We start from the raw sequence: 57,671 nt of genomic DNA, 5'->3' as shown, positions 1-57,671 counted from the left end.
ACGTGCAAAATGGAGTCAAAATTCTTCTCTAGCGCCAAGACGTAAGGCCTATCGGATTTCAAACAGGCGCGTAAAGCACTTTCCGAGAAACCTTCATCTCGAAATAGCCGTCCAAACTCAGCCTTGGGCATTCCGACAACATCAACCAAAAGTCTTTGAGCATCCTGCTCAATACGTTTAAACGCTTCGGCCTTGTCATGTAATAAGTCTGACAATGTACGAACCGTCGAAGCCGTAAAGCGCACACGCATTAATTGCTCTTTAACCGCCACTTCAAGCTGACGATACTGATCACTGTCCACGGGCAATTGGCTCATGCAATCAAAATATCCCTTGCAGGTATCAAGGATGTCAAGCGTCGTTTCTTTAAGCACTTTAAGTTGCTCTGAACTCATGGCCGAAGCCCCAATTGAGACTTCCTGCACATCGTCATCGGCTTCTTCGTCATACTCCGGCATTTTCTCTTCGGTCATTGAAACCGAATCAATATCCTCGTCTGTCACTCCATCGACAATGGCCTCGACGCTCACTTCATCGGCGCGAAGCATATCGGCCATGTCCACAAGCGTTTTCAATGCCGAGGGACTGTCGGCGATTGCTTCCATCATTGCCTGAAAGCCGTTTTCAATACGACGGGCAATCGAGATTTCTTCTTCACGCGTTAAAAGGGGGACTGCTCCCATTTCACGTGTGTACATTGTCATAGGATCCGACGTTCTCGACACATCGCTTTCAACAAGCGAGAGAACATCCTCGTCATCGTCCTCATCGCCGTCTTCCTGTACAAGCGATAAAGGCGAATCATTGAGCAAAATTTCATCTTCAGCCGGCGGCTGCTCAAGCACTTGAATACCTAAGAAGCTGAAAGCGTGCTCAAGTTTAGCGATGGCTTCATCTTCATCTTCAACCTGCTCGGGCAATACCTCTGATAGCTGCTCGTAGGTAACAAAGCCATTTCGTTTAGCCGAGACGATCAAAGCACGAAGTTTTTGCAAACGCAATTCGCTTGCCCCGTTTTGATAGACCTTTTCGAGCGATTTTTTCAAACGCATTCTTTTGCGTTTGGTGTTACTCGCTTGCGGCAAGATACTCGGATCAGGCGTCTGGATCCGAAGCGGTTGATCAAAAAGAATATCGATGGTGGTTTCCGCAGAGCAGGCGGATTGAACAGTCAGCGGTTCGCTTTTGGACGACTTTTTCTTTCGAGTAGCCATACACACACTCTATGCCTTCGTCACAACACCGGGGCGGACGGAAAAACAGCTAAGGGAGAGTTCGGGTCGTTTGCGAATCAAAGGGCTCGCAAATCATCTCCGCAATCGTCTATCGATGAAACAATCTTTTATTGTTGCGGATGGTTTTGCGATTATACGAGCTTTAACGGGCGATTGGGCAAGTAAAAAATAGGGACTTTCGCTTGTATCAGCCACTTAGACGGCTGTCTAAAACAAAATCGACAGCCTGAGAGCTTTCATCGATGAGCGATCGATGAATATCCTGTCTGCGCTTAAAAAGACGTTCCAAATACTGAGACTCGACCGGCTCGCCTCGCTCTTCCATGCTTAAAAGCTCGGCTATTTGTGCATCGAGCTGCGCTTTTTCTAATTTCAAAAAAGCACACTTGATTTCAAATTCTGCCACCGCTTCGGGCGTTTGCAGCACCTCTTCCTCGGAAGCCAAATCCGCCAAACGATTGTAGAGGGGATCGCCCTGCATAAAGGACAGTAAATAGCCCGTTGTCAGTTTTGACTCTTCAAAACCCTCACCTTTGGAATGATCTTGAGCTAAATGCCAGAGTCTGACAATCGCCTCTTCCCACTCATCAACGGTATCGAGCATCTCGTATTCAATCTGATCGGAATACTTGATTAACCAAGACGGGTGCGTCACGAAGCACTGCAATAATCGGCGCTTGATGTTGGTAAACACCGGCCCCGTTGTCACAGGTCGTACGGGACGCTTGGAGCGTTCACCCTGTTTGGTATCTCGTCCATAACCGGAAAGCGCTTTGGCCGGTTTAGTCTGCGGAACATCCAAAAGCGTCACCCCGCAAAGCGAAGCAACTTCGGCCGGTTCCATGCGAACGGCCGCCGCAAACTCCTGCACCAACAGTTGCCTGAGCGCATGAGCGGTCATTCGCTGTAACAAGGGTTTTGCAATCGCAACAGCCTGAGCCCGTTCCTCGGCTGTACGCAGTCCCTGTCCTTGACTGACTTCCCGAACAATGTCCATGACAAAAAATTTGGACAACGGAAAAGCGGAGCGCAACTGTGCTTCAAAAGCTTCCGGCCCCTGACTTTTGATCAGACTGTCCGGATCTTCATCTTGCGGCAAAAGCACAAAATGAGCAGTTTGGGTATCAGTGATGATGGACAGAGTCGACTCCATCGCCCTTCGAGCAGCCTTAAAACCAGCCGCATCTCCGTCAAATGAGAAATAAACATGATCGGAGAGCTGAAACAGTTTTTTTACGTGCTCAGGTGTAATGGAGGTGCCGAGAGCAGCAACGGTTTCCAAGAAGCCGCCTTGGGACATCTGGATAACATCCATATAACCTTCGCACACAATGGCGCGGCCCTTTTTATGAATGGCATCCCGAGCCTCGTAGAGACCGTATAACTCCTGACTCTTGTGATAAACGGGTGTTTCCGGTGAATTCAGATACTTAGGTTCCTCTCCGGGGGCCATCGTTCTTGCCCCAAAGCCAATCACCTGTCCCCGGGGATTGCGAATCGGGTACATCACTCGGCTTCTGAAACGATCGTAGCGATGACCGTCTTTGGCAATCACCAAACCGGACTCTTCCAATTTAGGATCATCATAGGCTTTATCTTTAAAGATCGCCTCCAGACCTTGCCAAGCATCAGGCGACAAACCCAATTGAAATTTATTGACGGTCTCTTCCGTGATACCGCGTCCCTTGAGATACTCAATGGCGTGGCGATCATGAAAAAGAGTTTGATGATAAAAATCCGCCGCTTGGGCCAGATAATCAGTAAGTGTTTTAGCTCGAGCCTGACGGATCTTGGCTTGACGATCTTCGGGAACTTCCATCCCTAAATCGTCAGCAAGCTCTTTAATAGCTTCAGGAAAGGACAGTCCCTTGAATTTCATCAAAAAGGTAATCGCCGTGCCGTGTTCGCCGCAACCGAAGCATTTAAAAAATTGCTTACTGGGGTTAACGGCAAACGAGGGCGTTTTTTCCTTATGAAACGGACAACAGGCCATCCAGTTGCTGCCTTTGTGCTGCAACTTCACATAGCGTCCGATCACCTGCACGATATCCGTGCGGGAAAGAACCTCTTCGATAAAACTCTCGGGAATCATTAAGCGAAGTGTCCGATCTGTGGTTTTAAGCGGTCAACTTTTGCTTAATCAGCGCGGAAACCTTACCCATGTCAGCGCGACCGGTAAGCTTGGGCTTGACCGCGCCCATCACTTTACCCATAGCGGCCATGCCGTTAGCACCGATGGCGGCGATGGCTTCATCGATGATGGCAAGAATTTCTTCTTCGGTCAGAGGCTTAGGCAAATAGGTCGATAAGACATCAATTTCAGCCTGTTCTTTATCGGCCAAGTCTTGACGACTGGCTGCCGTGTATTGTTCGATGGAATCGTGGCGTTGCTTGACGAGTTTAGCGATGATCGAGATGATCTCGGGATCTGCGCACTGAACACGTTCGTCCACTTCTTTTTGCTTGATAGCAGCCATCAAGAGACGAATAGCTCCCAAACGAGCTGCATCGTGAGCTTTCATCGCGGCCTTCATATCGGCCATGATCTGTTCTTTAATCGTCATTTCCATTCCTTTGAAAAAAAAACGCGTGCAACCTCTCTCTTCAGTCAGAGCTTTGCACGCGTGATTTTGGCTTAAAGCACAAAGCTCAAGCCCTGACGGTCCCTGCGCTAGATCGGACCGTCAACTGTATGCGGTCCGAAAATTAGTAGAGCTTCTTCGGCAACATTTGGCTGCGCAAGCGCTTGTAGTGACGCTTGATGGCAGCAGCCTTCTTACGCTTACGTTCAGCCGTGGGCTTTTCATAGAACTCACGAGCACGCAATTCGGTCAAAAGACCGCTCTTTTCAATGGTGCGCTTGAAACGGCGAAGAGCGGTTTCAAACGGTTCGTTTTCTTTAACACGAATAGTGGGCATCAGGCACCTTACCTGTCAATAAAAAAATGTTGCGGTATTGATTTACCGATCTGATCAGTGCGCACAAATCCATCTCGGAATGTATCGCACGACCTCCGAAAGTTGCATATTTTCGCATAAAATACGGATAAAAGGAAATAGTCCTTTCATTTTTTTGTCTTTTTTCTTGCAGAATCAATATAACTTATTGATTCTTTTGATATTTATGCTCATTCTTGGTTTAGAGTCCTCTTGTGACGAAACGGGCGTTGCTCTCATTGACAGCGAAAAAGGCTTATTGGCTCATGCCGTGCACACCCAAATTGACATGCACCGACTTTATGGCGGCGTGGTTCCTGAATTGGCCAGCCGAGACCATATCCGTCGCGTTATTCCGCTCATTGAACAAGTGCTCGAAGAGGCTGGCAAAACCAAGACTGACCTTGATGCCATCGCGGTTACGCAAGGACCGGGCTTGGCCGGCGCTCTTTTAGTGGGCGTAAGCGTTGCTCATGCGCTCGCTTTTGCGTTGGATATTCCAGTTATTGGTATTCACCACATGGAAGGGCACCTGCTGGCTAATTTATTGGCCGATCCCGCTCCCGAATTTCCGTTTATCGCGCTTTTAGTATCAGGCGGCCACACCCAAATCATGAAAGTCAACCGCTTCGGAGACTATGAACTGTTGGGCGACACGCTCGATGATGCTGTGGGTGAAGCCTTTGATAAAACGGCACAGCTCTTGGGCATGTGCTACCCGGGCGGTCCCGCCGTGAGCGCTTTAGCCGAGAAGGGCACGTCCGGCGCCATTGAACTGCCCCGTCCCATGATTCATTCACCCAATCTTGACATGAGTTTTTCGGGTTTAAAAACCGCGGTATTGACCGCCGTTAAAAATGCACCCGATGCAACGGATGAAACCTTTCGCGCCAATTTAGCCCGAGCTTTTGTGGATGCCGTCGTGGATGTTTTGGCGGCAAAAACTGTCAAGGCAATGAAGCAATCAAAAATGAAAACGCTTGTGGTCGCAGGAGGCGTGAGCGCCAACAAGCAGCTTCGCAACCGCTTGGTTTATGAAATGCGCAAACGCGGCATGAAAGTATTCTTTCCGCCCATCAAACTGTGTACAGATAATGGGGCGATGATCGCCACTGCCGGTTTAGAGCGAATGAAGCACATGAGCGCCGATGACATTAATCGTCATTTTAAGAATATGAAATTTGGTGTTAAGCCTCGTTGGCGGCTTAAAGAAGCCGCCGCGGATATCATTCACTAAAGATCTTTGAGCGTACGAGTCAAAATTTGCACGCCGGACAAAAAGTCTTCCATTCGCATGGCTTCGCGATGATTGTGTGAACCGTTTTGATTAGCGATAAAAATCATCGCCATCGGGATGCCTTCCTGAGCAATATCACCGGCATCATGGCCGGCGCCCGAAGGCATACGAATAACCGGAATATTTTCTTGAGCAGCCGAAGATTCCAATTTATTAATTAAGTGCCCGTCACTTAAGGCTGGCTCAATGTAGAACGCCTGATCAAATTCGAAGCGAACACCAAAGTCAGCTTCTATCTTTCGAGCTTCTTTTTTAAAGAGCTCATAGAAATATTCTCTCGTTTGTACTGAAAGTGTGCGGATATCAAGGCTAAAGGTTACTTCGCCGGAAATGATGTTAAAGCTCTGTGAAGGCGGCGTATTAACAACACCGTTGGTGTAGACCAAATCATCGCCCGCTTTGAGCCTTTCAATCCAGTGCGCGCGCATGACGGCAAAAAGCTGAGCGACAGCAGCCACGGCATCGTGTCTAAACTCAAAATCAATGGCACCAGAATGAGCGGTTTCCCCCAAGCACCGAATAGCACGGTGAAAGACATTGCCTCGAATACCAGTTACCAGGCCAACCTTTGCTTGAGAAGATTGTTCCAACTTCGGCCCTTGTTCAATGTGTAATTCAAAATAAGCCGCCACATCCTTCGGATTTAAGTAGGCCTTGCCTTGAACTAACGCCTGCGGATTAATCCCGCAGTCTTGCATCGATTCCCCCAAAAGCTTACATTCGGGCCGATAACGACGATTCAAGTCTTCGGGCGTCAATGTTCCTAAGATCGCACGAGAACCGATTAGGCCTTGTTCTTCACAACGGAAAGCCACAACGTTTAAGTTACAATCCAATTGAATGCCTGACTCTTTAATGGCTTTGGCTGCACAAAGTCCTGACACGATACCGGCCAATCCATCAAAATTTCCGCCTTCAGGAACGCTATCGGCGTGACTGGCCACCATTAAAAACGGCCTCTCCGGATGTTTTCCTTCAAGAGTCATCCAAAGATTGCCCGCCTCGTCATACGAGCAGTTCATGCTTAAATCAAGGGCGACTTTTTCAAGATACCTCAATACCTGAGTTTCTTTTTCCGAATAACCCAAACGAGTAACGCCCAGGTCGGATTTCGACATCTCACGAACATCAGTGAAAATTTTCTGAGCAAAATCTTTTTCCGTTTGCATTTTTTGCTACTCCTAACCGAGTCTCATCGTTTTCTGCCGTACGGTCTCCCATACGATTTCCACCAATTGGTGGTTAATCCGCATTGGCGCAATCAACCGGCTTTGCTCCCAATTCATCGACCAAAACAGAAGGGTTGATTTTCACAATAAAACCGCGGCGCCCCCCGTTGATGTAAATTTCCGGCAATTCCAAAATCGTCTTTTGCACGTATACCGGCATACGTTTTCGAGTTCCAAAGGGCGAAGTACCGCCAACTTGATAGCCGCTATTGCGTTGAGCTTGCTCGGGCTTACAAGGTGCGATATGTTTTGCTCCCACTTGACGGGCAAGATTTTTGGTACTGACTTCACAGTCACCATGCATAAGAATCACCAAGGGCTTCGCGTGCTCGTCTTCCATAATGAGTGTTTTTACAACCGTGTGGTGATCTAAACCGAAAGCGGCGGCAACGGAGGCTGTACCGCCGTGCTCAACATACTCGTAAGAAAAGGGTTCAAAGGCGACCTTATGTTGTTTGAGCCAATCGGTGGCCGGTGTCGCACTTTGATGTTTTTCTTTAGACATAATCGTTCCTTTCACTTTTTTATCAAAGACCCGCTGGCAACGGGAAAGCAATCCTGTCGGGCACGCCCGGCATGGTCTCTACAGAGGTGGCCCCGTTTGCCTTTAAGTATTCCACCACGCCTTGAACCAAATGCTCAGGCGCTGAAGCGCCGGCTGTCAGCCCCACCTTTTCCACGCCATCAAACCAAGAGGGTTCAATATCTGCAACGCTGTCAATTAAAAATGCGCGAACACCTTCACGCTGGGCCTTATCACGGAGTCTGCGGGAATTCGAACTGGTACTGGATCCAATCACCAACACCAAGTCAACCATGGCCGCTAATTTCTTTACAGCTTCCTGACGACTTTGCGTGGCGTAGCAAATATCCGCTGCCGACAATGAGCGAATGGATGGGAAACGGGCCTTCAACCGAGCAATGACTTCTTTCGTTTCATCCGTCGACAAAGTGGTCTGCGTCACATAACCGACTTTATTGGGATCGGGCACGTTAAGAGCGTCAACTTCTTCATCAGTGTAGACACGGTAGATGTTGTTGTCGACCTGTCCCATGGTCCCTTCCACTTCCGCATGTCCTTTGTGACCGATCACAATAACCGTCAATCCCTCTTCATGCATTTTGACGACCTCTCGGTGCACTTTCATTACCAAAGGGCAGGCGGCATCAAAAAGACGAATCTTTCGTCCTGAAGCGTACGCTTTAACACTTTTGGGAACACCGTGGGCCGACAAAATAGCCGTTGCTCCATCGGGCACTTCGCTTAGATGATCAACAAAGATCGCGCCTTTTTCTTTCAGTTCATTGACCACCGTCTTGTTATGAACAATTTCATGACGGACATAAATCGGACTGCCGTAGACAGCCAAGGCCTTTTCCACAATCGCAATGGCCCGATTGACACCGGCGCAAAAACCTCGCGGCTGAGCTAATAAAACCTGCATGGATGTTCCCCTCAAAATATTTCAAAAGTCTACCGTTTTTTAATCATCTCGTTTTCATCATTTGGGCTTAATCGTTAAATTTTTTAGCGTATTTTGTGCAAACAGTCGCAGAAAATTTGAATTAGTATTGACCTTGGCTTTCAATCAACAAAACAGCAGTATTAAAAAACAAAACTTCAGCTACTTTTATGCGCCCCACCAACACCATCCTCGGACAACACTTCAGCATCGCAGGACAGTTGCGCTTCACATTCCCTCGCATGCTGATGTCGCTTTTCATCATGAGCTATATGGTGGCCGATGGTGTTTTAATCAGTCGCTACATGGGCACCGTGGCGCTAGCCTCTCTAAATATGATCTTCCCGCTTGCCATCTTTTTGGGTGCAGTCGGCATCATGCTTTCTGCCGGTGGCGGCTCCGTTGTCTCACGACGCATGGGGGCCGGCGACTCAGCTGGCGCCGACCGAGCCCTAAGCACACTGGTTTACGCGGAATTTGCCTTTGGAGTCATCGTGGGACTCTTGGGTATTTTGTTATTAGATCCTCTGTTGGACTTTCTTAATGTCAACGAAGAGCAATACGCCTATGCCTATGAGTACCAAATTGTTTGGCTTGCCTTCATGCCCTGCTTTTTATTGAGCGTGTTGTCTCAGACTTTTTTCACTGTAGCGGGATTCCCCAAACTGGGCCTGGCCGTTTCAATCGCCTCGGGTCTTACCAATGTTGTTTTGGATATTGTTTTTATGGGGCCTTTCGGTTGGGGTATGTATGGCGGAGCACTGGCGACGGTTATCTCCTGGATTGTCGCGGCGGTGGCCGGAGGCATTTTCTTTTGCCGAACGAAAGCCCCTATCAAAATCATTTTGACTCGTCCCGACTGGGCAGCTCTTAAAGGCGCATGTACAAGCGGATTTTCTGAAATGGTGGGCAGTCTTTCCTCTTCCGTTACGCTTTACTTATTTAATGCAGCTTTTATGTATTGGTTGGGTGTTGACGGTGTGGCCGCTTTAACCATTGCATCCTATTCAACGTATGTTTTTAATTCCATCTTTTATGGTTTTTGTGAAGCCACCGGTCCGATTCTAGGCTATAAATACGGCGAACAGAACTGGACAGAATTAGCCTGTGTCTTTAAAAACAGTCTCGTCATCATGACGATATTCTCGCTTGCAGCCTATGGTATGTCGGTTATTTTCGCCGCTCCCGTCTTGGCTTTCTTCACTCCGAGGGACTCGGCGGTCTTTGAACTCGTTTTAGCCAATTTCGGCTACTTTGCACTTTCCTTGTTACTTCTGTGTCCCAATATGTTTGCCGCCTACCTCTTCACAGCCATGGGAGATGGCAAACGCGCAGCCATTGTCTCTTTTTGCAGAACGTTTCTATTTACCGTTCTGGCTATCGAGTGTCTGCCGCTTTTAATCGGCGAGATTGGTCTTTGGCTTTCTGTGCCGCTAGCTGAAACACTGACTTTCATTTTGAGCGTTACACTCATCATCCGCAATAAACGACGCTATGGCTACGATGGACAGCCCGCCCTTGTCATTAATAGAGACTAGGGCTATCACCTCATAAAACTTATAAAAATTTGCGTATGCAGGGGGCGATGAGTATAATGCTCGATACCGTTGACCCCACCGAGGTGAGATGCATTACTTCGGGCGGGTTGTTTTTGTTTTAATTTTTTGACTGGAGTTAGCGATGGCACGAGTGTGTCAAGTCACCGGCAAAGCGCCGATGGTCGGCCACCGCGTCTCTCACGCAAACAACAAAACCAAGCGTCGTTTCATGCCCAATCTTCAATATCGTCGTTTTTGGGTTGAAAGCGAAAACCGTTGGGTTCGTTTGCGTCTGACGGCGGCAGGTCTTCGTACGGTCGACAAGCTCGGTATTGATGCGGTCTTAGCGGACCTCCGCGCCCGCGGCGAAATCTAATAGGAGTTCACCATGGCAAAGGGTAACCGTGAAAAGATCAAGTTAGAGTCGACCGCCGGTACGGGTCACTTCTATACGACGACCAAGAACAAGCGTACGAGCACGGGCAAGATGGAAATTTCCAAGTATGACCCGGTTGCTCGCAAGCATGTGGTTTATAAGGAAACGAAGCTCAAGTAATTGAGTATCGTACCGACCAAAAAGCCCGATTTTTCGGGCTTTTTCTATTTCTACTCGTTTTTTCTTCAATTCTCTCATTAATCCTTTTTTCCATTGAGAGATCACACTCTTTCCCCTATCATTGAATCACGCTTTAACCAGTATTCGGATATCCGGCGGAGTTTTTCACGTGCAAACCGTTTTTCACACTCCATTTCTACGAGCAATCTTTGCTGTATCTGTTTCTATTTGGCTGACAGCTTGTTCGCCGTCTGATACCGATAAAAATACTCAAGATCGTTTCCATCTGGAATACGCCAGCATGAAAGATATTCGAGATATCAATCCTCACCTCTACTTAGGGGAAATGGCGGCTCAGGCCATGGTTTTTGAACCTCTGGTCATCAATACTGCAAAAGGCGTTGAACCGTGGCTTGCCAAAAGTTGGGATATTTCCGCTGACGGCAAAACATACACTTTTCATCTGCGTGAGGGTGTTCGTTATACCGACGGTCACCCCTTTACCGCGCAAAGCGTGAAAGCCAATGTTGATGCAATCCTGGAAAATAAAATTCGTCATGCATGGCTCAATTTAGTCAATGAAATCGAGTCTCACCGTGCGCTTGATGAATTAACGTGGGAACTGCACTTAAAACATCCCTATTTCCCTACATTGATTGAGCTCGGTGTTTCCAGACCTTTTCGCTTCATATCTCCCGCCTGCATGGATAACGGTCACACGAATAACGGTGTGAAGTGCCTGGCAGGAACCGGACCATGGAAACTTTCCGAACACAAGCGAAACCAGTACGCGGTCTTTAGCACAAACGAGACCTACTGGGGTGAAAAACCAAAATTAAAATCGATCCGATGGAACGTGCTGCCTGACGCACAAACCATGTTGATGGCACTTCAAAAAGGAGAGATTGACCTGATATTCGGCGCCGACGGTGACCAATTGACAAGCGATGCGTTAAGCATGCTGCAAAAGAGCCATTCTCTATCGGTTTCTTTAAGTGAGCCCATTGCAAGCCGAGCCATTTTATTAAACACCAAGAGAGCTGTTACCGCAGACTTGACACTGCGTCTTGCTATCGCTCACGCCATTGACAGGCAAGCAATTGCGAAAGGAGTTTTGAACAACCTTGAAGAGCCTGCGCCAACCCTTTTTGCCCGCAATGTCCCCTACTGCGACGTTGATTTAAAAATCCGTGAATACAGTCCACAGAAAGCTCGAGATCTTCTTGATCAAGCGGGGTGGCTTGCGTCTCAAGACGGCATTCGGGAGAAAAACGGGATAAAAGCTGAAGTTGCCTTCTACTATAATGCGCAAAACGCACAGGAAAGAACCATTGCCGAAGTCATTCAAGCCGATTTGGCTCAAGTCGGCATTAAAGTGAACCTTTTCGGTGAGGAAAAACAGATTTTCCTCGATCGCCAAAGAAGCGGCGATTTTGATCTGCAGTACGCGCTTTCGTGGGGAGCTCCGTATGACCCACAAAGTTATCTTTCATCCTGGCGCATTCCTGCGCACGGAGACTACCAAGCTCAGCTGGGACTGCCCAATAAAGAAAAAATTGACCGCTTGATCGGAGACTTCATGATCGAGATGAATGAAGATAAACGACAGGCTCTGGTCTCAACGATTCTTGAAGCTATTCACAATGCTGATGTGTACGTGCCGATTTCGTACTCCAGAACCAAAGCGGTTCACACGCCGTCATTAAAGGGAGTGGATTTCAAAGTTTCACAGTACGAAATTCCGTTTGAATCCATGTACTTTGAATCAGGTAATCAGCCATAATTGCTGTGTTGATTTTCTGCAATAGAACAAATGCTCCGCTTTTTCCTCAAACGTTTGCTTTTCATGGTGCCGATATTAATCGGCATCACAATCATTACGTTTGCCATTGCGGAATTTTCATCGACTGATCCGGCCGAAGCCTCCATTCGCGTAAACGGCATGCTCCCGACGGCAGAACTCATTGAAGCCACCCGCCAGGAATTCGGACTCGATAAACCTTTTTTGACTCGCTACGCCGATTGGTTGAGCGGCGCTCTTCATGGTGATTTGGGACTAAGTTACGTCACCCGACTTCCGGTTACAAACAGTATCCTCGAAGCCCTTCCCGCTACGCTTTTTCTGGCGCTTACCGCTCTTTTGATCATCATCTCGGTAAGCCTGGCGGCGGGTACCCTTTCAGCCCGAGCGGAAAATTCAAAAACCGATTGGTTTATTCGCGGTTTTATTTTCTTTACATCGTCGATGCCCGGATTCTGGGCAGCTTTAATTCTGATTTGGATTTTTTCGGTCCAGCTCAACGTCTTTCCTACAAACGGAATGCGCTCAACCTCATCGGTTGTATTGCCCGCCGTGACCCTGTCACTTGCCTACATCGGCACCTACATGCGTTTGATTCGCTCAGAGATGATCAAAACTGCCCACGAAGACTGGGTACTTTTTGCTCGCGGCCGTGGCTTATCGGAAAAAAGCATCACGTGGCACATGATTAAAAACTCCTTGCATGCATCACTCACGGCTCTAGGAATGTCTATCCCGAAGCTAATCGCAGGCGCTTTTATTATCGAGACTATTTTTGCTTGGCCGGGAATCGGACGCCTATGTGTGGAAGCGGTATTTAACCGAGATCTGCCAATTATCCAGGCCTACGTGTTGCTGATGGCCACTCTTTTTGTTTTCTTTAACCTAGTGAGTGATCTGCTTGTCACGTTCCTCGACCCAAGGCAAAGAGACAATGAGAAAGGATCGTTATGAAGCGCCTATTCTTTGTCCTTTCTTCACTATGGAATAAACCGGCAGCCCGGTTGGCAGCAGGCTTTCTGTTTTGCGTTTTGACACTGGGACTGTTTGCTCCGGCCTTACCCCTAGCGGATCCCGCCGCTATTGATCTTGGCAATAAATTTATATCTCCTTGCAGTGCCCATTGGCTAGGAACCGATGCTTTGGGACGAGATATTTTTTCAAGGCTGATCTGGGGTATCCGATCCAGTGTCTACACGTCTCTTGTTGCCACCCTTTTAACCGCGCTTTTCGGCACACTCTGGGGACTGGTGAGTGCGGCGGCCAACCGCCAGACCGATGAACTGATGATGCGCTTTTGCGACCTCTGGATGTCCTTTCCGAGTGAAGTGATGATCTTAGCCATGGTGGGGCTTTTAGGGCCGGGAATAGAAAACATCATCATCGGTTGCCTGGTGGCCAAATGGCCATGGTACGCACGCATGATCCGATCACTTGCGAAACGAATCCAAAACAGTGCTTTTATTCGGTTTAGTCTCGTCAATAATGCCGATCGGCGCTGGATTCTGACACGACACCTCTTTCCGAATGTCCTTGCCGATTTCTTTGTGTTAGCAACCTTGGACACGGGAAGCGTTATTTTGATGATTTCCTCCTTATCCTTCTTAGGATTAGGAGTTTCTGCGCCAACGGCCGAGTGGGGCATGATGTTGGCCGAAGCCAAAAACGTCATGACTCTCTACCCCTGGCAAATGCTGCCCGCGGGCTTAATGATTTTATGCACGGTTGTTGCTTTGCACTTTTTGGGCGATGCGCTCGCCCAAGTTTTTGAACCCAAACAAAGAGCATCTTCACACGGAGGTTTTTATGAGCGATAAAAACCTCCGTGTGAAAAACCTCATCGAGGTCAGAAATCTCAAAATTGTGCCCCGCGCCAATCCACGGTACGCCATTCTTAAAGGCATTGACTTTGAAGTCAAAGCCGGCGAATCCCTGGCATTATTGGGCGAGTCCGGCGCCGGCAAGTCCTTAGCCCTTCAGGCCGTCTGCGGACTGCTTCCGCCTTGTCTAGCCGCTTTCGGTTCCGTTAAAGTACATGGCTCTGAAGTTCTGCCTCTGGGTTACAATCGAAGCGACCGCGGCAAAAGTATTCTTTATTTAAGCCAGCAACCGACCACCGCCTTTGATCCGTTAACGAAAGTCGGACCACAGCTCATCGAGACAATCATCACCCACTTTCCGTCGCTCACAAAAGAAGCGGCAAGGAAAACCATTTGTGAAACCTTAAGCTCTCTGCGAATAGCTGACCCGAATTTCGTTCTCACACACTACCCCCACGAGCTCTCAGGCGGCATGCTGCAACGCGCCATGATTGCCTGCGCTTTGATTCTGAAACCCGAAATAGTGGTCGCCGATGAACCAACGAGCGCTCTTGACGCACTTTCTGTTCAAGAAGTCTTGCAGGGACTCAACCGTATCCGAAAAGAGACCGCTGCCACCTTGATTGTGATCACTCATCATTTGTCAGTGGCTCAAGCACTCGCAGATCGGATCATTGTGATGAAAGACGGTCAAATTGTGGAGAGCGGTTTGGCAAATATTGCTAACCAACCCCAAACACCTTATTTCCGGCATTTAGTTGAGATGCGGGAGGAATTAAGTTCCACTTTTAATCAGTTGCAGCTTTCAACAGGGCTAATCGGAGAATCGGGCGAAAATAATTTCCAAAACGTTTCCAATAATCGCCTCATTGAAGTGCATCGACTCTGCAAAGCCTATCCCGCTCACAGACGACTTTTTTCCTCACAGACAAAATTTCATTCAGTTTTAAATGGTGTTGATCTTCAGATTAACCGCGCGGAAATTGTTGGTTTGGCTGGCGCTTCAGGTGTGGGCAAAACAACCTTGGCACGGCTTCTTTTGGGATTGGAAAAGGCGGAAAAAGGCTCTATTTCAATTGAAGGAGAGGATCTTTTTTCCTGGAGGAAAAAGCACCGTGCCAGCATGAGTGTTATTTTTCAAAATTACACCCAATCTGTGGATCCTTCCTGGACAGTACGTGAGATTCTCTCAGAACCCGTTGAACTCAAATGGCAGAATTTAAGTGGAGACGAGAGAAAGTATTTTGAAGAAAAACTGAAAGAAAAATCCCTCAGAGACGCTTTGCAATCCGTTGGACTTGATAAAGACAAACTCAATCGATTCCCTCATGAGCTCTCGGGCGGTGAACTTCAGCGAGTGTGCATCGCGCGGGCTCTCATTGCCGAACCTAAACTAGTCATCTTTGACGAGGCTCTAAGCTCGCTTGACGCCTCAATTCAGGGAGAAATTGTCAAATTACTGAAAAAACTCCCTAAGCGCGATAGCGCCTGGCTTTTTATTTCACACGACTTAAAAGCGCTCACAGCTTTATGCGACCGGATCTTATTCTTGCATGACGGTCAAATTGTTGAATCCATCGCAAAACAAGACTTGTTTAAAGCCAAACACCCCATCGTTCGTCAAATGATTGAAGCCGCCCAATGGCTCTAAGGCGTACAATCGGCAACTGCAACTGATTTTTTTTGCTCGAAAGGATTGCCCGAAGTGGAAGGCTTACTGAAGGTTTTAGGTTTCGTTTTCTTTATTTTTGTGGGTTATTTCCTTAAACGCACACACATTCTCAAAGAGGATACCGTTCATGCGCTCTCGGGGCTTTTACTCTACGTCACGTTGCCCTGTCTGATCCTCGTCTGTTTAAACGGATTGCATATTGAAGCCAGTTACTTTTGGTTGATTGGGTTGGGATTGGCTACAAACTTTTTCATGATTGGCATTGCCTACCTAATCACGCGCAAACACCCGGAAAATCGTCTTTTCGACATGCTCAATCTGTCGGGTTTTAACGTGGGCACTTTCGTGATGCCGTTTCTTCAGACATTTGTCACACCGACCGGCTTTTTATCCATCTGCCTGTTTGACATCGGCAATTCCATCATGTGCACAGGGACGACCTATGCGATCGCCTCAGGTACCGGAACGGGATTAACGTTGGTGAAAACCATTTTGAAGCGCATGTTCAGTTCCGGTCCGATTTGTTCTTACTTTGTCATGCTGATTTTGGCCTTTGTCGGCTACACCTTTCCGGCCACGGTCGTAGATTGGGCAACGATTGGTGCCAACGCCAACGCTTTTTTAGCGATGATATTGCTCGGGCAAAGCATCCGTTTCGTCATGCCCCGTGAGCAACTCAAGGAGTTATTACGACTGCTTGTCATTCGATTGGCCGGCTCCCTTGTGATGTCGCTAGCCATGTACTATCTGTTGCCTTTCCCGTACGAAATCCGAAAAATTCTGGCTCTCATCGCCTGGGCACCGGTACCAGTCGTGGGTCTTATTTTCTGCATAAAAGCCAAATGCAAACCATCAATGGCAGCCAACCTCAATTCACTGTCGGTTGCCTGCAGCGTGGTCATTGTTTCAACGCTTTTATCGATTCTGTGATGAGAAATCTTTAGGCAAACAGCGCGGACGGGTTTTTAAAACAATCAGCCAAGTAACGCTGACCATTACGCCGCAAAATAGCAACACTAAGTCGTACTTCCAGGCGCTGCCCATCACAACCGGGACCCAAAGGGCAGCGCAGATGGCAAAAGAAGATGTTTGGAAAAACTGCTGAATACTGGCGGCCATTCCCCGATTTTGAGGAAAATAATCCAAGTTATAGACCGTCAGAATTGGGCGCACCACGCTCATGGCCGTACTGTAAACGATGACAGCGAAAAGGCAGAAGGGATACGGAACGTGCCAGAAGTAGTTGAGCGCCACGCCTAAAATACCGGCCGCGTACATCACCGCAATCTGCATTTTCATTGTCCGCTCTTCGCCAAATCTTTCAGTGATTTTGGTGCAAAAAATCGATCCCGTCACCGAAAAACCAATCAAGGGAATCATCAGATAACCGAAGTCGGTCACCCCCATTCCCATAATGTTTTCAACGTAATCGGGAGCACCAGCAGAAAAAAGAATGGAGCCCATGAAAACAAAGCCACTGCAGATAACGCCGGCGGTAAAGGCGATGTTTTTCATGGAAAGGGCGTATTGCTTAACAAGCGGCACAAAATGAAACGAAGTTCGCAGCTCTTTTGGATGCGTTTCTTTCAGAAGAAAGAAACAAATAAGCGCCATGGTGCAGGCGAAGGTTGAGAGGAAATAGAAAACACTTCGCCAACCGAAAAGCGAAACCAACCAACCGCCGATAATGGGGGCAAGTGCCGGCGCCAGGGCGAAAATCACGGCAATCAGACTCGTCAACTCCTGAGCCTGTCTGCCGCTAAACAAATCGCGGGTCACAGCCATGGCCAATACGGTTCCGGTACTGGCAAAAAGCCCCATTAAAATACGACCGATTAAAAATGTTTCATAACCGGGGCTAAAAGCGCAAATAGCGCAGGAGAACGCGTAACACAATAAGCCGCCGATCATCACGGCCCTTCGGCCCAAGCTATCGGAGACAGCGCCTACAAAAAGAGAGGATGTGGCAAAGCAGATCAGATAGCTTGAAAGTGTTTGATACGCGGCGACCTCCCCAACTCCGAACTCTTCGGCGATCATCCCTAAGCCGGGCATATACGTGTTGGCTGACAACGGTCCCACCATGGAACACGTCGCCAACAAAAACGCCAACGATTTCGGAACGCTAAAAAGCATTATTAAGCCGCCTTATGAAGAACGCCCGCCTAATTTAAGCGAGCGTCTCCGATTGTATACCTTCGTTATCTCATCTTAGGCGTCACGCGCTTCTTTTTTGATGAGCACAGCGCCGAAAAAGCCATCGGTGCCGCTTTGATGCGGAGCCATGACAAAAAATGGCGCGTGGGCCTTGGCGCAATCGGGTAAATTGACGCCTTGTTTAGCTAAAACATCGGTGGCATCCATGATTTCATACTCCGGATGCTTAGCTAAAAAAGCCTCCACCACTCCTTGGTTTTCCTCGCGCAACAAAGAGCACGTCGCGTAAACCAAACGACCGCCGGATTTCACCAAACGGCTGGCGGACTCCAGCACATTGGCTTGAATCGCGTTGATGCGGGCAAGCTCTTCTTCGCTCATTCGCCAACGCAAATCAGGATTGCGGCGCAAAGTACCCGTCCCGGAGCAAGGCGCATCGACAAGCACGCGGTCAAATTTTCCGGCAAGACGCTTAACGCGTACATCGCGTTCGGTCTTGATCGCAATCGGGTGAACGTTGCTCAAACCCGCCCTACGCATACGTGGGGTTAAACCCGAGAGACGCTTTTCATTGACATCAAAAGCGTACAGTCTGCCCGTTGAGCGCATCAGCGCGCCCAAGGCCAAGGTTTTACCGCCGGCGCCCGCGCAAAAGTCGCAAACCATTTCACCGCGCTTTGGCTGCACCAACCGGGCAATCAATTGACTGCCTTCATCCTGCACATCAATCTTGCCTTCACGGTAGATGGGCCAACTGGTCAATCCCGGTTTAGTCATCAGGCGCACGCCGTCAGGCGACATCGGCGTCTCCACAGCCTGCACACCGTGCTCGGCCAACTCCTGCATCACCTCTTCACGCTTGGCTTTCAAAAGATTGACACGCAAATCAAGCGGAGCCCCCTCTTTCATCGACTCAAAAAGAGCAGGCGCTTCATCGCCAAATTGCTTATTTAAGCGTTCATAAAGCCAGTACGGCAACTCGGACTGAACAAACGCCGTCGCATTTTCCGGTTTACTGCGAAGGATATTGTCCAAAGGTCCCGCGTCATTGCCCACCGTCCGTTCGTCAAGTGCTTCGCGCCCATAAATACGGGAAAGAGCCACCATGGCTGTGAGTCGTGGCGCCCGAGCCGGCACAATCGGCTTCATTTGCCAGGCAATGGTTGAGAGGTGACGCAATGTGTAAAAGATCGCCTCGGCAATGATGCTTCTGTCGCGTGAACCCAACTTATGATTGAGTCTGAAGAAACGACTCATCAAAACGTCGGCCGGACCGTCAAGCTTGAGCACCGTCGACAAGGCTTTACCCAATTCATCCACAATCAGTCCGGTGACGCGAGGGCCGCCCGTTCGAGTCTGGCGCTGATCGATATCATGATGAGCTCCAGCTCTCTGACGACGTTCATCTTTTGTCATCGCACGGCTTTCACGAATCTGGCGACTGCGTGCAGCGCGCTGTCTTTCTGTCAAACGGCGCTCACCGCCGCTCTGAGAACGACGTGGGTTTCTTTTCTTTTCCTGCATGATTTAGATTTGTCCAAACAAAGTAAGTTCAAGCGCGGTTTGATCATCCATCACTGCCCGCTCATTTTCATAGCGCACTTTTCCGGTCACACAAGCTTTAACTGCCCGGGCATAGATTTGATGTTCATAGACAAGCACTCGATCGGCTAGCCGATGAGCGTCATCACTGGGCAACACCGGCACGGCGGCCTGCGCGATAATGGCTCCGCCATCCAAGGCGGCCGTCACAAAATGAACTGTCGTTCCTGCCATGCGGACACCAGCGTCTATGGCGCGTTGATGGGTATCAAGCCCCTTAAATGAGGGCAAAAGAGCCGGATGAATATTGAGAATCTTGCCTTCAAAGCGATCCACAAAACCCGCCGTGAGAATTCTCATAAAACCAGCCAAAACAATGAGATCCGGTTCGTACTGAGACACAACTTCATAGAGCTTTTCTTCAAACGCTTCTCGTGTTTCAAACGCTTTATGGTCCACGCAAAGCGCATCAATGCCATAATTTTTGGCAAGCTCCAGTCCTTTTGCATCCGGGCGATTGGAAATAACCGCAACGATTTTCGCTCCGATGGAATGCTCCCAGTCTTCACGCAAAGCACTTTCCTGAATCGCAACAAAATTACTGCCGCGTCCGGATATTAAAACGACTATTTTTTTCATCAGAAAGTCCTAGGATTGGTTTACCAGAGAATTGTACCGATTGTGAGAACAGAAAAATCGCATAAAACTCATGACCGCTTCGACATTTGAAGTGAATTTAAGTCGCCTCTAAACTTAGGAAATTTCACTCTACATTCAATCCGACACTATGGATAACGTTTTAACGCTTTTAGATCAAATGAAACAACGCGCCCTGCAAGAGGAAATTCCAACAGCTGAAGATCTTCAACAGATAGCTAATGCGCCGATTTCTCATTTGGTCGAAGCCGCCCACGAAGTCACTATTCATAAGGCCAGTCAGGTGTTTAACTTTTGCGCCATCGTCAATGCTAAAAGCGGACGTTGTTCGGAAAATTGTCACTGGTGTGCTCAGTCCCGGCATTTTGAAGGACAGTGTGAAATTTATCCACTGCTTGAGGCAAAGAAAATCATTGAGGCCGCTCTTATTGCACAACGATCAGGAGCTACACGTTTCTCACTTGTCACAAGCGGAAGAAAACTTTCACGACGAGAAGTTAGAGAAGCGGCAGAAATCGTCCGAGAACTGAAAAAAGAAACGTCGCTTGAAATATGTTTATCGGCCGGTCTTCTAACAGCAGAAGAATTTCAGCTTCTTGCTCAAGCAGGTGTGTGCCGCTGTCATTGCAATTTAGAAACTTGCGAAAACTTTTTCCCACATGTTTGTTCATCACACACCTTCACCGACAAACTCAAAACCATTGAAGCAGCACATTCAGCTGGTCTTGATATTTGTTCTGGCGGCATTATCGGTATGGGTGAGAGTCGACAAAACAGAATTGAATTGGCTCTAACGTTAAGAAAATTAAAAATTTGTTCTATTCCAATTAATATTCTTGAACCAATCAAGGGCACACCACTTGAGCTTATCGAACCAATTTCTGAAGAAGAAATCATTCGCACAATCGCTCTTTTTCGACTTGCCAACCCAAAAGCTTATTTGCGATTTGCCGGCGGAAGGAGACGGTTATCTGATACCGCAATACGATTGGCACTTAGAGCCGGTATTAATAGCGCGATCGCTGGCGATCTGCTCACAACAAAAGGCACAGGAATTGAAAAAGACAAAAAATTAGTCGAAAGTTGCGGGTACCAATTCGAAACGATTGCTTAGCATAGATCACACGAATAATTTGAATTAGAAGATGTCCAATCTATTGGTTCCATAGCTTTGCCTGTTTCAATTGAGCATCCCGTGTATTTTTCCAATAGACTGACTTCATATTTCTAAGAAGAAAGACCTCGCTCTTTCCTCAAAAAAAGTGTGCCCTATGTCTGATCGCAGAACATTTTTGAAATCCGCCCTAGTCGGCACTTTATTAGTTAGCGCCGAAAGCCAGGCGAAAACTTCGACGGGAACCCCGGCTCCCAAACAATGGATCAGTCTCATAGACTTAGATCGTTGCAACGGATGTCCAGGACTTGCAGTACCTGCCTGTGTATCAGCCTGTCGACAAAAAAATCAAAAACGATTTCCCGAACCACAAAAGCCTCTGAAACCCTATTGGCCACAAAAAACATTTGAAGATTTCTCGTCTCAACGAGAAAGAGTGGATCGCCTGACTCCTTATAACTGGCTTTATGTGGAAAAAATTGTTTTAAATGACGGACGAGAAATCTTTGCTCCCAGACGTTGCATGCACTGCTTTGACGCCCCCTGCCGAAAAATCTGTCCCTTTGGCGCCATTGACCGTACTGTGCAAGGTGCCATAAAGATTGATCCTAAAGTGTGTTTCGGCGGAGCGAAATGCCGAGATGTCTGTCCGTGGGGCATTCCGCAACGACAAGCCGGTGTTGGTCTTTATCTTGATGTGGCTCCGACTTTCGCCGGCGGTGGCGTCATGTACAAGTGCGATTTTTGCGCTGACAGACTGAGGGATGGACAAACGCCCGCCTGTGCTCAAAGTTGTCCTCAAAAAGCCATTTCCTTTTTGCCGCTGGAACAAGCATTAATAACGGTTCGTCAAATGGCAGCCAATCGTTATCTGTACGGTGTCAACGAAAACGGTGGTACGGCGACCTGGTACATTTCCTCCGTTCCTTTTGAAGAACTCAATAAGGCTATTGTTGAAAACCAAAAAAACACCGAAAACGCCGATCGACCAGCATTTCAAGCTGTCGCACCTCAACTTAAAGAATCGTCTTCGTGGGCTATTGCGACATTGGCCGCTCCGCTAGCGGCCGCGGCCACCGCTTACCTCATCGCCCGACGCAAAAAGTCTCAGAAAAAGGAGGACAAGTGATGCGAGTCTATCGTCAAAGTGTCCGTAACCGTTTCGTTCATTGGGGGATTGCCTTTTCCTGTTTCGGTCTGATGGTGACCGGCATTTTGCAAATGCCTGTTGCCAAACGCTATGGATTAACTCAAGTTTTCCCCTCCACGGCGGACTTTTTCACCACCTTGCCATGGCACTATGCCTTTGCCATCCTTTTCACCTTTCTTTGTGTGTTTCATTTGGTGGTTCATGCACTCGAAGGGGATTTTGACATCGTCCCTCAAAAAGGTGACTTCTCGAAAAGCGTTGCCATCATTAAAGCGCTTTTAACCGGCGGGCAGGAACCGCCTTCGGGCAAGTATCTGCCTGAACAAAGACTGGCTTGGGCGGCTTTTGCAGCTGTTTTTGCATTACTGATCATCACGGGACTTTTAAAGACGCTCAAAAATCTCTCTGGAATTGACTTTCCCGATCCGGTGCTCTTTTGGCTTGCCCAACTGCACAATTTGGGCATGGTGCTTGCTATTTTGCTTTTTATTGGTCACATGGCGGCGTTCATATTTAAAGCCAATCGCTTTTTACTGCCGGCGATGTTTAGCGGTTATGTTGACGCTGACTATGCCAAACACCGGCACAGTCTATGGAAGGAATACGAGAAATAATCCTTTGTATCGTTGATTTCCAACAAAGATTATTTCTCGTCGGACTACTCTAAACCTCTCAAATCACCTTAATACATATTTGATAAAATTGGGCGTTTATTTCTGATTTTTCGTGCTATGAAAGTATTTCGAGGGGTTCCTCAGGATCTAAGAAAAATGGACTGTGCGGTGGCCATCGGCAATTTTGACGGTGTGCATCGCGGCCATCAGGCGCTTTTAGAGGAAGTGGTACAGGCCGCAGACCTTCGCGGTCTTTTGCCTTGCGCGGTCACATTCGAACCCCATCCCAAAGAAGTCTACCCTCACGGTCACGAAGTTCTAGCCCGAGTCAACAACATTCGGGATAAGGTACTCGATATCGGAGCCTGCGGCATTCAACGCGTCATTTTCCTTAACTTCAATGAGCGCTTAGCCCGTATGAGTCCAAGGCAGTTTGCCGAAGAGATTTTAGTCGAAGGACTGCACGCTCGTTGGGTTACCGTGGGAGAGGATTTTCATTTCGGCTATAAAGGTCAGGGCAATGTGCAAGACTTGAAGGCACTTGGCAAGGAACTCGGTTTTGAAGTCTGGGTTTCTCCAACCCTTTTTCACGGCAAGAGCCGTATCTCCAGCACACGCTTGAGAAAAGCCCTCCAAGATAATGACCTTTTTGAAGTCACCCAATTGCTGGGCCATCACTATCACATCACGGGCCGTGTTGTGCATGGTCAGGAATTAGGCCGCACACTGGGTTTTCCGACCATCAATCTTGATTGCATCCCGGTTGATAAAAACGGAGAGCCGGCCGTCAAAGGCGTGTACGCCGTTTTTGTGCATGGACTTGCTCCCTATCCGTTGGGTGGTGTAGCTACGATCACCTGCCGGCCGACGGTGACAGCGGGTCAGCCGAAGAAATACTTGCTTGAAACGCATATTTTTGATTACCACTCCGACTGTTACGGCAAAATCGTTCGAGTGGAATTTTTGGATAAATTGCGCGACGACAAAAAGTTCGCCAATTTGGATGAATTGAAAGCCGCCATTAACGCCGATGCTCAGAAAGCTCGCGGACTGGTCGGTTTGGCGCGTTCCGATACGGAACTCACCGAAATGTACGGTTAGTGCGAAGCCTATTAAAAATTCGCACGCTTTTGTTTTTAACAACCTTGAAGAGTCCGAGGGGACCAAGGAGATATCATGGCTAAAACTACTGACGATCAAGCACAAAAGTATCCGCTTAATCTGCCGGATACGCCCTTCCCGATGCGCGGCAACCTGCCAGCCCGTGAACCGAATTGGATCAAAGAATGGCTTGAAAAAGATATTTACGGTGCCATCCGCAATGCGAAAAAAGGCCGCAAGCATTTTATTTTGCACGATGGTCCTCCGTACGCTAACGGCGACTTGCACTTGGGTCATGGTGTCAACAAGGTTTTAAAAGACATCATTTTGAAGTCCCGCACGTTGATGGGATACGACACTCCCTACGTGCCGGGTTGGGACTGCCACGGCATGCCCATTGAAATTCAGATTGAAAAGCTTTACGGCAAAAACTTGCCGATCGTTGAACTGCAAGCCAAGGCTCGTCAATATGCTCACGAGCAAGTCGCTCGCCAAATGACCGGTTTCCAACGTTTAGGCGTTTTGGGTGATTGGAACGATCCCTACCTCACGCTTCGCTACGACACGGAAGCCGCTCAAATCCGTGTTTTGGCTAAGCTCATGGAAAAGGGTTACGTCTACCGTGGTCTTAAGCCTGTGAACTGGTGCTTTGACTGCCAATCCGCTTTGGCTGAAGCCGAAGTCGAATACAAAGACATTAAAGGCCCCATCATTGACGTGGCTTTCCCCTTGGCCGAAGAAGATAAGGCCAAGGTTGAAGCAATCTATGGTCATACGCTCGATAAACCCGCCTACACGGTGATTTGGACAACGACGCCTTGGACGATTCCCGCCAACCAAGCCTTGAACATGCACCCCGAACTTGACTATGCGTTAGTCGATTGCGGCGATCGTTACCTCATCTTGTGCGAAAAGCTGGTTGAAGATTGCCTCAAGCGCTATGAAATGCAAGGTAAGACGGTCGCAACAGCGAAGGGCCAGGCTTTTGAATTGGTTCGCTTCATGCACCCGCTTTCTCAAATGGATGCGGGCTACAAGCGCTTTAGTCCCGTTGAATTAGCCGACTATGTTGATTCAACGGCCGGTACCGGTATTGTTCACTCGGCGCCTGCCTACGGTGTGGACGACTTCTACACCTGCAAGAAGTACGGCATGCACAACGATGACATCCTCAATCCGGTGCAAGGCAACGGTGTTTACGCCGACGACCTTCCCCTCTTCGGTGGCTTGCACATTTGGAAAGCGCAACCGGTTATCGTTGAAAAACTGAAAGAATCCGGTAACCTTTTGCACTACGGCACGCAGGTTCATAGCTATATGCACTGCTGGCGCCACAAGACGCCCTTGATCTACCGTGCAACGAGCCAGTGGTTTATCCGTATGGATAAGAGTAACGATGACACACGTCCTGCAATCGGTACCGAACAGCCCAAGAGCCTTCGCGAGGCTGCGCTTGAAGCGGTGGATGCCACGAAGTTCTACCCGAGCTGGGGTTACAACCGTCTGCACGCCATGATCGCCAACCGTCCTGACTGGTGTATCTCGCGTCAACGCAACTGGGGTGTGCCGCTCCCCTTCTTCACCCACAAGGTAACGGGCAAGCTGCATCCGCGCACGCTTGAAATCATGGAAGAAGTCGCCAAACGCGTCGAACAAGGCGGCATCGAAACCTGGACTCAGGCTAAAGCGGAAGATTTCATGAGTGCTGAAGAAGCCCAACAGTATGACAAGACCACCGACATTTTGGACGTGTGGTTTGACTCGGGCTCCACGCACGCCACGGTAGTGCGCGGTTCTCACAAGGATAAACTCGACTTCCCGATCGATCTTTATTTGGAAGGCAGCGACCAACACCGCGGTTGGTTCCATTCTTCTTTGTTGATCGGCGTGATGCTCGATGGCCGCGCTCCGTACAACGCCCTCTTAACGCACGGCTTTACGGTGGACGAACAAGGCCGCAAGATGAGTAAGAGCTTGGGCAACACGGTGCAGCTCATGGATGCCACGAAGACCTATGGCGCTGAAATTCTGCGCTTGTGGGTAGCCTCCACCGATTACTCCGGTGAATTGAGTTTCGGTAAGACGATCGTTAAACACGTGACGGACTCTTACCGCCGCATCCGCAACACGTTGCGCTTCCTCTTAGCCAACACCAGTGACTTCGACATCACCAAGGATGCCGTGAAGTTTGAAGACATGATTGAGCTTGACCGCTGGGCCATCGCCCGTGTTGCTCAATTGCAAAAGGAAGTCATTGAACTTTATAACGACAACGACTTCCACCCGATCGTGGCGAAGCTGCAATCGTTCGCAAGCGATGACTTGGGAAGCTTCTACCTGGATATTCTCAAAGATCGTCTCTACACGACCGCCACAACTGGGTTGGCTCGCCGCTCTGCGCAAACCGCCCTTTGGTACATCACCGCGGCTTACCTGCGCTTGATGGCTCCGATTCTCTCCTTTACGGCCGAAGAAGCCTTTGCCATCTTTGAACCGGGCAAGTCGGTTTCGATCTTTACTGAAGAATTCTTCAATTTGCCTGAAATCGCAGGTGCTGAAGAATTGCTCGCCAAGTGGGAACGTATCCGCAAGGTTCGCACCGATGTGCAAAAAGAAATCGAAAACTTGCGCGCCGAAGGCAAGGTGGGTTCAAGCCTTCAAGCTGAAGTGGACATCACTGTTGATGGCGATGACTATGAAGCCTTGGCAAGCTTGGGCGACGAATTGCGCTTTGTCATGATCACGAGCCGCGCTGATCTTCATCAGGGGCCGGCCTCGGTGAGCGTGCATCAATCCGCCGCTCCCAAGTGCGCTCGCTGCTGGCACTACACGGCAACAGTGGGCACGGTGGCCGACCACCCGACGCTTTGCGCCCGCTGCGCTGAAAACCTTTTCGGTGCCGGTGAAACCCGCCGCTTTGCTTAAGGTTTTTGCATGAGCACCAACTCTCGTCCCGCCCGAGCATTATTGCCCTGGGCGGGCGTTTCAGCTCTGGTGTTTGTCATTGACTTTGCCACCAAGTGGTACTTTGAAAGTCATTTTTATCTTGGCGAATCCAGAGCGGTTACGTCGTTTTTCAACCTTGTGTTGGCTCACAACACCGGGGCTGCTTTTTCATTTCTCGCAGGCCACGACGGCTGGCAGATGTATCTTTTCGCAGCGATTGCTTTAGTCGCAGTATTTGTTTGCGCAAAACTCATTATCAAACACTCGCAAGAAGGGCTTTTTTGTCTTGCTCTGTCTTTGATCATGGGCGGTGCGTTAGGTAATCTCTTTGACCGTATAATTTACGGATATGTGATTGATTTCCTAGATTTTTATTACGGCTATTGGCACTGGCCCGCCTTTAATGTGGCTGATATGGCCATTGTGGGCGGCGCAGGGCTTTTGATCATTGATAGCCTAACCCATAACTCCTCGGATTAAAGGACAGTGCGATGCTCTCTGGGCAAAAGATTGTATTGGCGGTAACCGGTTCCATTGCTGCTTACAAAAGCTGTGAATTATTGAGATTGCTCATTAAACGAGGCGCTGAAGTGTCTGTCATTATGACTGAGGCCGCGCAGCGTTTTGTTACACCGCTCAGTTTCCAAGCGCTGGGAGCCAAAAAGGTCTATACGGGCGATTGGGACGACTCCACTACCGCCATTCCGCATATTGAAGCCACAAAAGAGGCTTCGCTTCTTCTTGTGGCACCTGCGACGGCTAATATTTTGGCAAAAGCGGCTCAAGGGCTCGCCGACGATCTCTTAAGCGCGGCAATCCTTGCTGCGCGCTGTCCGGTTGCCTACGCGCCGGCCATGAATACCTTTATGTGGCACAATCAGGCCACGCAGCGCAATGTCACCCAGCTTACTCAAGACGGAGCCATTTTCCTGGGGCCGGACTCGGGCGAGCAAGCCTGCGGCGACATCGGAAGCGGGCGAATGCTTGAGCCTGAAGATATTATCGAGTTACTGCAGGGGGCATTCTCTCCGCGCCTGCTTGATCGCTGTCGTGTACTCATTACGGCGGGTCCGACTTACGAGGCGATTGATCCGGTTCGCGGCATCACCAACCTATCATCGGGCAAACAAGGTTTTGCCATTGCCAAAGCGGCTGCTTTAGCTGGCGCTGAGGTGACTTTAATTGCCGGGAAATGTGATTTAAAAACTCCCGCCGGTGTCAAGCGAATTGATGTGACCACCGCGCGCGAGATGTATGACGCGGTCATGCAGGAAGTCGCTCAGCATGAAATTTTCATCAGTGTGGCCGCCGTTGCCGATTGGCGAGTTGCCAATGCAAGCGATCACAAAATCAAAAAAGAATTTGCAGGCGCCCCGGATCTTCAGTTTGAAGAAAATCCGGATATCCTTGCCAGTGTCGCAGCGCTTGAAAATGCGCCCTATTGTGTAGGTTTTGCAGCAGAAACGGATAATCTCATTGATAACGCACGGGCTAAGCTGTACCGTAAAAACGTGCCTTTAATCGTGGCTAATTTGGTAAGCGACGCGATGAATCAAGATACCAATGCCGTTGTCTTTGTCGAGCGCGATGCGGCCACACCTTTGGCTAAAGCAACCAAAGAGCACATTGCTCAGGCGCTCATAGCCAAAATTGCCCAGGAGGTGAATTAATGCGAAAGCGTTTCGATCCTTCTTACTTGGAACCCAAAGATGGGGACTTTGCAAGCTTTGTTGAAAAACTCAATCAAAAAAGCGTTCAAGAATTAAAAGCTTTGCAAGTCAACGATGAGCAGATGCGCGAGCAGATTAACGATGAGTTAAACGGCGCGGCTTCCGGTGTTTGGACTTCTCCTGACATCGATCCCACTCCGATTCATCGCGACACGGTCATCAATCAACCGGAAGATGCTTTTAAAGTGGATCCGTCTGTCGCCCAAAACCCGTCATCCGCTTCTCGCGACAAGCTCAGTCGTGCAGGCTCTGCCTCGACTTTTCTTCTAATCTTTGCGGGTTTTGCCCTCTTTTTCTATGGCGGCATGACTGGCGATGAAGAACTGATCGCCACGGCCGTCTTTTTAGTTTTATTCTCTATTTTTTCAAATGTTATCCGTCAGAAACGAAACCGCCGGAGATAATCTCATGAAAGTCGATGTCAAAATCCTTGATCCCCGTGTTAAAGACAAAATGCCGACCTATGCCACTACGGGTTCTGCGGGTCTTGATTTAAGAGCCATATTGGATGAGCCGCTAACACTCAATCCCGGTGAAACTCGCTTGATTAAAACCGGTCTTGCCATTCACCTGGCCGATCCGGGTTACGCCGCCTTGATTCTTCCCCGTTCGGGTTTGGGCCACAAACACGGTATCGTTTTGGGAAATTTAGTGGGATTGATTGACTCGGACTATCAAGGCGAATTGATGGTTTCCACCTGGAACCGCGGACAAGAAGCCTTCACCATTGAACCGATGGAACGCATTGCGCAGCTTGTCATTGTGCCCGTTGTTCAAATGCAAATGAACATAGTAGATGATTTTGAGACTTCGGATCGTGGAGCCGGCGGTTTTGGTTCAACCGGTAAAGCATAAAAATGCGGTTTAAATTCAAAATTGCAGCCCGAAATGAGAAATTTTCCCATTTCGGGTTTCTTTTTGATAATTGCCCATCTCGACTTCGTTAAAGACTTTAAACGCCATTTTCACACCTTAGAATTTCTCAAAAAAACCTACCCAAGCCGTTGTAATAAGCCTATGATGAAACTGAAAGCAGACAAAATAGAACTCTCTCTAGTTTGCCTATGCTTTCTTTGAAAGGATGTTGTATGAATTCCGGTACTGTTAAATGGTTCTCGGATGCCAAAGGTTACGGGTTCATTATCCCCGATGGTCAGGATCGTGAAGTGTTTGTTCATTTCCGCTCCATTGAGATGCCCGGTCGCAAGACCCTGCAAACCAATCAGCGGGTAGAGTTTGAATTCGAACAATCCGAACGCGGATTGCACGCCACTCGTGTGGTACCCCTGCCTATGAAAACCGAAGACGCCGCAAGCTAGAGGATTGTTGTGTCGATGAGCTTTGTATTGTCTCTGCTCAAAACTGCGCGAATAGTATTTAAACATTACTCGCGCAGTTTTTGTATTGGATTTTTAACCATTCTTTTGCCTGCCACGGCTATGAGCGAAACCATTTACGTGAACGATCAGCCTGTGAACGTTCAGGTTGCAAAAAGTGAAGCTGAACAGCAACGCGGACTGCAAGGTGTCGAACACTTAGAGAAAAATCAGGGCATGCTTTTTGTTTTTCACCCGGCCCGTCAAGTTTGCATGTGGATGAAAGATGTCCCTATTGATTTGGATGTCGGATTTTTTAACGACAAGGGACAATTGATTGCCGTGCGGCACATGAAAGCGCAGACAGAAAATACACACTGCTCACCCCGTCCCATTGCTTGGGCGCTGGAAATGAACGCAGGATGGTTCCAGGAAAAGCACTTAGCGGAAGGCGCCAAGCTTCGTCTGAATTAGAGAAAATGCGGCCTTGGGAGTGATCCCAAGGCCCGTCTTGAATTACTTAGCGTTGTAGTAGTTTCTTGCCACAAATTCCCAATCAATCAAATGATCAAAGAGAGCATTTAAGTAGTTGGGGCGGGAATTGCGGTAGTCGATGTAGTAGGCGTGTTCCCACACGTCCACGACCAAAAGCGGCGTATTGTCGCTAGCCAGTTGCGTGCCGGCATTGGACGTATTAACGATTTCAAGCGTCTTTTGAGGGGTGAGCACAAGCCAAGTCCAACCCGAGCCGAAATTGCCCGCGGCGCTGGCGCAGAACTGTTCACGGAAAGATTCAAAAGAACCCCAACGTTCCTCAATCTTTGTCATCAATTCGCCTTGGGGCTTTTGACCGCCCTTGGGAGAAAGACACATCCAGAAAAAGGCATGGTTCCAAGCTTGTGCGGCATTGTTAAAGATACCTTGATTGATGCCGTCACTTGCCAAAACGATCTCTTCCAAAGACATGGTTTCAAAGGGCGTGCCCTTGATAGCGGTGTTCAAATTGGTGAGATAGGTTTGGTGGTGCTTGCCGTAGTGATATTGCATGGTTTCTTCAGACATGGCGGGAGCCAATGCATTCATCGGAAACGCTAAAGTAGGTAATTGAAAAGCCATTTCTTCTCTCCTAAAAAACGTTTTGATTGTACGGAGAAAAAGTACGGATGGTGTACTTTTCTGGTTAAGAATTGCAACACTGTGGACTATTTCTTTACATGAACCTCTAGCTGTCCGTCATGCCAGTGAATCTGCAAGTTATCGCTTTTAACCGCGCTCTCGGCACTTTTAACAAATGTTCCATCAGAAGCTGTGACATAGCTGTACCCTTTTTTCAAAATAGCTTGCGGACTGATTTCCGTAATCAAATCCATTAAGCTCTGACGGGCGCGTTCATTTTGATTGAGTTTGTCATGAATGAGTGAGACAAGCTCTTTACTGATTCTGTCATGTCTTTCTTTTTCTCTGAGAAAAAGCGAAGCAGGATTAATGAGTGATGCGCTTAAATGACGAACAGTTTCTGATTTTACAAACCACTGAGAGCGCATCAAACTAGAAAGCGATTGACTCAAAAGTGTCAGGCGCTCGTTGGCTTGGCGAAGACTTTTGGCCGGATCGGGGATCTCTCGCATCAAGGAATCCACTTTTTGCGTGTTTTCCGTCCAATAGCGACTCCAGACGTAGCGCATGGTCTCATGAGTCTGAGCGAGTTCTTTTAACAAGACGTCAACACTTTCGGTGGCGTGCTCTGCCGCAGCCGTCGGTGTCGCCGCCCGTAAATCCGCCACCCAGTCCACAATCGTCACGTCGCTTTCGTGCCCGACACCGACAATAACGGGCTTGGTTAAAGCGGCAACGCTGCGAGCAACCGCTTCATCATTAAAAGACCAAAGATCCTGAAGAGACCCCCCACCTCTGACTAACAAAATCACATCAACATCGCTTTGATCAGCTCGCTTAAGCGCTGAAATAATTTCTGCCGGCGCATCATCACCTTGCACGGCCGTTTCAAAAACTGTCAAGCGAGCGTAGGGAGCACGGCGCCTTAAGGTTGTCAACACGTCTCGCAGGGCAGCGGCCTGAAGACTTGTCACCACGGCGATTTTGGTGTTGACGCGGGCAATCGTCTTTTTGCGGGAAAGATCGAAAAGGCCTTCTTTTTGAAGTTTTTCCTTTAACTGCAAAAAGCGTTCATAAAGCGTCCCCAATCCCGCTTGCCTGACAGCGTCCACAACCATTTGATAAGAACCGCGGGCACGGTAAATACTCACTTGCCCGTGAACTTCCAGATGATCCCCGGTTTTAGGAATAAAGCCCACATGGCGGTTGTTGCCCGCAAACATGGCGCACGACAATTCGCCGGTGGCATCTTTGAGCGTGAAATACCAGTGGCCCGACGCAGCACGTGTAAAACCACGCACTTCACCTCCCACCCAAAGCGGCGGGAAATTCATCTGCAAAGAGCGCGAAACTTCATCGTTGAGCTGCGATACAGTCCAAACCGGTGATGATGACAAAGGGGCATTTTGCTCAAAAAACATGGGCCTGAAATCTTAAAAAGAACCAGAAAATTCTAACTAAATTGTTTTGCAAATTGTTCTCATCTGTCTTAATGTTTAGCAGTTCGATAAGAAAGATTGGATTATGTTATTTCAAGCGTTAAAAGAAAGCGATTTAGACCTTTTAAAAAAGTATCTTCCACAGTATGGAGACGGCGATTGTGATTTAAGTCTCGTCTCGCTTTTCAGTCGGGGCATTCACAATCATTTTCGTTATTTCGAGTTTGAAGGCACTCACCTTGTGTTGGAGCGTCTAGTAGGAAAGGATCCCTCTCCGGTTCTCGTCATGCCTATTGGGAAAGAGGAAATTCCCTTTTCTCTTTTCGAAGTCTTGGATAATGACGCTCGCCAAAACCATCGCCCACTTCGTTTTTACGGACGAACCGATTCAATCGCGCCGATTCTCTCGAAGGCTTTCGCCCATCGTAGATTGATTATTGAAGATAATCCCGATCGATGGGATTATGTGTATGCGTGTTCTGACTTTGTGGAGCTCCCAGGGTCACATTTTCACAGTAAGCGTAACTTCGTCAAACGCTTTTATAAGGCGTGTCCCGATGCTCAATTTGAAGTGTACACAAAGGATCGTCTAGGCGACTGCATGGCGTTTTTGAACGATTGGTATAGTGGGCGTGAAATGAATGAAGGCCTTTTAGAGGAAAAAGCCGCTATTGAAAAAGTTCTTGCGCATTGGGACGAATTGCCGGTCTACGGCGGCATTTTGCACGAGCATGGTCGAATCTTAGGGTTAACTTATGGAGCAAGGAGCGCTTCTGATATTTTGGCTGTGCATATTGAAAAGGCCACCCGTGACGTACCCGGTGCGTATCCAGCTCTCTCTCAAGCGTTTGCCAAAAGTTTGCCCCTCTGTATTGAGTACCTCAACCGCGAAGAAGATCTGGGGATTCCCGGTCTCAGAAAAGCCAAACAAGATTGGCATCCGATCACGCAATTGAAAAAAGGTGTGATTGAAGTTCAATAATCACTAAGCAACCGTGGGTTTTGTGCGTAAAATGATTGGGAACATTAAGGAGGCTTTTTTCTATGAAAACAATTTCTCGACGCAATGCACTTTTAGCTGGTTTTTCCTCCTTAATCACCATTGGAATGACGTCTGCCCATGCGGCCCCCGCTTCCGTCCCCGTCATCTGGGACGGAAAGAAAATGTTTGAATCTTTTGAAAAAGAAGGAACCGGCATTTCCTCTAAAGGCCCCGCCGGACGACCGAAGGCGTATGTCGCTTTTGATACACAATGCCGGGATTGTTGGCAGTTGCACCGAAAATTGGAACCCTTTTTAGATAAAATCGAATTTGTGTTCTGCCCTATTTCGTTTATGAATATTCATTCTGAACCGCAGGCCACCACTATTTTGATTGATAAAGATCCGCTGGGTAAATTAGACGAGCATTTCGCTCACTTCAACGATATTGGATTTCGCGGGATCCGTTACGGCGCAGTGGAAAAGTTACCCGTGGAAGTTCGCGATAAAGTATGGACCAATACCAAACTTCATCGTCGAGCCGGCTGCAGGGCTGTTCCCTATGGGGTATTCAAGAATTCAAAAGGCCAGTATGTGCCGTTTGATGAGCGATTGAGTGTTGAGGAACTTAAAGAGCTGTTTGAGCTGTGAGTTTTGAATATATTGCTCAGACGTGCGCATATCTAGACCCAAACCCAAGCTCTAAGGTAAATGGCGAGGTTGCACCAAATCCCTCAGCAGATATACCTCCAAAATGTGGATTTAAGATTCGTCGAAACCGTTAAACCTAATTCTTTCAAACACAAAAGGACTCGACAGTTTCAGTTGTGGTCTATGTAAACCAACTTAAAGCTTGAAATTTCCTTATTCAGAGGGATATTGATTCGCAGACAGAACAAACAAAAGCTCGATTTAACCAGCGCCTTAGAGCAACAATTCACTGGTAGCAGTAATTGGCCGGATATTTCGATAGGTCCTTCGGCGTTGGATTGCAGTGATATTTTTTGAGATTTGATGGCAAAGTTTTTCCAGTTACCGTTGTCTTTCTGGAATCCCAAAGTAATAACTGGTCACATTAAATTCGCTAATAATTGTTAGCGAGATTACCGTTTTCGAAGAATTGTATATGGTCAACTGTCATGTGGGTAACGGTAAATGGTTTCTCGCCTACCCCTTCACCGTATGAACGTTTGATAAAATTCAATCCCACAACCTCCACTTTTAGGAGATTTTATTTCCTCTTTAAACTAGTAAAAATTTTTCATACCTTGATTCAATTAGGAATATAGCAATGCCTACTAATAAACCTAAATTATCTCATCGCAATATTCTGCAAAAAAATATCATCGCAGCGCTTTTCTTTTTTTCATGCTATGGGCTAGCTCAGGCTGAAGATTTCTCAAATATCGGAAGTTCGGATCCGCAAATCCTCAGATTCAATGATGCTGAACTTCACACTTATGACAATGTCCATATTGAACATTCCCCCAAAATCACAAATTCACAGTTTTCAATTTTACTGCAGGGGGGGGCAGATCTTAAGATCAATGAAAACACTGAGATTAGGATTAACGCTACAGAATTTGATGACAGTAGTTTTGCCCAAGGTAACTACGCTATTGCCGCGTATCAAGGTTCTGAGATCAATCTCAATGGCAATGTAGATATTTTTGTCTACCAAAAAACTAACCATCCTAAATTTAACCCCAATGAAATCGGTGCAAACGGCATTTGGTTGCAAGATGCAATCATCAATATTGGTAGCGCCGGCTCAACAACTAAAATATGGACTTTTGCCCAAAAAGCAGATACGTTACAAGCGAAGGGCAATTCATCAATCAACATTCATTCAACTAATAACCAGATAGTCGGCAATATTTTGGTAGAGCAGAACAGCTCCGTTACGGGAACGTTTATTGGTAACGGCTATTTTTCCGGAGATGATTTCCTTCTTGATAACCAAGATTGGGTTGGTTGGATCGGAGATTTCGGTGATGGTCGTGACAAATATATTGCGGGCGATCTTAATTTGACTTTTGAAAATGGTGCTCAGTGGATCTATTTAAAAAGTCCATACATCAGCCAAATTACACTAAATAACAATGGAGTTATCAATTTATTTGATCAGGACATTCAAGAGTTTTATAGCTCGAGCGGACTCAGCGAATACTTCTCCGATGAAATACTGTCGATAAATCACAATTACGTCCATATAGCAAATTTACAAGGTAACGGCGGTATTTTCAAAATGGATCTCAATGCTGAGGATAAAAGCGCTAGTGATATGCTTTTTATTGATAGCTACAACGGATCAGAAAATCAAACTTTCTCCAAACATGCCATTGACTTAGTTGCGCATGATCTTGGATTATTGGAATCCATCAACCCAAACAACACGTTGATTTTCGCAGTCACCAAACCTAATGATGAATCCACTCTTAGTTTTGTTGATAAGGTCAATGAACGGGGTGAGGGCTTGATCGACTACGAATTGCAAATCAATCATGAAACTTTATCCGAAGAGGATACGCAAAGAGATGAATTTTCAACTGTCAAAGACACAGAAGGTTCAACAGTCGATTTGGATGATTACATTGGGGGAACTAAGTGGTTTATAGAACGTATTGTTCTGACAAAATCCTCGGCCGCTTTTGGGATGACAGGAGCGGGTTATGCGAGTTATGACGCTGCTGTAGAAATGGATCGGAGAGATCGCCGCCTTAATGAAACCCTACGCAGTGACGATGATCCTGATAACGGACTTTGGATAAGAATGCACCATGGTCGTAGTGGAGCTGATAGTCAATACCACTGGGATCGCACAGGAGTCTCGATCGGATATGATCGCCAATTTTCTCAAAAAAGTAGGGCGGGCGTCTGGTTTTCGTATACAGAAGGGGACACCAACTTCCTTGATGTCCAAGGCAACGGTGAGATGAAGCGATACGAGTTCGCTGTTTTTGATACCCTTACCTACGATAATCACTATCTTGATTTCGTTGGTCGTATCGGTCGGGTCTCGAGTGATTACACAGTTGGTAACGAGACCTATACGACAAAGGGCGATTTTGATCAAGATTATGTGGCGTTATCGGCTGAATACGGTTACACGTTAAAGGACAGCAAAGGTGTATTTTTGGAACCGCAATTACAGATACAAGTTGCTTATCTTGATAGTTTTGATTACTGGACTGATCGGATGATGAAAGTTGAGGCAGATAGTGAAACGAGCGTTATTGGTAGGGTCGGCTTTCGCGCCGGACATGAATTCCTAAGCCAGAACTTTGCCGGCGAGTTTTATTTCCGAGGAGATGTTCTTCACCAGTTCACTGGAGGTCAGGATGCTAAGCTTTCTGATGGTTTGCATAACTTGAAAGAAAATTGGGGGAACACAGGTACCTGGGCTGATTTCGGTATAGGTACTGCATTGAATTGGGAAAATAATATTCATTTGCAATTTGATGCTGAACGTATTGTGGGCGGAAAAACCGAAGACACATGGCTAGTCTTTGGTCACATGAAGTATCTTTTCTAGACAAACTCTTCTTTGTCACGCTTATTAAAGAATTTATCTTTAGATGCAGTTTTTGAAAGTTCTAGCAAGTTAGTTAAAAACGATTGTTTTACGCGTGAGCGAGGGGAGGGGAGAATTTGGCCACAGCCAATGAAGTCCCCCCCTCAACTTTTTAATTTAAGCCACTAAAAAGCGACCCTGGGAATCAAACAGTAAGATGAAATTACCAGAATATGGTCATAAGCATCTTTCCAACGGACGCTATGACACCTAATTGCTGTCTATTGACAACGAATCAATTAGAGAAAACAATACACTCGACACTTAAATATTTAAAGTTCATTAAGACTTAACCCACAGCAGTTGAGATGAAACTTTCGTAATTTAGGATTTTGTGTTAAAAAAGCCTCGGCCTTCACATATAGAGCCTGCAAATTAATTTTTTTATCATTTCTTTTAATCTCGAAAATATCCACTTTTTCTTCATCCATATTCACACCAATAAGGTCAATTTCATTCATACCTTTTCTATCCCACCATTGACCCAAATGTGTATAGCGCGACTCTGATCTAAACTTTTCCAAAAAATATTGTTCCAGCGCACGACCACTAAAAGTTTCATAATGGTTGAAAATGTTTTTCTTTATAGATTGAAAATTTCCCGCCCCTATCCGTTGAGGATCGTTTAAAAATGCAAACCAAAACATCAAGTACCGATCTGTCATTTTGAAACGGCTTTTCTTGTATGTATTTTCAGCAAAAAGCGGTTCATTACGACTAATCAGACTATAAAAGTTCTCAAGTTTCGCTAAATAACCACCAATGCTCTTGGAAACAAAATTCTGTAATTCTTCTCGTTTTGTGACTCCTTGAGCCATCTTTTGCAAAATTAAATAATAAACACCATATTCAGCTCGGAACTCATTGGCTAACATGACATTGCCTTCATTTAAGAAAAATGAAGTTGGATTAACCGCCACGTCGACCATTTCTTCGAGGTGTAAAGCTCCACGCTCCAAAAGGTATTCAATGTACTGTGCGACACCGCCCGTCATCACATAAAAAGCTAACAAATCGTCAGCACTATATTGATGGTTAAAATCCGACAGAATTTCTTTAATCTCATTGGGCGAAAAAGGGGAGAGTTTTATAATTCTGTCCACTCGTCCAAATAATGGTTGACTATAGTCCTCAAAAATATGCCTCATCGCAGAGGCTACTGATCCACAAAGAAACAACGCCACTGAACTATCTCGTTTGTTACGATCCCACAAAGCCTGCAATCTCCCCCAGAATGCTGGATCAACATCATCGATCTCTTGGCATTCATCCATGACGATATTAATCGAAGTTGTCTTGGCAACAGTAAATAGAAAGGCTAAAACATCAACGATACTTGTGCATGCCGGTAGATAATTTAATTGTAATTTCTGCTCAATTTCAGTTAAAAATTCTTTAACTAATACACTCTCAAGAGCATACGGATAAAAAACAAACTGAACAGTAGGCACTGCGGAGCCTTCCAAAGCCTGCTCAATTAAGCGGGTCTTTCCGATTCTGCGCCGACCGGTGACAACAATCATTCTTGAACTATGTTCTTTGTTTACCAATTCCAATTCTTCTTGAATAATCGAAAGTTCTGCTTTTCTACCGTAAAATTTCATCACCCTCTCCTTGCGTAACAGATGTTACGTAACGTACCGTTACGTAATACATATTACGCAAATAAAATCTCAAGGGCAAACTTTGATTTTTTTACCATCTTACGTTTCCCCTTTCGAATTAAATAGGCTTCCGACGAGTTTTCTCAACGGATTACTCTAAATTCCCAGAGTAACTAAAAAGTCCTCGCACTTTTCTACATATTTGCTAACATTGGTAGGTTAGCTTTTTTTGAAGCAGGTAGAGAAAAAACATATGTTTTCTGACAGTTCCGGTCCGACGGACCGAGAGTCATTTTTTCAAATAATCGGAGAATCTCATGCGCGCCACATTTGAGTCGTGGCTGCATCGCCAATGGACTAAACGCGGTCTTTTGGCTTGGGCCTTATCTCCTCTTTCCGTTGTATTCCTTTGTATTGCCCGCAACAGACGGATGAAAACAAAACCGCACCGTTTACCGGTCCCGGTTGTTGTCGTTGGCAATATCTATGTGGGCGGTACCGGTAAAACACCGGTTACCATTGCCCTCGTCAAAGAACTGGTCAAGCGTGGCTACCATCCCGGGGTCGTTTCTCGCGGTTTCGGCCGTAAAGAAGATGCTCCGCAAATGGTCTTACCCGATAGCCCCGCGGTTAATGTAGGTGATGAACCTCTCTTAATTGCCAGACAAACGCAGGTTCCGGTTGCTGTGGCCCGTGACAGAGTAGCAGCGGCATTACTGCTTTTAGATAAGCACCCTGAGTGTGACCTCATCATTTCCGATGACGGTTTGCAGCACTATGCATTGGCGCGTGATGTCGAACTCGCAGTGGTCGGTGCCAGAGGTTTGGGAAATGGCTGGGTGTTGCCCGCAGGTCCCTTGCGCGAACCCCCGTCCCGTTTGGATGAGGTTGACGCCATTGTTTTAAATGCAACGGAAGATTCATTTGATAGCCGCACACCCCGCTTTGCCGCAACGGCAACGCTCGGACGAGCCAAGTCCTTGGATGGCACGCGCTGTTTGAGCCTTGATGACATTGCTCAGATGAAAAAGCCTGTGCTTGCCGCAGCCGGCATTGCTGCGCCGGGACGATTCTTTGCCATGCTTCGTGCCCACGACATTGAAGGTCCGGAAATGGAATTGGGCGATCATTACGCCTTTGATGACAATCCCTTTAAGGACAGCAAGGAAGAATTCATTCTGATTACGGGCAAGGACGCGGTAAAGTGCCGTCAACACCCGGATATCGCTCAAGACCCGAGAATCTACACTGTCGAATATCTGGTCGATATTGATCCCTATCTGGTCGATCTCATTGAACACAAACTCAAAGAAAAGGCTCAAAAATAAAATGGCTCTTGATCCTCGATTAACCGCTACATTAGTTTGCCCTGTCTGCAAGGGGGCCATTGTTTGGGATGCGGAAAAATCTCTGTTGGTCTGTCCCCGTTGCAAACTGGCCTTTGAAGTCAAAGACAACATTCCCAATATGATTCCTGATGAGGCTAAAAAACTCTCCGATGAAGAAGCCGAAGAGTACGCTAAGCGCCTCTCCATTGTTCGCGGAGCATAAGATGACTGTCTTTTATGCCATTATTCCGTCTCGTATGAAGTCGACTCGGTTGCCTGAAAAGCCCCTTAAAGATATCGCTGGCCGCCCCATGGTCGTGCGGGTGGCTGAGCGCGCCAAGGCTTCCGGCGCAGCCGATGTGGTAGTTGCAACGGACCACGAAGATATTGTTAAAGCGTGTAAAACCCACGGTGTCAAAGTTGTTTTAACCTCACCCAACCATCCGACCGGTACTGATCGATTGGCAGAAACCGTGACGAAATTGGGGCTTGCAGACGATGCCATCGTTGTTAATGTGCAAGGTGATGAGCCGCTTATCCCAACTAATGTTGTACGCGAAGTGGCTGAGCTTTTAGCTGCGCATCCTGAATGTGAAATGGCGACTGCCGGTCACCCCATCGACAATATTGAAGAATTTTTAAATCCCAATGTTGTCAAAGTGGTTCGTGACGCTCAAGGTAACGCCATCACATTTAGCCGAGCCCCTATTCCTTGGCCGCGTGACGCATTCCGTGAAGACAAGACCCAATTGCCCGAAGGACTCGTTCCCCTTCGCCACATTGGCTTATACGCCTACCGGGTCAAATTCTTGAAGCGTTATCCCCAGTGGGAGCAGGCTCCCATTGAAAAGTGGGAAAGCCTGGAGCAACTTCGCGCGCTTTACTACGGAGTGAAGATCGCCGTGGCTATTTTGCCCGGTGCTTTACCCGCTGGCGTTGACACTCAGGAAGACTTGGAGCGCGTCCGTGAAGTTTTTGCACGAGGTGAAGCCTGAAATTTATCTTTTCGGTTAAACACAAGAACCGATAAGATGTCTACAATGAAATGGATAGTGTGACTCGAATCCCTTGAGTCATCGGAAGTAAACGAGGAGTTATTATGCGTTTGATTTTGATTGGACCCCCGGGTGCCGGCAAGGGCACGCAAGCCGCTTTCATTAAGGAAAAGTTCGGCATTCCCCAAATTTCAACGGGTGATATGTTGCGTGCGGCTGTTAAGGCTGGTACCCCTCTTGGTTTGGCCGCCAAGGAAGTCATGGATAAGGGCCAATTGGTTTCCGATGACATCATCATTGGTTTGGTGAAAGAACGTTTGACGCAACCCGATTGCGCCAACGGCTTCTTGTTTGACGGTTTTCCGCGCACGATTCCTCAAGCTGAAGCGCTTCAGGCTGCCGGCATCCCGATTGATTTTGTTTTGGAAATCGCTGTTCCTGATGAAGAAATCGTCACCCGTATGAGTGGCCGTCGTGTGGACCCGGTCTCCGGCCGCACCTACCACATCAAATACAATCCTCCCAAAGTGGAAGGTAAGGATGACATCACGGGCGATCCGTTGATCCAACGTGACGATGATAAGGAAGAAGTCGTTCTGAAACGTTTGAGCGTGTACCACGCCCAAACTGAAGCCTTGGTGAAGTTCTACGGTGATTTGGCTGCCTCGGGCGATGCCAGCGCTCCGAAGTATCGCAGCATCAGTGGCTTAGGTTCCATTGAAGAAATCAAAAACCGTGTGTTTGAAGCTTTGAAGTAATTTTGGCTCACCACATCAAAAGGGCGCAGACTCGGTTCACAGTTAACCTTACTTGCGCCCTTTTTTCCTATCAGTTAATCGGGTGAATAAAGCGTAGGGTTTCAACCATTGGGCGTTTCTTCCACTCTGCATCCGTTACCAAACAGTACCAGTCGTAGAGCGGTGAATTTTCCTTAGCTATGAGGCTATTGCTCGGATCAACCACCAACGCGTCAAACGCTGCGCCCAATGTTGTTGTTTGCGGCGAAACAAGCAAACTCCAATGTTCATCGTACTTACGATCATCCTGAAGTTTGCCAACGTAACCCACGTCTGCCAAACGTTCCAAAATGGCGCCTGCGGCTTCCGGATAAGAGTCCACCGACTTGCAAAGCACGTGAATGGAAACCGAAGGTTCTCCTTTTTCTTGAGCGAGCATCAGCTCATGCAACAGAGCCACACCGGTAATAAAATCATTGCCGGTTTTATTCATATCGCTGTATCGACCGCTTGTGAGCATCGGAATAGTCGCGGCGATAGCTGCTCCTGAAAGCACTAAAAGCCAAGAGAGGTAAATCCAAAGCAAAACCACGGGGATCAAAACAAAGGAACCGTAAATTGTTGTGAGAGGTCCCGTGCTTAAGTAGTAACTGAAGCTCCACTTAATCGCCACCCCCACGACCGTCACCAATAACCCGCCAACAAACGCATCCATCCATTTGACTTTGCAATTGGGCACATAGACGTAAAGGGCTGCGTACATCAGAGACTGCACCAAAAGCTGAATCACCATGAAAACCCAGCCGGGCAGCAGGCTTTCCACACCGAATTCAATTTGTGTGAGCACGTTGGTGAGCACCAAACTAAAGCCGATAGCAATCGGTCCCAATGTCAAAAGTGCCCAATAGATCAAAACGCGCTGCATCGCCGGGCGCATTTGTCTGACGTGGAAAATACGGTTTAGTGTTGCATCCACTGTGTTAATCAACATAAGTGACGTGATGGTCAAACCCGCCAAACCGAAAATCGTCAGCCCCTGCGCATGTTCAGCAAAAGACTTTACATAACCGATGATCTGCTGGCTATATACCTCGGGCAAAAGGCTGGAAAACAAAAGTTGCTCCATCTCAGCACGTCGTTCCGCAAAGGTCGGAAAAACAGCAAAGCTCACCAAAATCACGGCTACCAGAGGCACCAATGACAAAACAGAGGTAAGCGTCAATGATGAGGCCACTTGATTGAGCTGCGTCTCTTGAATGCGAATCCATACAAACTCCGCAAGCTCTTTCACCACTTCTTTGAATGGTCGCTGCTTGTAGTGACTGAGGTTCAGATCCCAATCCATAATTTATAAAGTTATCAAACAGATATCCATCATCATAACAAAAAAGCGGTCGATACAAGATCGTCTCTGATCTTTTAACCGACCGCATCAGCTGCACGCTTAAGCCACTTCTTGGGTAGCCTCAACCGTGCCCTCTGTCTCTACTTCTTTCTTTTCGGGTTTGGGACCGGGTTCCAATACCGCCATACTCTCAACGTGCGCCGTATGCGGGAACATATTCATGACGCCCGCGGCACGAATGTGCCAGCCGCCTTCATGCTGCAAAATCGCACAATCTCGAGCCAATGTGGCCGGATTACAAGAAACGTACACTACCCGAGGCGGACGTTTATCCGTGGCAGCCAACGTACGAGCCAATTCCAGAGCGCCTTCTCTGGGCGGATCAATCAACACGCGGTCAATACCGCCCAATTGAGCCCAAAGAGCATCCCAATCGTCCGTTGACCAGGTAAAGAGGTTGCGGGCGACAAATTGCGTTTTTTCAGCCAAGCCATTGTCGGCTGCTCCGGCTCTGGCGCGCTCAACCAACTGCTCACTGCCTTCAATCCCGACCACCGTCTTGGCACGCACGGCTAAGGGAAGCGTGAAGTTACCCAAACCGCAGAAAAAGTCCGCGACATGGTGTTCAGGCTTGACATCCAAGAGATTGATTGCACGAGAGACCATCGTTTCATTGAGGCGATGGTTAACCTGAGTAAAGTCCGTGGGTTTAAACGAAATGTGCACACCGAATTCTGGCAACTCAAGCTTTAAGGCCGTCAAATCACTTGCGTGCATCGGATAACATGAATCCGGCCCCTTGGGCTGCAACCAAACACTTACTCCATACTCAAGCGAGAAGGCTTCAAAAGCGGCCATATCGGCAGAGGTTGGCTCTTCCAACACTCTGAAAACAAGCGCAATCGCCCCATTGCCGCCCATGGCCACTTCAATTTGCGGCAGACGCTGACGAATGGATAGTTTTTCAACCAAACGGCGAAGAGGAATTAAAAGGTCGCTCACCGCGGGCGGCAAAATCTTGCACTCGGTCATATCGGCCACGTAACTTGATGAACGTTCATGAAAGCCCACCAATACGCCACCTTTTTTCTCCACGTCGCGGACAGTCAAACGCGCGCGGTGGCGATAGCCCCAAAACGGTCCATAGATCGGAGGCAAAATCGTCTCCGGCTTCACCTTTCCGATATGCCACAACGCATCAAGTAAAACCCGCTGTTTAATAGCAACCTGAGCACTGGGATCCAAATGCTGCATGGCGCAGCCGCCGCAACAACCGGGCTCAAGTCCGAAGTGCTTGCAGGCGGGTTTTACGCGCAAAGCCGATTCTTTTTCGATGGAAACAGCGCGTCCACACTCATAGCTATTTTTATTGCGAAAACGCTCATAGGTGACCGTTTCACCGGGAAGAGCGCCTTCTACAAAGACCACTTTGCCATCACGGTGCGCAACGCCTCGTCCATCCTGATCAAGCGATTCAATATCTACCGTAAACTTTTCAAGTACTTTAGGGGTTCTTGCCATTGGAAATATCCCTCAAAAAGAAGCGCCTGGTTCATACCCTATCGGAAAAATGTAAGCAGGCGCTAACGTTAAAGAAGGCAGCTTGCATTAAGCTGCCTGTGAAAATAATTTATTGCGGCAGGTATTCGACCGGATTGACCGGGCGATCATTGTGACGCACTTCAAAGAGCAGATTCACGCTATCGCTGTCGCTATTGCCCATCTTGGCGATGACTTGACCGTTCGTCACGTTATCACCACGCTTAACGAGCAATTCACTGTTGTGACCGTACACGGTGACAGCACCGGGACCGTGCGTGATGATAATCAACTTACCGTAACCGCTCACGTTCTCACCGATGTAGAGAACTCGACCGGCTGCAGCGGCGCGGACATCGTCTCCCATGTTGCCGGCAATTTCAATACCTTTGCTGTTTTCGTCACTGAATTGACGCAAAATTTGTCCACGAGCCACAGGCCACGACAAACGCGTATTGCCCAAAAGCTTTTGAGAACCCGTGGCCGTGGGTGCCGTGCCCGTCAAGGTCACACTGTCGCCAACGGGCTGAGCCGTCGTGGTTTGACCGCCGATCGTCACTTCAGAGGTGGACGGCATCGAAGCTTCAACCGCCAGATCGGTCACAGGCTGCGTGCGCGCTGAGGTCAGGCGCAACACCGTTCCGGGAGCCAACAACGTAGGATCCGTAATGCCATTGGCTTGGGCCAATTCGGTCGGATTGCAACCGTTGCGAGTGGCGATGCTATAGAGCGTATCGCCGGGTTGAACCGTATAGGTGTCGCCCGTCACGCTGACAGCGCCCGTTGTTCCGATACCTGTTGAACCTGTGCGGCTATAAATCGGCGCGCCCACATCCTGAAGAGCACAACCGGCCAACAGGCCCCCTGCCATCATAGCTACGACCAAAGCACGAAATTTCATATTCACTAACCTCAACTACTTGCGCATTGAAGCGCCAATTAAATCATTCTTCACGAGCAGTCAGCCACTGACCGACTGAACGAACGGCGGAATAATTGGTTAAATCCACCTGCAACGGGGTCACCGAAACGGCATTGTGCTCAACAGCCCAAAAGTCCGTTCCTTCCGCTCGATCCTTTGGCTTGCCGGCCGCACCAACCCAATAAATCGGAAAACCGCGGGGGCTGACCTCTTTGATCACGCTTTCAGCATGATGTCTTCTTCCCAAACGCGTTGCCACCACTCCCTGCAATTGAGACAAGGGCAAATTCGGAATGTTGACATTCAAAAGCTGCGGCTCGCCGTCCTTTTTGCGTTCCAGGAAACGCTCAACGATGCCTTGAGCCATTGTCGCCGCATCCTCCAAGTGCGCCCAACCGCGCTCAATTTGAGAAAAAGCAATGGAATCAATTCCGAAAAGGTAGCCTTCAATGGCCGCGGCCACGGTCCCGGAATACATGGTGTCTTCACCCATATTCTGACCGCAATTAATGCCGGAGAGCACCAAATCGGGCAATTCATCCAAAAGCCCAGTGAGTGCCAGGTGCACGCTGTCACTGGGCGTACCGTTTACAGCAAAAACACCCGGCTCCACTTCCTGCACCTGCAGCGGTCGCGTCAGCGTTAACGCATTGCTCGTACCGCTTTGATTAAATTCCGGCGCCACCACCGTCACGTACCCGAAACGTCTCATGGCTTTTGCCAAAGCTCGGATACCCGGAGCGGAATAACCGTCATCATTGGAAATCAAAATTCTCATGTAAATCCTTATCTATGCGGTCTGATTTTATTCATTTTTACAGCCCACAATAACTTTCTGAATCATATCGCATCAGGGCGTCTATTGCGATGCCATTTTGTTAGAAAAGTTGAGCAAATCCAAAGGCTAAGGCAGCGTAACGAGAAGCCTTGCCAATAAAAATAAATAAAAGACTTTTCAACCAGGAAATACGAAGCCAACCTGCCGCCAATGGCAAGGCATCCCCCACTAGAGGAAGCCATGCGAAAAGAAGAGCCCAAACGCCCCAACGAGTCAGCCAATCAATAGCTTTACCAGAGACTTTTTTAGGAAATAGTCGACCGATGATGTAACTTGTCATGGACCCCAACGTGTTGCCAATCGTTGCGACGGCAACAGCGACCGTGATTTCATCCGGCCAGGCGTGAACGAGCGCAAGCAAAACAGCTTCGCTTGCGCCCGGAAATAGTGTTGCGGAGACAAAGGCGGAGGTAAAAAGCCCCGCCATGGCCTCATATAAAGTGAGCTCCGGCATTAATCCTCTTCGGGCAAGATGCCTTCAATCACAAGCGGCTCGCCGATTGTATAGAAGTGACCGCCAGCCACGTAGTGAAGTGTCCTAAGTTCAGCCGGAGCAGTTTCAAAGTGCCAGTGGCCGTTTGAAAACACTCGCGTATCAGACCAAGCCGCCACACACTCACCGATAAAAAGATCGTATTGGTTTTGATTGTGAGGCTCGGACAAAATCTTAAAGATCATCCAAGCGGCGCACCCTTCAACAAGCGGTATGTCGTATCCGGGCATCGTAAAAAGCTTGGCTCCGCTTTTTTCAACTTTATCCGGCATATCAAATTTACTGACCGCGCCCAGGCGCATTGTTTCTTTCACAATAGCCGCTGTCGGCAACTGAAGTGAGAAATAGCCGCTTTTTTCCATCAAGGGACGCGTAAAGTGTGAGCTGTCAATAACCACCGTTGCTTTGGTAGGCGCCAAATCCAATGCGCAAGCCCATGTGGCAGGCATAATGTCCGAGACTCCGTCAAAGCTTGCCGACACAAGCGTTGTGCCGCCGACATTTAGCAACCGATAAGCCTTATCAATATCAACTTCAGCCACAAAGGGACACATCTTTCTCTCCTCAAACAAATCGCTTTGCTAAAAGTTTAGCAACGAACGATCAGCCCGTCCTGCCAATCTTTGCCGAATTTTTGCCCGAATTAGAACTCAAAAGAGTACAAAACATCCAACGCTTGATCGACGCCGGAGGCCGCCTCCACATAAAGTCTCGGGATCACACGATAGCGAAGCGTCAAAGTCGCCAATGAATCAAAAAGCCCCACCGCGTACTTCACTTTAAGACCGGGCAAAATGTAGCCGCTCACCGCCACTTTGGAGCTGTCTCCAACCCCTTCGGTATCAACACCCAAACCACTGATGCCGACCGCGTCACCCAAACTTTCAATGGCGCGGCTGCCTTGGCTTAAACCGAGATTAATCAGAGCCGACGTGATCATGGAGTTATCATCTTCGCCTGCGGGATCCAGCCCTTCTCCACGCATCAAGTAGCTGAGGGATTCTGTCTGACTTTTTTCGGGTTCGGTAAAGATCGTCACTTCCGGCATCTCCGCTTGTCCGCTCACACGGATTCCCGCGATCACATCATCGGCCGTCTTATCCGGATTACGAATAGCTTCCAAATTAATCAATGGATTATCGGCAGAGCCCGCGAACATGAATTCTCCGCGCCTGACGATTAAATCTTGCCCATAGGCTTTAAATTGTCCGTGAGGAACATTGATTTGACCCGTTAAACCCAACTTGCCATTATTTTGGACAACATGAAGTCTGCCTGTCATTTTGGCTTTCAGCCCCATGGCCTCAACGCGTACATCATCGCCAATATTGACAAATAGGTTGCTTTCAATGGGAATGGCTTCAGCATTGTCCGACGACTTTGGTCTGGGACGATCTAAGCGCACGGTATCGGCGCTCACGTCCGTGGCCGACGGCGGCAGTTCAAAAACCTTCACACGAGCCCAAGGCAAATCGATCAAACCATTTAAAGTAATTTTCTTAGCGCTTGCCTCACACTGCACATCCGTTGTCAAGTCAAATTCAACCGCTGGGGGCATCGTCACACGCATTTTCACGCCCTTGGCGGCAATTCTCGTGCGGCCTTGAGCCAACGTCTTCCAATCGGCATCACCCTGCAGCGTCAAACCGCCTTTAGGCGTTTTCAGCTCTCCTGAAAGCGTGCTCTTATTGCCGTCAAAAGCCAATTCAAAAGAACTCGGAAGCATTTCAAAGGGTAACTTTGTACTGTCAACACGCAATTGACGGATGCCGGTCTTACCAAATAACTGTGGTTCAGCAAGGCTGCCGGCTAATTTCAACTCACCGTAAATCGTTCCTTCAGCCGTTTCACCGGGAGAAAGCAGCGAATTAAAAAGTGAAGCTGAGAGATTTTCGATTTTGACTTCACCGGCCAAGTGCCGGCGCTTCACCGGATCAATGATATCGACGTTACCTGAAAGCGATCCGTTTTGGGTTATTTTCACCATCCACTTCGAGTTAATTTTTTCACCATTGCTGGTCAAACCCAAACGAATGGAATCAAAACCCATCACAAAGTCACTTTGCTCGAGCATATAGCGTGTCGAAAGCGTTTGACCGCTTACCGTTACCGTTCCGCTCGGCAAACCTTCAAATCCTTGAGGAACCGTCAGTGCGGCATCCGCCTTCACAATGCCTGACGCCTCAAATTGTCCGGGCATATAGCGCTTGAAAAAGCCTAAATTGAATTTCTCAAGTGCTACGTTAAGATTAAAAGCGTTCTTATTGAGTAAATCCAGGGCCAAATCGTTTCGCAAACAAACAAGAGCGTGCGGGTGAATCAAGCAGAACTGACCAACATCAAGAAGCAGCCCGTTGGTGTTAAACGCCACGGGCATTGGGGCCTGAAGAGACACAGGACCGTAACCGGTTTGCACTGTAAGAGCATTAAGCGCCCCTTTCCAAGCATCCATGGAATCGTTTAATGCGCCGAAGAAAGTAGCCTTTAATTGGAAAAGCCGAGACTTCGTGTCGATTTTTAATTCGTGAGCGTTTTGGGTGCCGGCGAGATTGGCATTAAAACTGTCTACAAAAAGCCCCGGCAAAGCGATGCCGTTTACAGCCAAACGAGCGCCGCCCGAAACATTTTCTTCCGCGCTCATGGCGCCGGTTAAACGAAGCGTATTGACGGAGACTCCCTGGGCTGACAAATCCCGAACCGTCATATCGGCATTAATCAAAGGCATTAAAACGGGGCCTCTGACCTGCAGTCTGCCCTTGGCGCGTCCTTTGACATCCTTAACCATTTCAGAGAAATTCGCCGCATCAATATGCAGGGCTAAATCAAGGTTGGGCACAGCGGCATGAAAACGTATATCCCCTTTCACATCGACTTTGTTATCACCCAAGTGCATGGCAACATCTGACAAATGCAAAAGTTTTCCGCCTTGTCGCGTGCTGACAGCCCCCTTAACGGTAAGGGGATAATTCTGCCAAGTTCCTGTCAGATCAATAGTGGGGACATCAATGCCGTCGCCCGTCCAGTGAAAGGCAGATTGAAGGGCTTTCAAATTAAGCGCCTGTCCGTCTATGTCGACCGCAATGTCTTTAAAGGCAATGCTTTGAATATGCACGGGTAATGGTGCCTGAAGGTCCGTTTGAAGTGTCGTTGTTCTATTTTTTTCAGATTCTGAAACTTTTTCTTCCGCTGATGGAAACTGAGCGCTTTGCACTGTGCTTTGGACATTTTGGACGTAGAAGTCATGGACAACCGCTTCACCGGAAAGCAGTTTATTGAAGTCTATATGCCAGCCGAAGTCACCCTTAAAGCGCAATCCGGGTTGCTCCCAAACAACCTCTTTTGCATCCAAACTTAACAGGCTGCCGCTAAAGGTCCCTTGAGTCAGTTGCGGTAAATGATCTTTTGCCTGATTGACCAAAAAGTGAAGACCGGGAGCCGTCGCCAATAGAAATCCCATGGCGGCACAAAGAACGGCAAACACACACAATAGGACCAATGCAATAATCTTAACCGCTCTCATAGTTCAGGCCCCAATCCGATATAAAACTGCACATCGTGCTTATCAGGATCACCCACGGGGGTTGCGATATCCAGCTTGATCGGTCCCAAGGGAGACTGCCAACGCACGCCAACACCCACACCCTTTTTCCAATCCTGGTTATTGAAATTATTAACCGCCTGACCGATATCGAAGAAAACGGCACCCCACCAGTTACCGGTCACGCGGTATTGATATTCAAAGCTACCCGTCACCAATTTCTCAGCACCGGTCAAATCGCCGTTTTCATCCTCCGGCGAAATTGATTCATATTTATAACCGCGAACACTTCTGTCGCCGCCCGCAAAGAACCGTAAATCCGGCGGCACCTGCTCGAAATCATCCGTTTGAATCCAACCGAGGTGAGAGCGCAAAACAAAGCGATGACGATCAGCAAACGTTTTGATTAAAGCGTGCTGCGCTTCTAACACCACAAAATCAATATCAGAACCCCACGTAGTATTGGACCAATCAATGGTGTAGCGCTGCGACAGTCCCCAAGTCGGCATCAAACCGCCAAGTGTTGTTGTTTTTGAAAAAGTCACACCAGGGTAAATCAACATAGTTTTGTCACTGATTTCACCCTGATCGAAGTCATCAATCGACCAACGCAAATGCACATCCCGCTGCCATCCCTCATAGGGCGCCCAATGACGGGAAATCATGGCTGAAGCTGAATCGGATTTGGTGTCGTTTAAGTCTTCTTTTTTGATACCGCCCTGTATCACCCAATAGTGTTCAAGCGCACTTTTTTCAAGCGGAATCTTGTAGCTCACATCGGCCAACTGCTCTTTAGAAGAAAGCTCAGTTGACGCTTCAAGACTGTGCCCAGAATCATTTAACCAGGGCTTTCGCCAAGTTACCGATCCTCTGGGCCCCACATCCGTTGAAAAGCCCAAACCGGTTTCAACGGCGTTTTCTTTTTTCGGTGTCACGTTGGCATAAACAGGTAAAGACTTGTCGGGGCTGCCGCGTCCCGAAAAAATATCGGGAGAAACAACGACGGAATTAAACCATCCGGTTGCCGATAAGCGTCTGTTTAATTCTGAAATATCGTCCGAGGTATATGGATCACCTTTTTTAAAAGGTAGCAAGTTAACCAAGATGGGTTCTCTGATTTGACTGCCGGTAAAGCGAATATCACCGAAACGGTAACGAGTCTTTGCATCGTAATCAAACGTCCAGTACGCTTTATTTTCAACGGCATCCACACCCAATTCGCTTGTCACAAACTCACCGTCAAAGTAGCCATGTCGGATCGCCGCGCGCTCAATTGACGATTTAAAACTTTCATACTCCCCATGATTCAGTTGCCGACCTTTTTTAGGAAGATTGTCTTTCAAAGCTTCGAAAACTTCGTCATGTTTAGCTTCACCCCTGATGGTCAAGGATGTCGCAGCAACACGCGCGGGTTTCCCTAAATGTATTTTCGCAACCAATACAGCGGGCTTCTTTCCTTTTGGCTCTTGCCAGGTGTAGTGAATGATGCTTTGATAAAAGCCAAGCGCCTGCAATGCTCTCTTTATCGCTCGATCAACCTGCGCGCGGTAAGTTTGTCTGACTTCCGTAAAGCTGTTTTCTTTAACCGGCTGCAGTAATGCGTCAACATTTGAGCGCACCTCCCCCGAGATCCCCTCAACCTTCACATCAAAAGCGTGGGCACTTTGTGACAAAGCGCCTAAAAGGGCCGCTACTGTCGCCAATCGTCGAAAATTCATTACAAAAAACGCTTTTAAAACAATAGGTTTGATTTTAATTGATCTTATCTTTCTTTGATACTTTCTGAACAAGCCGCTGACATCAATTTTGGCGCGAATGGTTTTAACAGGCATACAATGAACTAATCTTTTGTTGAGCTTATTTTATGGAAATCAAAACTCTCAAAGGCATTACCCTTGCTTCCACAGCCGGTATTTGTTGGGGGTCCATGGGAGTAGCAGCCCAGTATTTAATGGCTGAATGCCATTTTACCGTGTTAGATCTGACATCCATTCGCTTGTTGGGTGCCGGCATTCTTTTGGTGCTGCTTGATATTTTTTGGAATCGAACCAAACATATCAAAGCGGTCTTTGAGAAAGAAAATCTCAAAGATATTGTCATCTATGGATTTGCGCTTCTTTGCTCACAATCGACCTTCTTCTTATCGATTTCAAGCTCCAATGCGGCGACGGCCACCATCATGGTGCTCACCTCTCCGCTATTTATCATTGCCTACTTAGCGATCGCCCACCACCGTCGCATTAAATTGTTGGAAATGATTTGTCTGCTTTTGGCGATGATTGGGGTACTGCTTATCATCACCAAAGGCAATTGGAACACAATGGATTTGTCTATTGCAGGCGTTGGCTGGGGCTTGGCTTCTGCAATGCTCGGAGCCGTTGGAACAATTCAACCGGGACGTGTCGTCAGAAAACTCACCGTCTTTCCCGTTATCGGTTGGGCCATGACTTTTAGCGGTGCGGCGGCCTGTTTGTACAACAATCCGCTGGAAACTGATGTACTGTGGAACACCATGGGCATTGTGTGTTACCTGCATATTGTGCTCTGCGGAACCATTGTTTCCTTTTGTTGTTTTCTCAAAAGCATGGAATTCATCGCTCCGCCCATTGCTTCGATGCTCACATGCTTTGAACCCCTATCCGCAGTCGTCCTTTCTGTTGTACTTCTTGGAGCTACTTTCGGCGTCACAGAAGGCATTGGAGCCGTCTGTATCCTGATGACGGTTTTCTTACTGGCAAGGGCCCGTTCAGGTTAGTTGAAAAATTACTTTTTTAAGGCATGCGCTCGTTTGCGAGCAAGCAAAGAAAAGAGAGCCGGGCAACGATTAACTTTTGCCCGGCCCGATTAATTAACGGTGTTCCGCAATCACTTGGGCGATTCTTTCCAGAGCCGTCTTAATCGTCTGACGATTAGGACCGTAGGAGAAGCGCACCCAATGACGATAAGGTTCATTAGTCGGACGCACACGGAAGGGTCTTACGTCAAAGAAGTGACCCGGAACCGTGATGACTTTCTTTTGCAAACAAGCATGGAAGAAGTAATCTGCGTCAGATAATTTCCCCGGCAGATTTTCAATACTTGCCCACAAGTAGAACGTGCCCAACGGCTGATTGGCAGGCGTATGAATGCCCAACTCCGCCAAGCCTTCCATCATCATCTTGCGCTTAACGGCAAATTCCTTACGCGTGGCCAATAGTTCTGCTTCAGCGTGTCCTTCAGCCAACTCTTCAATGACCCCGCGTTGAACCATCGTGGACGGGCCTCCATCAACAGCGCTCGCAGCACGATTAATCATTTCGATCAAATACTTCGGACCGATCGCCCAACCTGCACGCCAACCAGGATAACGGAATCCTTTTGTTAAACCGTCAAAAACAATAACCGGATCACGATTAATGTCCTTCACATAAGGCAAGGCAGAAACGGCTTTTTCAGCGGGGGATCCATCTTCGTTATAAGAGAAGGTGGCATAGAATTCGTCCGCGCCCAATAGACAATTTTCTTTTCTGGCTGCGTTGATATAGCGATCCATCGCTTCATCTTTAATCACCTGCCCGGTCGGGTTGCAGGGATTGGAGAAAACAAAAGCGTTGGGACGCACGTCATGCATAAAATTTTCAAAACGCTCCACCGGCACGGTAAAACCATCTTTTTCTTCTGCACGCAACTCAATCAGTTCACAGTTGTGGCGAAGAGGATAGAGATAATCCTCATAAGCGGTATAGTCCGGATTTTTATAGGCAATTCGGGCGCCGTCTTTGAAGATACTGTAAAGACGCGTTAAAGCCAGGCGGCCGCCGCAGACAAAACTCACGTTTTCAGCCGTGTATTGACTCATGCCCTTACGATAGGTGCGGTTAACCCAATCGGCAATGGCTTCTCTGACTTCAAGCGTTCCGCCGACAGGACCGTAGGCCGCATCGCTGGGTTGAAGTTTTAAGCTTTCGATACGATCGGGAGCGCCTTCAATGGTGCCCACTTCCGGCTGACCTTGCCCCACATTGCACCAATCAGGGTGACCGTTATAAAAGCCTAATTTAGAGGCTTCGTTTACTGTCCAAATCACCCCCATATACGGTACGTATCGCACCATCGGAAAATCTGTACTGCCGTATTCTTCCATCACAATTCTCCTAGTGAATTTCGTTTTGATTATTGTAGGTAGAAGAAAACAAAAAGAGAATGACAGATCTTTAAACTATAATTGTTAAAAAGACAATTAATGCAAAAATTATGAAGAAAGTTGACAACCTTTTGGCCTGGAAGGTTTTGCTCAGCATTGCTGATTTAGGCTCACTTAAGCTGGCGGCAGAAAAGCTTTGGATTGATCCGCCTCTGGCTTCCCGAATGTTGGCAAATCTGGAAGACGAACTCGGCATTTTTCTTCTTGACCGTCGCTCACGCCCTGCTGTTTTAACAAAAGAAGCCAAAGAAATTCTGCCGTCTGTCAGTCAATTAATACAAAGCCATGAAGCGCTTCTTTCTTTAACTCAAAACCTACGAAAAGATCACGATCCCAAGGCTCGTCGGACGCTGCGTATATCGCTGCCCGTCAATATGGACCGAACGCCTATTCTTTCTGCCTTACTTGACTATGAATCGTTGCATCTCGGGGTTCATTTCGAAATTTTGGCTGACCGCGGACTAAAGGCTCTTTTAAACCGACAAACCGATTTGTCCTTTTGCTTTTACTCTTCCGATCAACCGGAATTGTACGGGACATTCGTGGATGATTTTTACACCTTCTTATTGGCCAGCCGCTCTTTTTTGAAAAAACATCGCTCGCCCGAGATGCCAGAGGATTTAATTCATTGCCCTATTCTGCTGCGCTACCCCTACAGCCCCTACTACGCTGACTTTATTGAAAACGGGGAAACACAATTCAAATTACGCCATTGTCAAAAGATTAATTACGGTGATGCAACGGCCTGTAAAGAAATGCTCCTTGCGGGAGCTGGCATTGCCATTGATCTCAACCTCGGCATGGTGCGATCTCAACTTCAAGACCAATCGGTTGTTGCTGTCATGCCAAAGTGGCATCGCCCCGTGGCACGAGCCCATGTGTACTGCCGCTCTGAAAACAAAAACAGTCCTTTATACCAAGAGGTGTTGAAATTGATTGTTGAAAACGGCAACTCGGATCTCACCAGTCCGTGGCGGCAGTTTGCCAAGCAATTTTAGGCAACAAAAAAGCAACCCAGAAGGTTGCTCATTGGAAAAGTGGCGTCCCCACGGGGATTCGAACCCCGGTACCGACCGTGAAAGGGTCGTGTCCTAGGCCTCTAGACGATGGAGACGCTATCTAACTGTGGTGGAGGTAAGCGGATTCGAACCGCTGACCCCTTGCATGCCATGCAAGTGCTCTACCAACTGAGCTATACCCCCGAAGAGAGAATGCATTGTATAGAGCACTTATCAAAAAATCAAGACCCTTACGAAATTTTTTTAGAGTGTTCCCATGTAGGTAATAATGACCGCATTAATCAAATCAATCAAGAACGCGCCGACTAAACTGACTATGAGCCAAGCCCGGGCGTTGGAACCATATTTTTCAGACAAGGCCTGCATAACCGCCAAACCGTTTGCGGTCGAACCCATCGAAAAACCGACACCGCCAACACTTAACATCACCGTGTCATAGTTCTTGCCGAAAAGTAAGAAGATGAAAAACCATGAGAAAACCAGCACCAAGACGGCTTGAGCGAGCAAAATCACCAACATCGGAATAGCCAAATTAACCAATTCAGCTAATTTCAAGCTATTAACTGCCATGGTCACAAAAAGCACCAAACTAATGTCCGCGACAGCATTAAGACCAACACCGTCAATTCGCACCGTCTTTGTGCAATCGATCACATTCCGAACAACCGCCGCCACAATCATGGAACCGATATAAGCAGGAAGCGTAATGATTTGTCCCAAAAAGTCCGAGACAATCCCACCCAATGCCATACAAATGGCCACAATACCACCGGCTTTCATCAGTTCATCGGTAAAGGACGGTTTTTGACCGGCTTCTTTAGCCACAATATCGGCCTGCAGATCACCAGGCATCCGCAGAGGCGGTTCCGGTGTTGGCACGGATTGCGGAGTAACGATCTTGTATTTGCGAATCAGCCATTCACCAAAGGGACCGCCCAAAATCAATGCGGCCGCCATGCCAAATGTTGCCGATGTGATCGCCACAGCCGTTCCGCCGGTGATGCCGTACGTTTCTTCAAAATAAGGTCCAAAAGCAGCCGATGTTCCCAAGCCACCCATCATGGAAACCGCACCGGTCAAAATCCCATAGTGCTTATCAAGCCCCATAAAGCTGGCAAGTGACATACCCAGCACGTTTTGCAAAACCGCCAAAACAGACACGGCGATTAAGAAACCCACCAAAAGCTTTCCGCCTTGTTTAACCACTTTGACACTGGCCATCATCCCAATTGTTGTGAAAAAAGCGAGCATCAATAGGGTTTGCAAAGTGGAATCAAAATGGACTAGAAGAATGCCGCAGCCTTGTAAAACAGAAAGAATAACGGCCAAAATCATGCCGCCCACAACCGGACTGGGCATAGACAAACGCTCAAGAATCGCTACCTTGGCTTTAACCCAAACACCTAAGTAATAGGTCACTACTGCTAAAGCCAAACTCTGAATCATGTTGATGTTTAGCACCCATATACCATTTTCAAACGCAATGTCCATCTTGACCTCCCAAATGTAAATGCGGAAGTTGGTTTTTGATTTATAACAATAACGCGCCTGTAATGCCGTGGGAAGCTCTGTATTGCGTGGAAATGCTTAGATTATTTGAAATCCAATTGAATATTTTTAGATACCCTCAGAGCTTTTGCTTAAGCAAAACCGCCCTGACCATTACCTTTTTTGATTCTTCAAGCTATCCCGGACCATGTTGCAAAAGATCTTACTTGCATGACTCTGGTAGACGTGATCATTCCATGCAATGACGACTGTTTGAATCGGTAAAACTCCTTCCATACTCAAGAATCTACATCTATTTCTTGCCTCATAGGGCCCAACCAATGTTTCTTGACAAACGGCCGTGCAAATCCCAGAAGCTACGAATTCCAACCGAGTTCCCAATTGTCTGACATCCATGTTCAGTTCGCGGAAATTTCGCCCGACTACTTTAGATAAAAGAGCGGTTCTCTCATGGTGTAAAACGGTCTTTGACATCCACCTCGCCGTGAACGACGAGGATTCCCTACTGTGTCAGTGGCTTGCGCCACTGATCACTTCGATGGGTTCCTGCTGCTGACCCGCGCAATGGACTGTCTCCATCCGCTGATTCACTTGAGCTCGGCCTACTTCGCCGAGCTCCCCACAGGCTGACATGCA

At 47.9% G+C, this 57,671-nt stretch carries 52 protein-coding genes and 2 tRNA genes (1 of these 54 running past the window's edge); 29 read left to right on the top strand and 25 right to left on the bottom strand.

What is annotated here, in order from left to right:
• From rpoD to rpsU, 4 genes are all read right to left on the bottom strand, one after another.
• A protein-coding gene (rpoD, locus tag M3080_RS07505) for an RNA polymerase sigma factor RpoD (RefSeq protein ID WP_249092550.1) crosses the window boundary here: on the bottom strand, positions 1 to 1,214 show its 5' portion. The gene continues 841 nt to the left of window position 1, outside the view; the window shows 1,214 of its 2,055 coding nt (coding positions 1-1,214); it begins with the start codon at positions 1,212 to 1,214; the stop codon falls past the left edge of the window.
• A gap of 208 nt (positions 1,215 to 1,422) precedes the next feature.
• On the bottom strand, positions 1,423 to 3,327 hold the full coding sequence (gene dnaG, locus M3080_RS07500; RefSeq protein WP_249092549.1) for a DNA primase: 1,905 nt from the start codon (positions 3,325 to 3,327) through the stop codon (positions 1,423 to 1,425).
• 25 nt (positions 3,328 to 3,352) lie between these two features.
• Positions 3,353 to 3,799 carry a GatB/YqeY domain-containing protein gene (locus tag M3080_RS07495; RefSeq protein WP_249092548.1) on the bottom strand — a complete coding sequence of 149 codons (447 nt, stop codon included), beginning with the start codon at positions 3,797 to 3,799 and terminating at the stop codon, positions 3,353 to 3,355.
• A 142-nt stretch (positions 3,800 to 3,941) separates the two neighbouring features.
• On the bottom strand, positions 3,942 to 4,154 hold the full coding sequence (gene rpsU / locus M3080_RS07490) for a 30S ribosomal protein S21 (RefSeq protein WP_022472342.1): 213 nt from the start codon (positions 4,152 to 4,154) through the stop codon (positions 3,942 to 3,944).
• A gap of 205 nt (positions 4,155 to 4,359) precedes the next feature.
• Here rpsU and tsaD point away from each other — a divergent pair, with 205 nt between their 5' ends.
• Entirely contained in the window at positions 4,360 to 5,409 is a 1,050-nt protein-coding gene (gene tsaD, locus M3080_RS07485; RefSeq protein WP_249092547.1) for a tRNA (adenosine(37)-N6)-threonylcarbamoyltransferase complex transferase subunit TsaD, read from the top strand.
• Here tsaD and M3080_RS07480 read toward each other — a convergent pair.
• The 3 genes from M3080_RS07480 to ispH all read right to left on the bottom strand — a co-directional run bounded on the left by M3080_RS07480 (position 5,406) and on the right by ispH (position 8,143).
• On the bottom strand, positions 5,406 to 6,638 hold the full coding sequence (locus M3080_RS07480; protein ID WP_249092546.1) for a Zn-dependent hydrolase: 1,233 nt from the start codon (positions 6,636 to 6,638) through the stop codon (positions 5,406 to 5,408). The two genes, tsaD and M3080_RS07480, sit on opposite strands and share 4 nt — an antisense overlap.
• A 73-nt stretch (positions 6,639 to 6,711) precedes the next feature.
• The gene (ybaK, locus tag M3080_RS07475) at positions 6,712 to 7,203 is read right to left on the bottom strand and encodes a Cys-tRNA(Pro) deacylase (RefSeq protein ID WP_022472345.1); all 492 of its coding nucleotides are present in this window, start codon (positions 7,201 to 7,203) and stop codon (positions 6,712 to 6,714) included.
• Between the two features lie 22 nt (positions 7,204 to 7,225).
• Positions 7,226 to 8,143: a 4-hydroxy-3-methylbut-2-enyl diphosphate reductase gene (gene ispH / locus M3080_RS07470; protein WP_022472346.1), complete on the bottom strand. Its 918-nt coding sequence runs from the start codon at positions 8,141 to 8,143 to the stop codon at positions 7,226 to 7,228.
• A gap of 188 nt (positions 8,144 to 8,331) precedes the next feature.
• Between ispH and M3080_RS07465 the strand changes: the two genes are divergently transcribed.
• The 8 genes from M3080_RS07465 (at position 8,332) to M3080_RS07430 (ending at position 16,478) form a co-directional block, all read left to right on the top strand.
• Positions 8,332 to 9,699 carry an MATE family efflux transporter gene (locus M3080_RS07465; RefSeq protein WP_249092545.1) on the top strand — a complete coding sequence of 456 codons (1,368 nt, stop codon included), beginning with the start codon at positions 8,332 to 8,334 and terminating at the stop codon, positions 9,697 to 9,699.
• A gap of 142 nt (positions 9,700 to 9,841) precedes the next feature.
• Positions 9,842 to 10,075: a 50S ribosomal protein L28 gene (gene rpmB / locus M3080_RS07460; RefSeq protein ID WP_022472348.1), complete on the top strand. Its 234-nt coding sequence runs from the start codon at positions 9,842 to 9,844 to the stop codon at positions 10,073 to 10,075.
• Between the two features lie 12 nt (positions 10,076 to 10,087).
• Complete coding sequence (gene rpmG / locus M3080_RS07455; RefSeq protein ID WP_022472349.1) at positions 10,088 to 10,255, top strand: 50S ribosomal protein L33; 168 nt, start codon at positions 10,088 to 10,090, stop codon at positions 10,253 to 10,255.
• Positions 10,256 to 10,424: 169 nt separating this feature from the next.
• The gene (gene nikA, locus M3080_RS07450; protein ID WP_249092544.1) at positions 10,425 to 12,038 is read left to right on the top strand and encodes a nickel ABC transporter substrate-binding protein; all 1,614 of its coding nucleotides are present in this window, start codon (positions 10,425 to 10,427) and stop codon (positions 12,036 to 12,038) included.
• A 30-nt stretch (positions 12,039 to 12,068) separates the two neighbouring features.
• Positions 12,069 to 13,010, top strand: a complete 942-nt coding sequence (gene opp1B / locus M3080_RS07445; protein WP_249092543.1) for a nickel/cobalt ABC transporter permease — start codon at positions 12,069 to 12,071, stop codon at positions 13,008 to 13,010.
• Positions 13,007 to 13,873 (top strand): ABC transporter permease, encoded by an 867-nt coding sequence (locus tag M3080_RS07440; RefSeq protein WP_249092542.1) that lies wholly within the window; start codon positions 13,007 to 13,009, stop codon positions 13,871 to 13,873. Before opp1B ends, M3080_RS07440 begins: the two co-directional genes overlap by 4 nt.
• Positions 13,863 to 15,527, top strand: a complete 1,665-nt coding sequence (locus tag M3080_RS07435) for an ABC transporter ATP-binding protein (RefSeq protein WP_249092541.1) — start codon at positions 13,863 to 13,865, stop codon at positions 15,525 to 15,527. Before M3080_RS07440 ends, M3080_RS07435 begins: the two co-directional genes overlap by 11 nt.
• A gap of 54 nt (positions 15,528 to 15,581) precedes the next feature.
• Entirely contained in the window at positions 15,582 to 16,478 is an 897-nt protein-coding gene (locus tag M3080_RS07430) for an AEC family transporter (protein ID WP_249092540.1), read from the top strand.
• On the opposite strand, the gene M3080_RS07425 is transcribed toward M3080_RS07430, so the two are convergent.
• The 3 genes from M3080_RS07425 to purN all read right to left on the bottom strand — a co-directional run bounded on the left by M3080_RS07425 (position 16,464) and on the right by purN (position 19,886).
• Complete coding sequence (locus tag M3080_RS07425) at positions 16,464 to 17,684, bottom strand: multidrug effflux MFS transporter (protein ID WP_249092539.1); 1,221 nt, start codon at positions 17,682 to 17,684, stop codon at positions 16,464 to 16,466. The genes M3080_RS07430 and M3080_RS07425 overlap by 15 nt on opposite strands.
• 75 nt (positions 17,685 to 17,759) lie before the next feature.
• Entirely contained in the window at positions 17,760 to 19,229 is a 1,470-nt protein-coding gene (locus M3080_RS07420) for an RsmB/NOP family class I SAM-dependent RNA methyltransferase (RefSeq protein ID WP_249092538.1), read from the bottom strand.
• Positions 19,230 to 19,232: 3 nt separating this feature from the next.
• Positions 19,233 to 19,886 (bottom strand): phosphoribosylglycinamide formyltransferase, encoded by a 654-nt coding sequence (gene purN, locus M3080_RS07415; protein ID WP_249092537.1) that lies wholly within the window; start codon positions 19,884 to 19,886, stop codon positions 19,233 to 19,235.
• 148 nt (positions 19,887 to 20,034) lie between these two features.
• Between purN and bioB the strand changes: the two genes are divergently transcribed.
• The 11 genes from bioB to M3080_RS07360 all read left to right on the top strand — a co-directional run bounded on the left by bioB (position 20,035) and on the right by M3080_RS07360 (position 30,349).
• Positions 20,035 to 21,018 (top strand): biotin synthase BioB, encoded by a 984-nt coding sequence (gene bioB, locus M3080_RS07410; protein WP_249092536.1) that lies wholly within the window; start codon positions 20,035 to 20,037, stop codon positions 21,016 to 21,018.
• Positions 21,019 to 21,175: 157 nt separating this feature from the next.
• Positions 21,176 to 22,147: a 4Fe-4S dicluster domain-containing protein gene (locus M3080_RS07405; RefSeq protein ID WP_249092535.1), complete on the top strand. Its 972-nt coding sequence runs from the start codon at positions 21,176 to 21,178 to the stop codon at positions 22,145 to 22,147.
• Positions 22,147 to 22,782 (top strand): cytochrome b/b6 domain-containing protein, encoded by a 636-nt coding sequence (locus M3080_RS07400; RefSeq protein ID WP_022472360.1) that lies wholly within the window; start codon positions 22,147 to 22,149, stop codon positions 22,780 to 22,782. Before M3080_RS07405 ends, M3080_RS07400 begins: the two co-directional genes overlap by 1 nt.
• A 117-nt stretch (positions 22,783 to 22,899) precedes the next feature.
• Positions 22,900 to 23,883: a bifunctional riboflavin kinase/FAD synthetase gene (locus M3080_RS07395; protein ID WP_249092534.1), complete on the top strand. Its 984-nt coding sequence runs from the start codon at positions 22,900 to 22,902 to the stop codon at positions 23,881 to 23,883.
• 75 nt (positions 23,884 to 23,958) lie between these two features.
• Complete coding sequence (ileS, locus tag M3080_RS07390) at positions 23,959 to 26,808, top strand: isoleucine--tRNA ligase (RefSeq protein WP_249092533.1); 2,850 nt, start codon at positions 23,959 to 23,961, stop codon at positions 26,806 to 26,808.
• 9 nt (positions 26,809 to 26,817) lie between these two features.
• Entirely contained in the window at positions 26,818 to 27,309 is a 492-nt protein-coding gene (lspA, locus tag M3080_RS07385) for a signal peptidase II (protein ID WP_249092532.1), read from the top strand.
• Between the two features lie 11 nt (positions 27,310 to 27,320).
• Positions 27,321 to 28,499, top strand: coding sequence for a bifunctional phosphopantothenoylcysteine decarboxylase/phosphopantothenate--cysteine ligase CoaBC (gene coaBC, locus M3080_RS07380; RefSeq protein WP_249092531.1), 1,179 nt, complete (start codon positions 27,321 to 27,323; stop codon positions 28,497 to 28,499).
• Positions 28,499 to 28,963 carry a hypothetical protein gene (locus M3080_RS07375; protein ID WP_249092530.1) on the top strand — a complete coding sequence of 155 codons (465 nt, stop codon included), beginning with the start codon at positions 28,499 to 28,501 and terminating at the stop codon, positions 28,961 to 28,963. The genes coaBC and M3080_RS07375 overlap by 1 nt, the downstream gene beginning before the upstream one ends.
• A gap of 4 nt (positions 28,964 to 28,967) precedes the next feature.
• Complete coding sequence (gene dut, locus M3080_RS07370; protein ID WP_249092529.1) at positions 28,968 to 29,414, top strand: dUTP diphosphatase; 447 nt, start codon at positions 28,968 to 28,970, stop codon at positions 29,412 to 29,414.
• A 233-nt stretch (positions 29,415 to 29,647) separates the two neighbouring features.
• Entirely contained in the window at positions 29,648 to 29,878 is a 231-nt protein-coding gene (locus M3080_RS07365; RefSeq protein WP_022472367.1) for a cold-shock protein, read from the top strand.
• A gap of 120 nt (positions 29,879 to 29,998) precedes the next feature.
• Positions 29,999 to 30,349, top strand: coding sequence for a DUF192 domain-containing protein (locus tag M3080_RS07360; RefSeq protein WP_249092528.1), 351 nt, complete (start codon positions 29,999 to 30,001; stop codon positions 30,347 to 30,349).
• Positions 30,350 to 30,391: 42 nt separating this feature from the next.
• Here M3080_RS07360 and M3080_RS07355 read toward each other — a convergent pair whose 3' ends face one another.
• Positions 30,392 to 30,991: a superoxide dismutase gene (locus M3080_RS07355; RefSeq protein WP_022472369.1), complete on the bottom strand. Its 600-nt coding sequence runs from the start codon at positions 30,989 to 30,991 to the stop codon at positions 30,392 to 30,394.
• Positions 30,992 to 31,077: 86 nt separating this feature from the next.
• The gene (xseA, locus tag M3080_RS07350) at positions 31,078 to 32,412 is read right to left on the bottom strand and encodes an exodeoxyribonuclease VII large subunit (protein WP_249092527.1); all 1,335 of its coding nucleotides are present in this window, start codon (positions 32,410 to 32,412) and stop codon (positions 31,078 to 31,080) included.
• Positions 32,413 to 32,515: 103 nt separating this feature from the next.
• On the opposite strand from xseA, the gene M3080_RS07345 reads away from it, so the two are divergent.
• From M3080_RS07345 to M3080_RS07335, 3 genes are all read left to right on the top strand, one after another.
• Positions 32,516 to 33,412: a DUF2156 domain-containing protein gene (locus tag M3080_RS07345; protein ID WP_249092526.1), complete on the top strand. Its 897-nt coding sequence runs from the start codon at positions 32,516 to 32,518 to the stop codon at positions 33,410 to 33,412.
• A 62-nt stretch (positions 33,413 to 33,474) separates the two neighbouring features.
• Positions 33,475 to 34,062 carry a thioredoxin domain-containing protein gene (locus M3080_RS07340; protein WP_249092525.1) on the top strand — a complete coding sequence of 196 codons (588 nt, stop codon included), beginning with the start codon at positions 33,475 to 33,477 and terminating at the stop codon, positions 34,060 to 34,062.
• 640 nt (positions 34,063 to 34,702) lie between these two features.
• Positions 34,703 to 36,946, top strand: coding sequence for an autotransporter outer membrane beta-barrel domain-containing protein (locus tag M3080_RS07335; RefSeq protein ID WP_249092524.1), 2,244 nt, complete (start codon positions 34,703 to 34,705; stop codon positions 36,944 to 36,946).
• Positions 36,947 to 37,257: 311 nt separating this feature from the next.
• Here M3080_RS07335 and M3080_RS07330 read toward each other — a convergent pair whose 3' ends face one another.
• Complete coding sequence (locus tag M3080_RS07330) at positions 37,258 to 38,589, bottom strand: ATP-binding protein (protein WP_249092523.1); 1,332 nt, start codon at positions 38,587 to 38,589, stop codon at positions 37,258 to 37,260.
• Positions 38,590 to 38,906: 317 nt separating this feature from the next.
• Between M3080_RS07330 and lpxK the strand changes: the two genes are divergently transcribed.
• The 4 genes from lpxK (at position 38,907) to adk (ending at position 41,670) form a co-directional block, all read left to right on the top strand.
• A complete protein-coding gene (gene lpxK, locus M3080_RS07325) occupies positions 38,907 to 39,917 on the top strand; it encodes a tetraacyldisaccharide 4'-kinase (RefSeq protein ID WP_249092522.1) in 1,011 nt (336 codons plus the stop codon).
• 1 nt (position 39,918) lies between these two features.
• Positions 39,919 to 40,140, top strand: a complete 222-nt coding sequence (locus tag M3080_RS07320) for a Trm112 family protein (RefSeq protein ID WP_249092521.1) — start codon at positions 39,919 to 39,921, stop codon at positions 40,138 to 40,140.
• 1 nt (position 40,141) lies between these two features.
• Positions 40,142 to 40,912 carry a 3-deoxy-manno-octulosonate cytidylyltransferase gene (kdsB, locus tag M3080_RS07315; protein ID WP_249092520.1) on the top strand — a complete coding sequence of 257 codons (771 nt, stop codon included), beginning with the start codon at positions 40,142 to 40,144 and terminating at the stop codon, positions 40,910 to 40,912.
• Positions 40,913 to 41,016: 104 nt separating this feature from the next.
• On the top strand, positions 41,017 to 41,670 hold the full coding sequence (adk, locus tag M3080_RS07310; RefSeq protein WP_249092519.1) for an adenylate kinase: 654 nt from the start codon (positions 41,017 to 41,019) through the stop codon (positions 41,668 to 41,670).
• 70 nt (positions 41,671 to 41,740) lie between these two features.
• On the opposite strand, the gene M3080_RS07305 is transcribed toward adk, so the two are convergent.
• The 8 genes from M3080_RS07305 to tamA all read right to left on the bottom strand — a co-directional run bounded on the left by M3080_RS07305 (position 41,741) and on the right by tamA (position 52,042).
• Positions 41,741 to 42,994 (bottom strand): YihY family inner membrane protein, encoded by a 1,254-nt coding sequence (locus M3080_RS07305; RefSeq protein WP_249092518.1) that lies wholly within the window; start codon positions 42,992 to 42,994, stop codon positions 41,741 to 41,743.
• A 99-nt stretch (positions 42,995 to 43,093) separates the two neighbouring features.
• Positions 43,094 to 44,515, bottom strand: a complete 1,422-nt coding sequence (rlmD, locus tag M3080_RS07300; protein WP_249092517.1) for a 23S rRNA (uracil(1939)-C(5))-methyltransferase RlmD — start codon at positions 44,513 to 44,515, stop codon at positions 43,094 to 43,096.
• 109 nt (positions 44,516 to 44,624) lie between these two features.
• Positions 44,625 to 45,434: a peptidoglycan DD-metalloendopeptidase family protein gene (locus M3080_RS07295; protein ID WP_249092516.1), complete on the bottom strand. Its 810-nt coding sequence runs from the start codon at positions 45,432 to 45,434 to the stop codon at positions 44,625 to 44,627.
• A gap of 43 nt (positions 45,435 to 45,477) precedes the next feature.
• A complete protein-coding gene (surE, locus tag M3080_RS07290; RefSeq protein ID WP_249092515.1) occupies positions 45,478 to 46,233 on the bottom strand; it encodes a 5'/3'-nucleotidase SurE in 756 nt (251 codons plus the stop codon).
• 100 nt (positions 46,234 to 46,333) lie between these two features.
• Complete coding sequence (locus M3080_RS07285; RefSeq protein WP_249092514.1) at positions 46,334 to 46,747, bottom strand: YqaA family protein; 414 nt, start codon at positions 46,745 to 46,747, stop codon at positions 46,334 to 46,336.
• Positions 46,747 to 47,340 carry a flavin reductase family protein gene (locus M3080_RS07280; RefSeq protein ID WP_249092513.1) on the bottom strand — a complete coding sequence of 198 codons (594 nt, stop codon included), beginning with the start codon at positions 47,338 to 47,340 and terminating at the stop codon, positions 46,747 to 46,749. The genes M3080_RS07285 and M3080_RS07280 overlap by 1 nt, the downstream gene beginning before the upstream one ends.
• A gap of 89 nt (positions 47,341 to 47,429) precedes the next feature.
• Entirely contained in the window at positions 47,430 to 50,306 is a 2,877-nt protein-coding gene (gene tamB, locus M3080_RS07275; protein WP_249092512.1) for an autotransporter assembly complex protein TamB, read from the bottom strand.
• The gene (gene tamA, locus M3080_RS07270; RefSeq protein WP_249092511.1) at positions 50,303 to 52,042 is read right to left on the bottom strand and encodes an autotransporter assembly complex protein TamA; all 1,740 of its coding nucleotides are present in this window, start codon (positions 52,040 to 52,042) and stop codon (positions 50,303 to 50,305) included. Before tamA ends, tamB begins: the two co-directional genes overlap by 4 nt.
• A gap of 146 nt (positions 52,043 to 52,188) precedes the next feature.
• On the opposite strand from tamA, the gene M3080_RS07265 reads away from it, so the two are divergent.
• Positions 52,189 to 53,079, top strand: a complete 891-nt coding sequence (locus M3080_RS07265; protein WP_249092510.1) for a DMT family transporter — start codon at positions 52,189 to 52,191, stop codon at positions 53,077 to 53,079.
• Positions 53,080 to 53,172: 93 nt separating this feature from the next.
• Here M3080_RS07265 and M3080_RS07260 read toward each other — a convergent pair whose 3' ends face one another.
• Complete coding sequence (locus M3080_RS07260) at positions 53,173 to 54,447, bottom strand: pyridoxal phosphate-dependent aminotransferase (RefSeq protein ID WP_249092509.1); 1,275 nt, start codon at positions 54,445 to 54,447, stop codon at positions 53,173 to 53,175.
• 110 nt (positions 54,448 to 54,557) lie between these two features.
• Between M3080_RS07260 and M3080_RS07255 the strand changes: the two genes are divergently transcribed.
• Positions 54,558 to 55,505: a LysR family transcriptional regulator gene (locus tag M3080_RS07255; RefSeq protein WP_249092508.1), complete on the top strand. Its 948-nt coding sequence runs from the start codon at positions 54,558 to 54,560 to the stop codon at positions 55,503 to 55,505.
• 40 nt (positions 55,506 to 55,545) lie between these two features.
• Here M3080_RS07255 and M3080_RS07250 read toward each other — a convergent pair.
• From M3080_RS07250 to M3080_RS07240, 3 genes are all read right to left on the bottom strand, one after another.
• Positions 55,546 to 55,621, bottom strand: a tRNA-Glu gene (locus tag M3080_RS07250).
• 12 nt (positions 55,622 to 55,633) lie between these two features.
• Positions 55,634 to 55,709: transfer RNA gene (locus tag M3080_RS07245), tRNA-Ala, on the bottom strand.
• A 60-nt stretch (positions 55,710 to 55,769) separates the two neighbouring features.
• A complete protein-coding gene (locus tag M3080_RS07240; protein ID WP_022473012.1) occupies positions 55,770 to 57,017 on the bottom strand; it encodes a sodium/glutamate symporter in 1,248 nt (415 codons plus the stop codon).
• Positions 57,018 to 57,671: the final 654 nt, after the last annotated feature.

Origin of the sequence: Parasutterella secunda, from assembly GCF_023336895.1 — a bacterium.
Taxonomy (GTDB): Bacteria; Pseudomonadota; Gammaproteobacteria; order Burkholderiales; family Burkholderiaceae_F; genus Aphodousia; species Aphodousia faecalis.
The sequence above is the reverse complement of the archived record's forward strand: the minus strand, read 5'-3'. Positions and strand labels throughout refer to the sequence as shown.

Excerpts from the sequence above, each read along its gene's own strand:
- dnaG (WP_249092549.1), bottom strand. The coding sequence starts at position 3,327 with ATGATTCCCGAGAGTTTTATCGAAGAGGTTCTTTCCCGCACGGATATC.
- M3080_RS07495 (WP_249092548.1), bottom strand. The coding sequence starts at position 3,799 with ATGACGATTAAAGAACAGATCATGGCCGATATGAAGGCCGCGATGAAA.
- rpsU (WP_022472342.1), bottom strand. The coding sequence starts at position 4,154 with ATGCCCACTATTCGTGTTAAAGAAAACGAACCGTTTGAAACCGCTCTT.
- tsaD (WP_249092547.1), top strand. The coding sequence starts at position 4,360 with ATGCTCATTCTTGGTTTAGAGTCCTCTTGTGACGAAACGGGCGTTGCT.
- M3080_RS07480 (WP_249092546.1), bottom strand. The coding sequence starts at position 6,638 with ATGCAAACGGAAAAAGATTTTGCTCAGAAAATTTTCACTGATGTTCGT.
- ybaK (WP_022472345.1), bottom strand. The coding sequence starts at position 7,203 with ATGTCTAAAGAAAAACATCAAAGTGCGACACCGGCCACCGATTGGCTC.
- ispH (WP_022472346.1), bottom strand. The coding sequence starts at position 8,143 with ATGCAGGTTTTATTAGCTCAGCCGCGAGGTTTTTGCGCCGGTGTCAAT.
- M3080_RS07465 (WP_249092545.1), top strand. The coding sequence starts at position 8,332 with ATGCGCCCCACCAACACCATCCTCGGACAACACTTCAGCATCGCAGGA.
- rpmB (WP_022472348.1), top strand. The coding sequence starts at position 9,842 with ATGGCACGAGTGTGTCAAGTCACCGGCAAAGCGCCGATGGTCGGCCAC.
- rpmG (WP_022472349.1), top strand. The coding sequence starts at position 10,088 with ATGGCAAAGGGTAACCGTGAAAAGATCAAGTTAGAGTCGACCGCCGGT.
- opp1B (WP_249092543.1), top strand. The coding sequence starts at position 12,069 with ATGCTCCGCTTTTTCCTCAAACGTTTGCTTTTCATGGTGCCGATATTA.
- M3080_RS07440 (WP_249092542.1), top strand. The coding sequence starts at position 13,007 with ATGAAGCGCCTATTCTTTGTCCTTTCTTCACTATGGAATAAACCGGCA.
- M3080_RS07435 (WP_249092541.1), top strand. The coding sequence starts at position 13,863 with ATGAGCGATAAAAACCTCCGTGTGAAAAACCTCATCGAGGTCAGAAAT.
- M3080_RS07425 (WP_249092539.1), bottom strand. The coding sequence starts at position 17,684 with ATGCTTTTTAGCGTTCCGAAATCGTTGGCGTTTTTGTTGGCGACGTGT.
- M3080_RS07420 (WP_249092538.1), bottom strand. The coding sequence starts at position 19,229 with ATGCAGGAAAAGAAAAGAAACCCACGTCGTTCTCAGAGCGGCGGTGAG.
- purN (WP_249092537.1), bottom strand. The coding sequence starts at position 19,886 with ATGAAAAAAATAGTCGTTTTAATATCCGGACGCGGCAGTAATTTTGTT.
- bioB (WP_249092536.1), top strand. The coding sequence starts at position 20,035 with ATGGATAACGTTTTAACGCTTTTAGATCAAATGAAACAACGCGCCCTG.
- M3080_RS07405 (WP_249092535.1), top strand. The coding sequence starts at position 21,176 with ATGTCTGATCGCAGAACATTTTTGAAATCCGCCCTAGTCGGCACTTTA.
- M3080_RS07400 (WP_022472360.1), top strand. The coding sequence starts at position 22,147 with ATGCGAGTCTATCGTCAAAGTGTCCGTAACCGTTTCGTTCATTGGGGG.
- M3080_RS07395 (WP_249092534.1), top strand. The coding sequence starts at position 22,900 with ATGAAAGTATTTCGAGGGGTTCCTCAGGATCTAAGAAAAATGGACTGT.
- ileS (WP_249092533.1), top strand. The coding sequence starts at position 23,959 with ATGGCTAAAACTACTGACGATCAAGCACAAAAGTATCCGCTTAATCTG.
- lspA (WP_249092532.1), top strand. The coding sequence starts at position 26,818 with ATGAGCACCAACTCTCGTCCCGCCCGAGCATTATTGCCCTGGGCGGGC.
- coaBC (WP_249092531.1), top strand. The coding sequence starts at position 27,321 with ATGCTCTCTGGGCAAAAGATTGTATTGGCGGTAACCGGTTCCATTGCT.
- M3080_RS07375 (WP_249092530.1), top strand. The coding sequence starts at position 28,499 with ATGCGAAAGCGTTTCGATCCTTCTTACTTGGAACCCAAAGATGGGGAC.
- dut (WP_249092529.1), top strand. The coding sequence starts at position 28,968 with ATGAAAGTCGATGTCAAAATCCTTGATCCCCGTGTTAAAGACAAAATG.
- M3080_RS07365 (WP_022472367.1), top strand. The coding sequence starts at position 29,648 with ATGAATTCCGGTACTGTTAAATGGTTCTCGGATGCCAAAGGTTACGGG.
- M3080_RS07360 (WP_249092528.1), top strand. The coding sequence starts at position 29,999 with ATGAGCGAAACCATTTACGTGAACGATCAGCCTGTGAACGTTCAGGTT.
- M3080_RS07355 (WP_022472369.1), bottom strand. The coding sequence starts at position 30,991 with ATGGCTTTTCAATTACCTACTTTAGCGTTTCCGATGAATGCATTGGCT.
- xseA (WP_249092527.1), bottom strand. The coding sequence starts at position 32,412 with ATGTTTTTTGAGCAAAATGCCCCTTTGTCATCATCACCGGTTTGGACT.
- M3080_RS07345 (WP_249092526.1), top strand. The coding sequence starts at position 32,516 with ATGTTATTTCAAGCGTTAAAAGAAAGCGATTTAGACCTTTTAAAAAAG.
- M3080_RS07340 (WP_249092525.1), top strand. The coding sequence starts at position 33,475 with ATGAAAACAATTTCTCGACGCAATGCACTTTTAGCTGGTTTTTCCTCC.
- M3080_RS07335 (WP_249092524.1), top strand. The coding sequence starts at position 34,703 with ATGCCTACTAATAAACCTAAATTATCTCATCGCAATATTCTGCAAAAA.
- M3080_RS07330 (WP_249092523.1), bottom strand. The coding sequence starts at position 38,589 with ATGAAATTTTACGGTAGAAAAGCAGAACTTTCGATTATTCAAGAAGAA.
- lpxK (WP_249092522.1), top strand. The coding sequence starts at position 38,907 with ATGCGCGCCACATTTGAGTCGTGGCTGCATCGCCAATGGACTAAACGC.
- M3080_RS07320 (WP_249092521.1), top strand. The coding sequence starts at position 39,919 with ATGGCTCTTGATCCTCGATTAACCGCTACATTAGTTTGCCCTGTCTGC.
- kdsB (WP_249092520.1), top strand. The coding sequence starts at position 40,142 with ATGACTGTCTTTTATGCCATTATTCCGTCTCGTATGAAGTCGACTCGG.
- adk (WP_249092519.1), top strand. The coding sequence starts at position 41,017 with ATGCGTTTGATTTTGATTGGACCCCCGGGTGCCGGCAAGGGCACGCAA.
- M3080_RS07305 (WP_249092518.1), bottom strand. The coding sequence starts at position 42,994 with ATGGATTGGGATCTGAACCTCAGTCACTACAAGCAGCGACCATTCAAA.
- rlmD (WP_249092517.1), bottom strand. The coding sequence starts at position 44,515 with ATGGCAAGAACCCCTAAAGTACTTGAAAAGTTTACGGTAGATATTGAA.
- M3080_RS07295 (WP_249092516.1), bottom strand. The coding sequence starts at position 45,434 with ATGAAATTTCGTGCTTTGGTCGTAGCTATGATGGCAGGGGGCCTGTTG.
- surE (WP_249092515.1), bottom strand. The coding sequence starts at position 46,233 with ATGAGAATTTTGATTTCCAATGATGACGGTTATTCCGCTCCGGGTATC.
- M3080_RS07285 (WP_249092514.1), bottom strand. The coding sequence starts at position 46,747 with ATGCCGGAGCTCACTTTATATGAGGCCATGGCGGGGCTTTTTACCTCC.
- M3080_RS07280 (WP_249092513.1), bottom strand. The coding sequence starts at position 47,340 with ATGTGTCCCTTTGTGGCTGAAGTTGATATTGATAAGGCTTATCGGTTG.
- tamB (WP_249092512.1), bottom strand. The coding sequence starts at position 50,306 with ATGAGAGCGGTTAAGATTATTGCATTGGTCCTATTGTGTGTGTTTGCC.
- tamA (WP_249092511.1), bottom strand. The coding sequence starts at position 52,042 with ATGAATTTTCGACGATTGGCGACAGTAGCGGCCCTTTTAGGCGCTTTG.
- M3080_RS07265 (WP_249092510.1), top strand. The coding sequence starts at position 52,189 with ATGGAAATCAAAACTCTCAAAGGCATTACCCTTGCTTCCACAGCCGGT.
- M3080_RS07260 (WP_249092509.1), bottom strand. The coding sequence starts at position 54,447 with ATGGAAGAATACGGCAGTACAGATTTTCCGATGGTGCGATACGTACCG.
- M3080_RS07255 (WP_249092508.1), top strand. The coding sequence starts at position 54,558 with ATGAAGAAAGTTGACAACCTTTTGGCCTGGAAGGTTTTGCTCAGCATT.
- M3080_RS07240 (WP_022473012.1), bottom strand. The coding sequence starts at position 57,017 with ATGGACATTGCGTTTGAAAATGGTATATGGGTGCTAAACATCAACATG.